The organism is Bifidobacterium sp. LH_416, assembly GCF_056357055.1.
This window is the reverse complement of record NZ_JBKEVJ010000002.1, coordinates 230,686-288,356: the sequence shown is the minus strand read 5'-3', so window position 1 is coordinate 288,356 and position 57,671 is coordinate 230,686. Positions and strand designations below refer to the sequence as shown.

Annotated in this window: 53 protein-coding genes and 1 tRNA gene (2 of these 54 only partly in view); 38 read left to right on the top strand and 16 right to left on the bottom strand. The window is 54.0% G+C overall.

All coding sequences use genetic code 11. The features are described 5' to 3' along the window. The 3 genes in view from AC1AY0_RS05775 to AC1AY0_RS05765 are tightly spaced (at most 3 nt apart) and all read left to right on the top strand, a layout consistent with a single transcriptional unit that may run on beyond the window. Nucleotides 1–1,983, top strand: the 3' portion of a protein-coding gene (locus tag AC1AY0_RS05775) for a type I restriction endonuclease subunit R (protein WP_242689614.1). Its footprint begins 1,116 nt before the window's first position; the window shows 1,983 of its 3,099 coding nt (coding positions 1,117–3,099); its start codon lies beyond the left edge, outside the window; its stop codon occupies nt 1,981–1,983. 3 nt (nt 1,984–1,986) lie between these two features. Beyond that, nucleotides 1,987–3,492, top strand: a complete 1,506-nt coding sequence (locus AC1AY0_RS05770) for a class I SAM-dependent DNA methyltransferase (RefSeq protein WP_101626249.1) — start codon at nt 1,987–1,989, stop codon at nt 3,490–3,492. Further along, nucleotides 3,482–4,705, top strand: a complete 1,224-nt coding sequence (locus AC1AY0_RS05765) for a restriction endonuclease subunit S (protein WP_207553035.1) — start codon at nt 3,482–3,484, stop codon at nt 4,703–4,705. The genes AC1AY0_RS05770 and AC1AY0_RS05765 overlap by 11 nt, the downstream gene beginning before the upstream one ends. Here the strand turns inward: AC1AY0_RS05765 and AC1AY0_RS05760 are convergent. The 5 genes from AC1AY0_RS05760 to AC1AY0_RS05740 form a co-directional block, all read right to left on the bottom strand. Beyond that, nucleotides 4,656–5,126, bottom strand: a complete 471-nt coding sequence (locus tag AC1AY0_RS05760; RefSeq protein WP_207553036.1) for a restriction endonuclease subunit S — start codon at nt 5,124–5,126, stop codon at nt 4,656–4,658. The genes AC1AY0_RS05765 and AC1AY0_RS05760 overlap by 50 nt on opposite strands. A gap of 49 nt (nt 5,127–5,175) precedes the next feature. Continuing rightward, nucleotides 5,176–5,457 (bottom strand): DUF4160 domain-containing protein, encoded by a 282-nt coding sequence (locus AC1AY0_RS05755; protein WP_101626247.1) that lies wholly within the window; start codon nt 5,455–5,457, stop codon nt 5,176–5,178. After that, nucleotides 5,450–5,683: a DUF7723 family protein gene (locus tag AC1AY0_RS05750; RefSeq protein ID WP_101626246.1), complete on the bottom strand. Its 234-nt coding sequence runs from the start codon at nt 5,681–5,683 to the stop codon at nt 5,450–5,452. Before AC1AY0_RS05750 ends, AC1AY0_RS05755 begins: the two co-directional genes overlap by 8 nt. Next, nucleotides 5,676–5,948, bottom strand: a complete 273-nt coding sequence (locus AC1AY0_RS05745) for a DUF7724 family protein (RefSeq protein WP_101626245.1) — start codon at nt 5,946–5,948, stop codon at nt 5,676–5,678. The genes AC1AY0_RS05750 and AC1AY0_RS05745 overlap by 8 nt, the downstream gene beginning before the upstream one ends. 97 nt (nt 5,949–6,045) lie before the next feature. Then, nucleotides 6,046–7,812: a tyrosine-type recombinase/integrase gene (locus tag AC1AY0_RS05740; protein WP_207553038.1), complete on the bottom strand. Its 1,767-nt coding sequence runs from the start codon at nt 7,810–7,812 to the stop codon at nt 6,046–6,048. A gap of 93 nt (nt 7,813–7,905) precedes the next feature. Here AC1AY0_RS05740 and AC1AY0_RS05735 point away from each other — a divergent pair, with 93 nt between their 5' ends. Genes AC1AY0_RS05735 through AC1AY0_RS05725 form a run of 3 tightly spaced genes read left to right on the top strand, consistent with a single transcriptional unit; the run spans nt 7,906 to nt 11,612 of the window. Further along, nucleotides 7,906–8,904, top strand: a complete 999-nt coding sequence (locus AC1AY0_RS05735; RefSeq protein WP_101626243.1) for an ABC transporter ATP-binding protein — start codon at nt 7,906–7,908, stop codon at nt 8,902–8,904. Between the two features lie 31 nt (nt 8,905–8,935). Next, complete coding sequence (locus tag AC1AY0_RS05730) at nt 8,936–10,195, top strand: ABC transporter permease (protein WP_101626242.1); 1,260 nt, start codon at nt 8,936–8,938, stop codon at nt 10,193–10,195. Next, complete coding sequence (locus tag AC1AY0_RS05725) at nt 10,182–11,612, top strand: ABC transporter permease (protein WP_476523301.1); 1,431 nt, start codon at nt 10,182–10,184, stop codon at nt 11,610–11,612. Before AC1AY0_RS05730 ends, AC1AY0_RS05725 begins: the two co-directional genes overlap by 14 nt. A 48-nt stretch (nt 11,613–11,660) precedes the next feature. Here the strand turns inward: AC1AY0_RS05725 and AC1AY0_RS05720 are convergent, their stop codons facing one another. From AC1AY0_RS05720 to AC1AY0_RS05700, 5 genes are all read right to left on the bottom strand, one after another. Next, on the bottom strand, nt 11,661–13,142 hold the full coding sequence (locus AC1AY0_RS05720; RefSeq protein WP_476523302.1) for an ATP-binding protein: 1,482 nt from the start codon (nt 13,140–13,142) through the stop codon (nt 11,661–11,663). Between the two features lie 86 nt (nt 13,143–13,228). Further along, on the bottom strand, nt 13,229–13,450 hold the full coding sequence (locus AC1AY0_RS05715) for a helix-turn-helix domain-containing protein (protein WP_476523303.1): 222 nt from the start codon (nt 13,448–13,450) through the stop codon (nt 13,229–13,231). Next, nucleotides 13,451–13,963: a DUF2975 domain-containing protein gene (locus AC1AY0_RS05710; protein WP_476523305.1), complete on the bottom strand. Its 513-nt coding sequence runs from the start codon at nt 13,961–13,963 to the stop codon at nt 13,451–13,453. Nucleotides 13,964–14,110: 147 nt separating this feature from the next. Next, entirely contained in the window at nt 14,111–15,472 is a 1,362-nt protein-coding gene (locus tag AC1AY0_RS05705; RefSeq protein ID WP_476523306.1) for a nucleobase:cation symporter-2 family protein, read from the bottom strand. Between the two features lie 55 nt (nt 15,473–15,527). Continuing rightward, on the bottom strand, nt 15,528–16,109 hold the full coding sequence (locus AC1AY0_RS05700; protein WP_476523307.1) for a xanthine phosphoribosyltransferase: 582 nt from the start codon (nt 16,107–16,109) through the stop codon (nt 15,528–15,530). A 179-nt stretch (nt 16,110–16,288) separates the two neighbouring features. Here AC1AY0_RS05700 and AC1AY0_RS05695 point away from each other — a divergent pair, with 179 nt between their 5' ends. The 11 genes from AC1AY0_RS05695 to mltG all read left to right on the top strand — a co-directional run bounded on the left by AC1AY0_RS05695 (nt 16,289) and on the right by mltG (nt 28,787). Then, nucleotides 16,289–18,955, top strand: coding sequence for an ATP-dependent helicase (locus AC1AY0_RS05695; protein WP_476523309.1), 2,667 nt, complete (start codon nt 16,289–16,291; stop codon nt 18,953–18,955). Between the two features lie 229 nt (nt 18,956–19,184). Next, nucleotides 19,185–19,583 (top strand): DUF4418 family protein, encoded by a 399-nt coding sequence (locus tag AC1AY0_RS05690; protein ID WP_476525141.1) that lies wholly within the window; start codon nt 19,185–19,187, stop codon nt 19,581–19,583. A 28-nt stretch (nt 19,584–19,611) separates the two neighbouring features. Next, nucleotides 19,612–20,826: an ABC transporter permease gene (locus AC1AY0_RS05685; RefSeq protein ID WP_476525139.1), complete on the top strand. Its 1,215-nt coding sequence runs from the start codon at nt 19,612–19,614 to the stop codon at nt 20,824–20,826. 1 nt (nt 20,827) lies between these two features. Next, the gene (locus AC1AY0_RS05680) at nt 20,828–21,679 is read left to right on the top strand and encodes an ABC transporter ATP-binding protein (protein ID WP_476525138.1); all 852 of its coding nucleotides are present in this window, start codon (nt 20,828–20,830) and stop codon (nt 21,677–21,679) included. Between the two features lie 202 nt (nt 21,680–21,881). Further along, nucleotides 21,882–22,508: a 30S ribosomal protein S4 gene (gene rpsD / locus AC1AY0_RS05675; RefSeq protein ID WP_476525136.1), complete on the top strand. Its 627-nt coding sequence runs from the start codon at nt 21,882–21,884 to the stop codon at nt 22,506–22,508. 150 nt (nt 22,509–22,658) lie between these two features. Further along, entirely contained in the window at nt 22,659–23,333 is a 675-nt protein-coding gene (locus AC1AY0_RS05670) for a histidine phosphatase family protein (protein WP_476525135.1), read from the top strand. 375 nt (nt 23,334–23,708) lie between these two features. After that, nucleotides 23,709–24,092 carry a DUF948 domain-containing protein gene (locus AC1AY0_RS05665; protein WP_476525080.1) on the top strand — a complete coding sequence of 128 codons (384 nt, stop codon included), beginning with the start codon at nt 23,709–23,711 and terminating at the stop codon, nt 24,090–24,092. Beyond that, nucleotides 24,092–24,328, top strand: coding sequence for a hypothetical protein (locus AC1AY0_RS05660; protein ID WP_476525082.1), 237 nt, complete (start codon nt 24,092–24,094; stop codon nt 24,326–24,328). Before AC1AY0_RS05665 ends, AC1AY0_RS05660 begins: the two co-directional genes overlap by 1 nt. 110 nt (nt 24,329–24,438) lie before the next feature. After that, a complete protein-coding gene (gene alaS / locus AC1AY0_RS05655) occupies nt 24,439–27,120 on the top strand; it encodes an alanine--tRNA ligase (protein WP_476525084.1) in 2,682 nt (893 codons plus the stop codon). A 5-nt stretch (nt 27,121–27,125) separates the two neighbouring features. Then, nucleotides 27,126–27,593 (top strand): Holliday junction resolvase RuvX, encoded by a 468-nt coding sequence (gene ruvX / locus AC1AY0_RS05650; protein WP_476525085.1) that lies wholly within the window; start codon nt 27,126–27,128, stop codon nt 27,591–27,593. A gap of 12 nt (nt 27,594–27,605) precedes the next feature. Continuing rightward, nucleotides 27,606–28,787: an endolytic transglycosylase MltG gene (mltG, locus tag AC1AY0_RS05645; RefSeq protein ID WP_476525087.1), complete on the top strand. Its 1,182-nt coding sequence runs from the start codon at nt 27,606–27,608 to the stop codon at nt 28,785–28,787. Between the two features lies 1 nt (nt 28,788). Here the strand turns inward: mltG and AC1AY0_RS05640 are convergent, their stop codons facing one another. After that, nucleotides 28,789–29,259 carry a peptidase A24 gene (locus AC1AY0_RS05640; protein WP_476526028.1) on the bottom strand — a complete coding sequence of 157 codons (471 nt, stop codon included), beginning with the start codon at nt 29,257–29,259 and terminating at the stop codon, nt 28,789–28,791. 51 nt (nt 29,260–29,310) lie between these two features. On the opposite strand from AC1AY0_RS05640, the gene aroC reads away from it, so the two are divergent. The 11 genes from aroC to AC1AY0_RS05585 all read left to right on the top strand — a co-directional run bounded on the left by aroC (nt 29,311) and on the right by AC1AY0_RS05585 (nt 42,471). Continuing rightward, nucleotides 29,311–30,498 carry a chorismate synthase gene (aroC, locus tag AC1AY0_RS05635; protein ID WP_476525105.1) on the top strand — a complete coding sequence of 396 codons (1,188 nt, stop codon included), beginning with the start codon at nt 29,311–29,313 and terminating at the stop codon, nt 30,496–30,498. 15 nt (nt 30,499–30,513) lie between these two features. Beyond that, nucleotides 30,514–32,136 (top strand): bifunctional shikimate kinase/3-dehydroquinate synthase, encoded by a 1,623-nt coding sequence (locus AC1AY0_RS05630; RefSeq protein WP_476526026.1) that lies wholly within the window; start codon nt 30,514–30,516, stop codon nt 32,134–32,136. Nucleotides 32,137–32,145: 9 nt separating this feature from the next. Then, on the top strand, nt 32,146–32,592 hold the full coding sequence (gene aroQ / locus AC1AY0_RS05625) for a type II 3-dehydroquinate dehydratase (protein WP_476525092.1): 447 nt from the start codon (nt 32,146–32,148) through the stop codon (nt 32,590–32,592). Between the two features lie 77 nt (nt 32,593–32,669). Then, entirely contained in the window at nt 32,670–34,331 is a 1,662-nt protein-coding gene (locus AC1AY0_RS05620; RefSeq protein WP_476525093.1) for a CTP synthase, read from the top strand. Between the two features lie 162 nt (nt 34,332–34,493). Next, entirely contained in the window at nt 34,494–36,119 is a 1,626-nt protein-coding gene (locus AC1AY0_RS05615) for a L,D-transpeptidase (protein WP_476525095.1), read from the top strand. A 230-nt stretch (nt 36,120–36,349) separates the two neighbouring features. Further along, the gene (gene sufB / locus AC1AY0_RS05610) at nt 36,350–37,849 is read left to right on the top strand and encodes a Fe-S cluster assembly protein SufB (protein WP_476526024.1); all 1,500 of its coding nucleotides are present in this window, start codon (nt 36,350–36,352) and stop codon (nt 37,847–37,849) included. A 5-nt stretch (nt 37,850–37,854) separates the two neighbouring features. After that, the gene (sufD, locus tag AC1AY0_RS05605) at nt 37,855–39,090 is read left to right on the top strand and encodes a Fe-S cluster assembly protein SufD (protein WP_476525098.1); all 1,236 of its coding nucleotides are present in this window, start codon (nt 37,855–37,857) and stop codon (nt 39,088–39,090) included. Between the two features lie 24 nt (nt 39,091–39,114). Next, nucleotides 39,115–39,894 (top strand): Fe-S cluster assembly ATPase SufC, encoded by a 780-nt coding sequence (sufC, locus tag AC1AY0_RS05600; RefSeq protein ID WP_476525100.1) that lies wholly within the window; start codon nt 39,115–39,117, stop codon nt 39,892–39,894. 136 nt (nt 39,895–40,030) lie between these two features. Continuing rightward, complete coding sequence (locus AC1AY0_RS05595; RefSeq protein ID WP_476526113.1) at nt 40,031–41,305, top strand: cysteine desulfurase; 1,275 nt, start codon at nt 40,031–40,033, stop codon at nt 41,303–41,305. A gap of 13 nt (nt 41,306–41,318) precedes the next feature. Further along, nucleotides 41,319–41,873 (top strand): Fe-S cluster assembly sulfur transfer protein SufU, encoded by a 555-nt coding sequence (gene sufU, locus AC1AY0_RS05590; RefSeq protein WP_476525102.1) that lies wholly within the window; start codon nt 41,319–41,321, stop codon nt 41,871–41,873. A 7-nt stretch (nt 41,874–41,880) separates the two neighbouring features. Then, complete coding sequence (locus tag AC1AY0_RS05585; protein ID WP_476525104.1) at nt 41,881–42,471, top strand: metal-sulfur cluster assembly factor; 591 nt, start codon at nt 41,881–41,883, stop codon at nt 42,469–42,471. Between the two features lie 99 nt (nt 42,472–42,570). Here AC1AY0_RS05585 and glgC read toward each other — a convergent pair whose 3' ends face one another. From glgC to AC1AY0_RS05570, 3 genes are all read right to left on the bottom strand, one after another. Next, nucleotides 42,571–43,815 carry a glucose-1-phosphate adenylyltransferase gene (gene glgC / locus AC1AY0_RS05580; RefSeq protein ID WP_007053373.1) on the bottom strand — a complete coding sequence of 415 codons (1,245 nt, stop codon included), beginning with the start codon at nt 43,813–43,815 and terminating at the stop codon, nt 42,571–42,573. Nucleotides 43,816–44,047: 232 nt separating this feature from the next. After that, nucleotides 44,048–44,929, bottom strand: a complete 882-nt coding sequence (locus tag AC1AY0_RS05575; protein ID WP_476525041.1) for a TrmH family RNA methyltransferase — start codon at nt 44,927–44,929, stop codon at nt 44,048–44,050. 109 nt (nt 44,930–45,038) lie between these two features. Continuing rightward, a tRNA-Leu gene (locus tag AC1AY0_RS05570) sits at nt 45,039–45,126 on the bottom strand. A gap of 96 nt (nt 45,127–45,222) precedes the next feature. Between AC1AY0_RS05570 and AC1AY0_RS05565 the strand changes: the two genes are divergently transcribed. The 6 genes from AC1AY0_RS05565 (at nt 45,223) to era (ending at nt 50,577) form a co-directional block, all read left to right on the top strand. Beyond that, the gene (locus tag AC1AY0_RS05565) at nt 45,223–46,020 is read left to right on the top strand and encodes a 16S rRNA (uracil(1498)-N(3))-methyltransferase (RefSeq protein WP_476525043.1); all 798 of its coding nucleotides are present in this window, start codon (nt 45,223–45,225) and stop codon (nt 46,018–46,020) included. A gap of 62 nt (nt 46,021–46,082) precedes the next feature. Next, complete coding sequence (locus AC1AY0_RS05560; protein WP_476525077.1) at nt 46,083–46,421, top strand: histidine triad nucleotide-binding protein; 339 nt, start codon at nt 46,083–46,085, stop codon at nt 46,419–46,421. Between the two features lie 12 nt (nt 46,422–46,433). Then, nucleotides 46,434–47,576, top strand: coding sequence for a PhoH family protein (locus tag AC1AY0_RS05555; RefSeq protein ID WP_476525045.1), 1,143 nt, complete (start codon nt 46,434–46,436; stop codon nt 47,574–47,576). After that, nucleotides 47,566–48,117, top strand: a complete 552-nt coding sequence (gene ybeY / locus AC1AY0_RS05550) for an rRNA maturation RNase YbeY (RefSeq protein WP_476525047.1) — start codon at nt 47,566–47,568, stop codon at nt 48,115–48,117. Before AC1AY0_RS05555 ends, ybeY begins: the two co-directional genes overlap by 11 nt. A gap of 26 nt (nt 48,118–48,143) precedes the next feature. Continuing rightward, nucleotides 48,144–49,571: a hemolysin family protein gene (locus AC1AY0_RS05545; protein ID WP_476526112.1), complete on the top strand. Its 1,428-nt coding sequence runs from the start codon at nt 48,144–48,146 to the stop codon at nt 49,569–49,571. Between the two features lies 1 nt (nt 49,572). Next, on the top strand, nt 49,573–50,577 hold the full coding sequence (era, locus tag AC1AY0_RS05540; RefSeq protein ID WP_476525050.1) for a GTPase Era: 1,005 nt from the start codon (nt 49,573–49,575) through the stop codon (nt 50,575–50,577). A 42-nt stretch (nt 50,578–50,619) separates the two neighbouring features. Here era and AC1AY0_RS05535 read toward each other — a convergent pair whose 3' ends face one another. Then, a complete protein-coding gene (locus AC1AY0_RS05535) occupies nt 50,620–52,656 on the bottom strand; it encodes an AMP-dependent synthetase/ligase (RefSeq protein WP_476525052.1) in 2,037 nt (678 codons plus the stop codon). A gap of 225 nt (nt 52,657–52,881) precedes the next feature. Between AC1AY0_RS05535 and AC1AY0_RS05530 the strand changes: the two genes are divergently transcribed. The 3 genes from AC1AY0_RS05530 to AC1AY0_RS05520 are packed head-to-tail and all read left to right on the top strand — an operon-like array spanning nt 52,882 to nt 55,797. Beyond that, nucleotides 52,882–54,042 (top strand): Rossmann-fold NAD(P)-binding domain-containing protein, encoded by a 1,161-nt coding sequence (locus AC1AY0_RS05530; protein ID WP_476525054.1) that lies wholly within the window; start codon nt 52,882–52,884, stop codon nt 54,040–54,042. 25 nt (nt 54,043–54,067) lie between these two features. Next, nucleotides 54,068–54,373 carry an NAD(P) transhydrogenase subunit alpha part 2 gene (locus tag AC1AY0_RS05525; protein WP_033890970.1) on the top strand — a complete coding sequence of 102 codons (306 nt, stop codon included), beginning with the start codon at nt 54,068–54,070 and terminating at the stop codon, nt 54,371–54,373. After that, entirely contained in the window at nt 54,373–55,797 is a 1,425-nt protein-coding gene (locus AC1AY0_RS05520; RefSeq protein WP_476525056.1) for an NAD(P)(+) transhydrogenase (Re/Si-specific) subunit beta, read from the top strand. Before AC1AY0_RS05525 ends, AC1AY0_RS05520 begins: the two co-directional genes overlap by 1 nt. A gap of 170 nt (nt 55,798–55,967) precedes the next feature. Here AC1AY0_RS05520 and AC1AY0_RS05515 read toward each other — a convergent pair whose 3' ends face one another. Beyond that, nucleotides 55,968–56,975 carry an alpha/beta hydrolase gene (locus tag AC1AY0_RS05515; protein WP_476525058.1) on the bottom strand — a complete coding sequence of 336 codons (1,008 nt, stop codon included), beginning with the start codon at nt 56,973–56,975 and terminating at the stop codon, nt 55,968–55,970. Between the two features lie 401 nt (nt 56,976–57,376). Between AC1AY0_RS05515 and AC1AY0_RS05510 the strand changes: the two genes are divergently transcribed. Further along, nucleotides 57,377–57,671 carry the start of a 50S ribosomal protein L25/general stress protein Ctc gene (locus tag AC1AY0_RS05510; RefSeq protein ID WP_476525060.1) on the top strand. Its footprint extends 329 nt past the window's final position, so the window shows 295 of its 624 coding nt (coding positions 1–295); its start codon is at nt 57,377–57,379; its stop codon lies beyond the right edge, outside the window.

The window sequence follows — 57,671 nt, the reverse complement described above, 5'->3', positions numbered from 1 at the left end:
GATAATCGGCAGGCGAACGGCATCGTATTCACGACGATGCAGAAATTCAGCGAATCCGATGAACCCTTATCCGAGAGGCATAACATCGTGGTCATGGCTGATGAGGCTCACCGCAGCCAGTACGGGTTGGAGGTGAAACTTCATACAGATGGTACTCGTTCGATTGGTGATGCTTTAAAGGTGCGCCAGGCACTGCCGAATGCTTCCTATATAGGATTTACCGGTACTCCGATTGAGACACAGGACAAGTCCACGCGTGAGATATTCGGTGATTACGTGGACGTGTATGACATGACCCAATCGGTCGAGGACGGTGCCACTCGTCCGGTGTTCTATGAGAGTCGTGTGGTTTCGCTCAAGCTGGATGAGAACATACTCCGCGAATTGGATGAGCAGTACGAGAACATCTCGGATGATGCCGATGAGATGGCTATCGATCGTAGTAAACGTGACTTGGCGACGATGGACAGTGTGCTGGGAGCACCTGAGACCATTGATTCGTTGTGTCGCGACATCGTGAACCACTATGAGGAGAATCGTGCTGATGAGCTGACGGGTAAGGCATTGGTTGTTGCTTATTCGCGGACCATCGCCATGCGCATGTACGAGAAGTTCCTTGAACTGCGCCCGCAGTGGAAAGACAAAGTGCATGTGGTCATGACCTCTTCTAATCAGGACCCTGAGGAATGGCACAAGATTATCGGCAACAAAGCGCACAAACTGGAGCTGGCTAAAGAATTCAAGGATGATGATAGCCCGTTCAAAATCGCCATTGTTGTGGATATGTGGCTGACCGGGTTCGACGTGCCATCGCTGTCTACGATGTACGTCTACAAGCCCATGAAGGGGCATAATCTGATGCAAGCTATTGCTCGTGTGAACCGTGTGTACAAGGGCAAGGAAGGCGGTCTGATCGTCGACTACATCGGCATTGCCGGAGCTCTGAAACGCGCTATGCACGATTACACGAAGCGTGATCGGGAACGCTATGGCGATATGAATGTGGCCGACACCGCATATCCGTTGTTCCTCGACAAACTGAGTGCGTGCCGAGACTTTCTGCATGGTTTGGATTATCAGAATCGAATCCATACCAATTCTGCTGAACAGATGGCTGAAGCCATTGCGGATGGTGCGGATTACTTACTTGATCCCGAGCGGGAGAAAGATCGTAAGGACTTTATCAAGTGTGCCAAGGAGATGGCCCAAGCATTTGGTTTATGCCGCAGCATGGTTGCTGATGAACTGAAGATCGAAGAAGCGTACATCGATGTGTTGCGTACGCAGATGCTGAAAGTGCTGAACGTCAATCCAGGCAACCCGCGTATGTCTTTGAAGGAGATTAACAAGCAAATCGCCGCCATCATGGAGCAAGGCGTACATAACGAAGGCGTTATCGATCTGTTCGAAGACCGGACAGTTGAGGTCTCGCTGTTTGATGAATCGTTCCTTGCCGAAGTCGCACAGATGAAGCAGAAGAATCTTGCGATGGAATTGTTGCGCAAGCTGATTGACGATCAAGTCAAGGCATATCGTAAGAAGAGCGTGGTCATGGCCGGAAAGTTCTCAGAAATGCTGCAGCAATCGGTTAATGCGTACCTCAACGGCATGCTCACCAACGCCGAGGTCATACAACAGCTGTTGGATATGGCCAAGGAAATCATGGCCGCGCGACAGGAAGGTAAGACGCTTGGTCTGGATGATGAAGAGCTTGCCTTTTATGATGCGCTGACCAAGCCACAAGCTATCAAGGATTTCTACGAGAACGATGAGCTGGTTGCTATCACCCGAGAGCTGACTGACACGTTGCGCAAGAACCGCACGATAGACTGGCAGAAGAAAGAAGATGCCCGCGCTCGCATGCGTAAGTCAATCAAACGATTGCTGAAGAAGCATAAGTATCCGCCGGACGAAGTGCCGGAGGCCATCGAGACGGTGATGCAGCAGTGCGAGTTGTGGGTTGACTACGGAGAGGGAAACTGATTCATGGCGAAAAAGACAAGCACCAAAGCCCTCGGCTTCGAGGAGCAGATTTGGGATGCGGCCTGCAAATTGCGTGGCAACATCGACCCTTCGGAATATAAGAATGTCGTTCTTGGCTTGATTTTCCTGAAGTATGTTTCTGACAACTTTGAGGCGAAGCACGCCGAATTGGTGGTTGAAGGCGAAGGATTCGAGGAAGACCGTGACGAGTACACGTCCGAGAACATCTTCTGGGTACCGAAAGAAGCCCGTTGGGAAGTCGTGGCTGCGGCCGCGCACACTCCTGAAGTCGGTAAGGTCATCGATGAATCAATGAGGCTCATCGAGCAGGAGAACAAGAAACTCAAGGGCGTGCTGCCCAAGAACTTCGCACGTCCTGAACTGGACAAGCGCCGGCTCGGGGAAGTGGTCGACCTGTTTACCAACGTGAAGATGGCTGAGAATGGAGACACCCATGATTTGCTCGGCCGCACGTATGAATACTGCCTGTCGCAGTTTGCATCGCAGGAGGGTAAGAATGCTGGTGAATTCTACACGCCGAAGTGCGTGGTGAAGACGCTGGTCAATGTGCTTGAACCATTCAAAGGGCGCGTCTATGACCCGGCGTGCGGCTCGGGTGGCATGTTTGTACAGTCCTTTGAGTTTGTGCGCAACCATCAGGGCAACATTAACAACATCTCCGTCTATGGTCAGGAGTCGAACCCAACAACGTGGAAGATGGCCACGATGAACCTTGCCATTCGTGGTATCGATGCCGATCTTGGCCCGAAAAACGATGACACGTTCTTCAACGATCTACATCGCACTGAACGGTTTGACTACATTCTCGCCAATCCACCATTTAACCTGTCCGATTGGGGCGGCGACAAGCTCAAGGACGATCCACGCTGGGAATACGGTGTGCCGCCTGAAGGCAATGCGAACTTCGCATGGATGCAGCACATGATTCACCACCTGTCGCAGTCTGGCCGTATCGGCTTAGTGCTCGCCAATGGCTCGCTATCGTCGCAGACGAACAATGAAGGAGAGATTCGCAAGAACATCGTCAACGCCGGACTGGTGGAGGGTATTGTTGCGATGCCAACGCAGCTGTTCTTCTCCACGCAGATTCCAGTGTGCCTATGGTTCCTGCGCAAAGGGCGTCCTGCTGATTCCAAGACGCTGTTCGTAGATGCTCGCAACATGGGTACGATGATCAGCCGTTCACAGCGCACGCTGACCGATGAGGACATTCAGAAGATTGCGTCCACGTTCGATACGTTTCGTGACGGAACGCTGGAAGAGGAGAAGGGCTTCTCCGCCGTAGTGTCTATCGAAGACATTGCCAAGCAGGATTACATTCTTACTCCCGGCCGCTATGTCGGCATTGCTGAGCAAGAAGAGGACGATGAGCCATTCGATGAGAAGATGAAGCGTCTGACTGGTGAACTCGCCAAGTGCTTCGAGGAGTCCAACCGCCTGCAAGCCGAAATCAAGAAGAACCTGGAGGCGATTGGGTATGGACTCTAACTGGATTTATTTATCTGATATTGCTTCTATAAGCTCCGGGGGAACTCCATCAAAGAACCATCCTGAGTATTGGAATGGTGATATACCGTGGGTGAGTGCAAAATCTATGGATGCAGATTCCCTTAATAGTTCAATGCTCTATATTACAAATGAAGGTGTATCTGCTGGAAGTTGTATGGCTAAGCCAGGAGATATTCTTCTTCTTGTAAGGGGTAGTGGGCTATTTAAGAGAATTCCTATTATTTGGGTCGATAAAGCTATGGCTTTTAATCAGGATATAAAGCGCTTAAGTGTACCTGATCACGATGATGCGCGATATCTATATTTCTGGCTCCAATCCCAGCGTAGTGTAATTTCACAAAATCTGGAGATGACGGGCATTGGCGCGGGGAAGATAGATATGAATTATCTTTCTGAAATGCCAGTTTGGTGGCCTGATAAGACCGTTCGCAAGCGTATTGTTGTCTGCCTGGATTCCATGCAGAAGTTACGTACTTGTCTCACTCAGACAAACGGCCATTTGTTGGAGTTGCTAATGACGGAATATCGTAACGTCATCAATTCCATTGACACGTATGGCTGCATTGAGGACTTGGGCACAGTGGTTGGTGGTGCAACTCCATCAAAAAAGCGAGAAGAGTTCTTCACGACTTCCGGTATTAGCTGGGTGACGCCTAAAGATCTTTCTAATACAACAAATATATTCATTGAGCATGGCGCAACGGATATTACTGATGCTGGCCATCAATCCTGTAGTACAAAACTGATGCCTGCTGGTTCGGTCTTATTTAGTTCGCGCGCTCCAGTTGGATATGTTGCGATTGCAGCGAAGGAAGTATGCACTAACCAGGGCTTTAAATCGGTTGTACCATCCGATAACATCGGCACGGCATTCGTCTTCTGCTTCCTGAGGGACAATGCAAAGGAGATTGAAAAGGCGGGTTCCGGTACCACTTTTGTTGAAGTGTCTGGTAGGGCTATGCGTCATTTTGCTGCCCCGATTCCTTCAGCTGAGCAAGCACGATCATTCAGTTCATACGCTGGACCCTTGTTGGATGCGATTAAGAACAACGAAAATGAAATCGCTGCTTTGGCGCAACTGCGTGATGCGCTGCTGCTCAAACTCATGTCTGGTGAGATCGATGTATCGAAGATCGAATTGCCTACGACGCCAGAACAAATCGTTCAAACAAATGGCCGTTTGTCCGAGTAAGACAGTCAATCTGTTGATCGTATGTTCCTAGAACATAGGCGATCTTATGCTGCGTCGTGAGATCGGGAATGGTGACTACACAATGGTGAACGTGGTTTCGGTTGATGCCCGGAACCGCGCTCGCTGTTGTGTAATTGTTCCAATTGATAGTTTTCAGTAGGTAGTAAATAAAGTGTGGGTAATTCCCCTTGAAATCGGAGACATACAGAGTGGTGTTTAGCGGCCAATAGTTATCTGTCGCATAGAAAACTTCACCGATGGTGCCGTATCGTCCGGTGATTACTCCTGGCCCGTGTACTGCGGCCTCATTGTGAACCCCAGAACGTCCTGAAGACGAATAAACAGGGACCTTACCTTTGACTCGTTTCTTTGAAGGCAGATCGTATCCACGCTTGAGTGTGATTGCCTCGCCAAGCGCCATGCTTCGCCATGTCATTGATTGCATACCTATCGTTATTTGTGTGTTGTAATCAAGCCTGTCCGTAGAAGTCCTCGGTGCTGTATTCCTTCCACCTGAGGTACATCTCCCGATAGTTCTTCTTGATAAATTTCTGAATTACAGAGACTTCCTTTGCGGTCAGTCTGCCTTGTCGCTCAAGCGTGGTGTCGCCATTGGATTTGACGAAGAATTTCGCGGAGCCTGATTCAGTGAGTTTGGTGTCGCTGGCGTGTACGTGCATGCATTCGATGACACAGAATGATGTGAAATACAGGTAATATCCGGCGACCATGAATTGGAAGTACTTAGGCATGGTCGGCCTCCAGAAACTCCTTGTTGTTTCGGTAATATCCCTGAACGATACCGACCTCTATATCGTCCATGCTAGTCTCAAGTACATTGCCTTCACGGTCTAGCACTAGGGCCGAGCCAGGATCGTTGAGATTCAACACTTTAATATGCCCGTTGTCGGTGTCAGTAAACGCATAACCGTTCACAATCATTCCTGCGCTGCTGGCAATTGAAGCAATATCAGGCATGAGCTACCTCAACTTTCTTGATCGGCTGTAGGAAATGATCGGCATCAATGTACAGATCGTTCAATATTGGTGCCAAATCGATGTATTCCTCTTCTGGCTCGGTGTTGTGCTTGTATTTTGCATCCACCACGAGGTATCCGTTATCCCATTGCTTGACATTGGTATATCGTTCCAACGAGTAAGGAGCGCGGAACCGAATACGAGCCTTGCAGTATTCAAACACAGTAAAGCCGTTCTCTGAACTGAGATATGCCGTATCGGTCATTTGCTTTGGGCTGTTTAGTGATGAGACCAAAGTGCTTCTCCTTCCAGCTTTACCAAGTTGAGTCATGCTGGTTTCGATTATAGAAGAACAATGCTGATTACCCCAGATACTTTCGATGCGATGCTTTCACGTTGCTTTGGCTGACCAATGCGTATTGCATGGTGGTGTCTATCTTGACATGTCCAAGTAGTTTCTGAACCTGTTCCACTGGCATGCCGCGGTTTATAGCATTGGTGGCCATAGTACGTCGGAACTTATGTGGGTGTATGCGGGGAAGTTGCAGCTTTCTGCCGAGAGAACGAAGCCGGCTTTCCACGGAACAGATGGCAATGCGTTCGTGGTCGCCGCTGAGACTGACGAATAGGGCAGGGTTATCGTCGTTACGACCTTGCAGGTATTCTTCAAGATGTAGCTTGGCTCTGGCATCGAAGTATGCTTTTCGTTCCTTGTTGCCTTTACCTTGCACAATACATTCGCGTTCAATGAGGTTGATGCTGTTACGGTCGAGCTTCACTAATTCGCCGACTCGCATGCCAGTGGAGGAAAGCAAGTCGATCATAGCGAGATCGCGCGGCGTTTCGCAGCCGTCTCGTAAACGCTCCATGTCTTCATCCGAGATGGTTTCCTTGACTCTGATTGGAGCTTTCACGCGGCGTATCTTACGTGCGGGGCTTTTGACGATATAATCCTCATCCTCTAACCATGAGAAAAACGTGGAAAGAATACGACGAATATTGTCTACCGTGACTTTCCCCACGGTATGCGTCGTTTGGTATTCGGCGAGATAGGTTCGAAGCTGTTCGGTATCCACTTGAGGCAGCGGAACAAAGGTTTCTTTTAAGTAATGTGTAAGTGTTGAATCATAGTATTTCAACGTGCGCTCGCTGCATCCTTCAAGTTCCTTGGCGGTAAGAAAGGAATTCAGCAATTCGTTGGCTTCATTGTCGTTATCGGGAATTGTTTCTGTGTTGAGGTTGACCGACAGTACGCTTTTGAGCTGTTTGAGCTGTCGCGCATCCAACGTGTTCTGCATGGCCTTCAGGATTGATTCGATGGTGTTGTTTCCTATCATGTGGGACCTTTCGCTCAATGCATGTACGAATACTGCATGCATAATGCGAGCCACAGAAAAAACGAAGCGGCGGGCAGACAAACGGCCATTTGTCGCAGAGTTTTGTTCTAGCGGTGTAGGCAGTTCAACCTTCGACACATCAATCTCACCGGACATAAGCTTGGGCAGCAGCGCATCACGTAGTTGTGACAGTTTTTTAATCTGCTTGGAATTTGCGCTTACGCTATTTAATAACATGGATAATCTTTGCCCAATTGCCTTTAGAGTTTTACCTTCGGGAATATGAATTGGATAGTTCAACGCATCCTTCACAGAGACCCGTTGCCTGCCGCTACTACCATTCATATGTCCAACCATATATTCAATGAAGTTGCTGTTGCGCACCAAAAAATAGAAAATCTCGTTCGAGATTCCATCTTTGCCAGTTAAAATAATGTATTCTGTTGAGCCAAAAGCCACTTCACTTTCGTTGAGAAAATTGACATAGGACGCTTTACCGTTTTCCAAACATGGAGTAATCCGAGCAAGAAGCGTGTCACCATTGGCGAATCGCATTCCACCGTTATAAGCTTTCTCAATCCATCCACTGGGATATGACCCTGTAGTAGACAGACTGCTCATATCAATATATTTAGCTATCTCCCCTTTGCTCAATTGCCGTCGAGGATTACCTTCCGCTATATCACCAAGTAAACCTACGTTTCCTTCAGTGAGATCACAGAGCTTGAGCTTTTCATCGAATATGCTTTGTCCAATTTCCAACAAATGGCCGTTTGCTACATCTGGTGACAAATGTCATGGCTTTTGCTGGGACTCGTGACGAATGTGGCTGGTTTCATGTGCTTGCGATTGGGATGATGGAGCTATCCAAGGAAGGGAGTGATTATGGCAAACGAAACCACTGCAACCACTCAAACCATTCAGACTGCCCAGGCCACTCAGTCAGCCGTTCCCGCGGTTCATGTGAGTCAGCTGGTCAAACGCTATGGCGATATGGTGGCGCTCGACTACTTTGATCTCGACGTGAGGCAAGGTGAAATCTTTGGCCTGCTAGGACCCAACGGCTCAGGCAAAACCACGGCCATCAACTGCATTCTGGCGTTGCTTACCTATGATTCCGGTACGGTCCGTGTATTCGGCGAGCCGATGACTCCCACCAGCTATGCGCTAAAGCGTCGCATCGGCATCGTGCCGCAGAATGTGGCCGTATTCAACGAGCTGACTGTGACCGAGAACATCGACTACTTCTGCTCACTGTATGTGCCGAAGAAAGCCGACCGCGCACCTCTGGTCGAAGAGGCCATCGAATTCGCCGGGTTGCAAGACTTCCGCAAATTCCGCCCCGGCAAACTCTCAGGAGGCTTGCTGCGACGACTCAACATCGCCTGCGGCATAGCGCACAAGCCCGATTTGATCTTCTTCGACGAACCCACCGTAGCAGTCGACCCGCAGAGCCGCAACGCGATACTCGAAGGTATCCAGAAGCTCAACAAGGCCGGCGCCACCGTGATCTACACCAGTCACTACATGGAGGAAGTCGAACAAATCTGCGACCGCATCCTCATCATGGACCACGGTCGGCATCTGGCGCTCGGCACAGCCGATGAGCTGAAGAACATGATTGACACCGGCGAACGCATCACCATCGAAACGCTTGACCTGACTGACGAGACACTCGCCGCCATACGTGCGTTCGCATTCATCATCGAAGCCTCCTACGACGGACGCGAACTGGAGGTGCGTTGCCGTCGCGGTGAGCACAACCTCGTTGATCTCATCGGTGTACTGCGCACTTCAGGCGCGAACATTGGACACCTGGCCAGCCGGCCGCCGAGCCTCAACGACGTGTTCCTGGAACTCACCGGCAAGGCGCTACGCGACTAAGGGCCCTCCAGCCCGAGGAAAGGAGAACGCCATGTGGAGCACATTCATAGTCACACTGAAAGCGAATCTCAGAGATAAAAGCTCGCTGTTCTGGCTCATCGTGTTCCCAATTGCTCTGGCGACCATGTTCAATGGTGTGTTCGGCAACCTGGATCAGGCCATGAGCATTACCCCGGTATCCGTGGCCGTGGTCGAAGACGCGAATTGGACGAACGCAATCGGTGCGGATACGCTTATCACGGCATTGTCCGGCAAAAACAGTGATACGAGCAAGACTCACGATGACAACGGTACGAATGCCGTGAAGATCGATCCCGGCGTAACCCTGTTGAACGTCACCAAGGTCGACTCGACATCGCAGGCGCGCAAACTGGTAACCCAAGGCGACACCGACGGTTACCTCAAGGCCGACAATGATGGACGAATCGCACTCACACTCAGCGACGATACCGTGACCGTGGCCAACAATGGCACGCAGGAGGCGGGACTTGATGTCTCCCTCTCGGCGCTTGACAACGTGCTCGACCAGTACAACCGCACCAGTGCCACGGTGAAAGCCGTGCTTGAGGACAATCCGACTGCCCCAATCACTCGCACGTTCTGGAATGGCCTCAACGCATCCATGAACGCTACCAAGGAGGTCACACTCACCAACTTCAAACCCAGCGTGATGGCGAGATACTATTACGCGCTCATGGGCATGGCGTGTCTGATTGCCATGTCGTACATGATTCATACCGTCACCACCGCTCAGGCAAACCTCTCCGCGCTCGGCATCCGCCGTACCGTCGCGCCGCTCGGGCGAGCCAAGCAGCTCGTAGCCGGATTCCTTGCGGGGTGGCTGTGCTCCTGCGTCTGCTTGCTCATCGCACTCGCCTACATCCGTTACGGTTGCGGCATCGAAGTTGGCGGACGCGAACCGGCAGCCGTGCTCGCCGTGGTTATCGCTTCGTTCATGACCTGCGCGTTCGGCACGATGATTGGCGCAATCCCTAAGCTCACGACTGGTGTCAAACAGGGCATGTCCACCGCCATCGCATGCTCGCTGTCTCTGTTCAGCGGACTGTACGGCGGATTCGCCATGGAGCTGAGCGACCTGATCTCACGCAAGGCGCCATTGCTTGCTGCTATCAACCCTGCACAACAGGTGACTGACCTGTTCTACTCGCTTATGTACTACGACAGCTACCAGCCGTTCATCCGCACCTGCGCCATCCTACTTGCGATGAGTGCGGTGTTCCTCGCGGCCGGTGTGATCATGCTCAGGAGGCAACGCTATGAACACCTGTAAAGCCACCGTGCGCGTACTGGTCGCACACCGCACGTACATCATCATCTATTTGGTGCTCATGGGCATCATGATGTTCACGCTCAGCTGGTCGCAGATCACCACTGCTTCCAAGCCGGTGACCGACACGTATCAGCCTGATACGGTTCATGTTGCAGTTATTGATCGGGATAATGACCAAGGCGGTCTGGCTGACGGGTTGCGCAGCTACCTATCCGAATCCGGCACATTGGTTGAGCTTGATGATACTTCGGAATCATTGCAGCAGGCCGTTGCCTCGAACTGGGTGGATCTGATCGTTATCATTCCGCAGGGTTATGCTCAAGCATTTCTTGATGCTGCACAGTCTGGTAGTGATATGCCAACGGTGGAGACCGTCACCAGCTATACATCAGGTGCGGGAACTATCGGAGGCATGAATGTAAACGGATTCCTTTCGCTGACACGCATTGCTCTGATAGGGGAGCATGTGCATGCCGATACCAGTGAGATGGCATCGTGGGCTGCATCTGCTGGCTTTGGCAATGATACTGATTGGTCACAATTGATGAATGATTCCGGCACAATGAGTTCGGATTTCATCGATTCGTTGCCGGAAGGCACATTAGCTGACCTTTCGATGAAGGATATGCGTTCCGCCGTCAATCGGGTCGCTGATATGGCGCATGATTCGGATGTCAATCGTTCGATTGCTGTGGAAGAGATGTCTTCGGGTGCGCAGGATGCACATGCGGCGAATCCCGTTGCATCTGGATTCGCGGATACGATGAAAACCGCACTGTATCCGCTGTTCCTCACTCTCAGCGTATGTGTAAGCCTCGTATCACGTGTATTCGGTACTGGCGAGCTGCGACGCAGATTGATGGCGTCTCCGGTGATGACGACGATTGGGCTGAAACGTACGGTGGTGTTGTGTGGTTTTGCGCTTCTGATTTGTGTGGCGTACCTCGGCGGTGCGTTGGTGCTCACTGCGGCGGCGGGCAGCAGCCTCACGTCATTACCAATAGGCGGCGTGGTATTGACTTTCATCTCGATTTGCATGTACAGCCTCATGTGCGTGGCCTGTGGTTTCATGCTCGGAGAATTCGGCGCTTCCGATATGGCGGCAAACGGCTTCGCCAACATTTTCGGCCTATTGATTCTGTTCGCTTCAGGAATCTCATTCCCGGCCAGCATGATGCCGGACGCAATGGTCACGCTCGCCACTATGACACCGGGATGGTGGTATTGCACCGCAATCGACAATGCTTTCGGTGTTGGCACTGCGAGCAGCGCACAGTGGAGCCAATGGGCTTCGGCCACCGGAATAGTGCTGCTGTTCATCCTGGCGTTTGCCTGCATAGGTCTCGCCGCGGGGCGTTTCCATCGCTCCAAACCGGCTGCGGTGGCATCGAGCAGCGTTGAGCCTGTCGAAGCATAAGATATCGGCGGTTGGTATCGACTGACTGTCTATCAAACAGGCTGAGGTTTATATGCCTTTCAATCGATACCGTTGGGTCGGGTCGTCTTGGAACTTCACCTTGGCGACCCGACCTTCTCGTAGTAATTCACGCATGCCGGAAGTCGCCGCCAGAGGAGTCAACTGCAATTCGCGAATGATTTCCTTGATACTCATGGCCGAATGACGCTCCAACACCGTCATAATCGCCTTGGAAACGTCATTAGGCGTGCTGTTCTCCGCCGACCGCTGCTTCGTAATGGTCATCGTGAACGTGTTGATATCGTTTTGCGTGGTAGCTGGCTCAATACCTGCCTCGCGCAATGCTGCGGCGATACGTTGAAGGCCATCGCCACCTTCCGGATTGACGAACCCACCATCCGGATACGGAGTGGATTCCAACAACGTGAACAGGAATTGGTTACGAGTGGAAACAAACGGCACTCCGGTCACTGGATTCGGATTGGCGAGCACGTCGTGCGTCACCGTGCCATACAAGCCACCGGGATTGGTGATCTCAATACGGTTCGTAAACACACTGATACGCACTTGCGTGCCTCGCGCGTCGGGGGAGTAGTCACGGTGAGTAAGCGCATTGGCGATAGCTTCGCGCAATACCACTGGAGGATAGTCGAGTTTCTTGGAGCCAACCCATTGCATCAGCGATTCCACCGCATCATTGATCATCACCGGAATCGGTCCCACAATGGTTTTTGCAGCCACAAGGCGTTCATCTCCGCGGAACACTTCATCGCGGTCAGTGCCAGGAAATACCGCGATGGCGATGGACAGTCTTGGATAATACTTCTGCGGGTACCGACCCAAAGCCAACAATCCAGCGAGCGTTGGCCGCAGCACGCCGCCGACTTCACTGTCATCGGAATCATCATGGCGTAACACTTGCAGGTCAAGCAGCGTGCGAGTGCCGTCTTTGCCGGCGAAAACGTGAGGATGTTGTTCGCGCACACGAGTCAATAATCCGGAAACCAGCGCAGAGTCGAGGTCATCAGTAGTGGCATGCGGCACGATATCCAAATCGTAGGTGGGCTGCAAATGCTCTTCGATGAGCCGGTCCACCTCATAGGAGGTCATGCGACGGTCGCCGTCGCCGGTGCGAATGAACGAGCCGCCGTGCGGGCCAAGCGCGGTGGTGAAGCAGGGTTTATCTCGCGGAAGCATTTCATCAACTCTGGCGAACACCAGGTTCGCACCCTCAAACGGGCAGGTGACGATCACCGGACGCACTACAGGCGTCATCTTTTCGCAGGCCTGGCTTAAGGCTTCCTGCATGGCACGTGCATTGAAATCCTCAACCGGCGTGAATCCGTTCTTTTCGGAAAGCCCGAGAATAATCCAGCCACCGGAACCATTCGAGAATGCGGACAGCGTATCCGTGATGGTGGAGGAGATGCGGCGCTTGCATTCCTTGACCTCGCACTGCTGGGTGTCGTTGCCGATCATGCGCATCAGTTCAATGAGTTCGGTCATTTTTGCGGTGTAGTCGTCAACCATGAGCGCCTCCTTTGCCACTATTGTGCCGCACAAATAAGCGGTTGCAACTCGGCAAGGTGACTGATATATCGCAATTCATGAAAAGTTCATGAAGCGTGATTCTCATCCGCTACGTATTCGAGAATGTCTCCAGGTTGGCAATCGAGAGCTTGGCAAATGGCATCAAGGGTAGTGAAACGCACGGCTTTGGCACGACCGTTCTTGAGAATCGAAACATTGGCCGGTGTAATGCCGATTTGTTCGGCTAATTCGCCCACGCCAATCTTGCGCTTGGCCATCATCACATCCAAGTTAATGCGTATGGTCATTCAGATCACCTGCTCCAGTTCGTTGGACTGATCGGTAGCGGCGCGCAGCAGCCCTTTCATCACAATCATCAGCAGAATAAAACCAATCTCAGCCACGATGGTGACGCCGAGGACGGCCATGATGCTGAAATAATCCATGCTTTGCACCGTGGCATCATTCCAAGCGGAACCTGCAAATATTCCGCACACGATTGCAGTCAGTACCGTGCCAGCGGACGCGCAACCAACGATAAGATTCACACAGGGGAGTGCTTTAGCGGTGAACACTGTGCCCGAGCCGGAAAGCGAGAACAAACGCCAGACGCCGATAAATGCGATTTCAACGCAAGCCAGGAATAATTCGCCGAATACCAGATACAGCCAACGTAGAGGGGCCTGACTTGCGTATAGTCCGGCTATGGCTTCACTGAACACCGGCACTGCAAATAGCTGACCCCATACGCATCCCAACCATATGAACACGACGATGGCCTTGAGACCATTAAGAACCCAACGATTCATGTAGTTTTTCATGATAGCTCCCTCCTGAAGAATCAATTCTGTTTTTCGATAATTATATATCGAAAAACAATGTGGTTAGGTATAGAAAAAGCTCCCCTCAAAGAGGGGAGCCAAGGTGGGGGGTACTCTTCCTTCGCTGCTGGTGCGCTCAGGCTGTGCTTATGCTTCTTTCGCTGCTGGTGCGCTCAAGAAGTGCTCCTCGCTGGGAAGCACGGCGTTGAGGATTACGGCAACCACGAAGGCCACGGCAATGCAGTTCGAGGCGAAGATCTGCTGGAACAGTGCCGGGAAGTTAACGAAGATATCGCTCACCTGAGTAAAGCCGATACCAATGGTCAGGGAAAGAGCCGCAATGGTGATGTTGCGCTGCGAGAAACCAGCTTCGGCGATCATCTGGAAGCCGGAAAGAATGATGTTGCCGAACATCATAATGGTGCAGCCGCCGAGCACCGCCTGAGGCAGAGAATTGAACACCTCAGCGATTGCAGGCACAAAGCTCGCCAAAATCAGAATCAAGCCACCAGAGAGAATCACCTTGCGATTGACTACCTTGGTCATAGCCACGAGACCGATGTTCTGCGCGAACGAGGTGAGCGGCAGGCAGCCGAACAGGCCGGAAACCGAGGAGATCAGGCCGTCGCCGGCAATGGCGCCAGCGGTCTCGCGTTCGGTCGGCGTACGGTTCAGGCCCACCTTGGTCAAGGCAGCGGTGTCGCCCAGCACCTCAACCGAGGAGACCACATACAGCAAACCGATGGAGATAATGGAACCCCAGTCGAATTCAGGCTTGAACGGCATCAGCTGCGGCACAGAAACAATGGCGAGATTCTGAAATCCGGAGAAATCGACCTTACCCATGCAAATAGCCACTACGTAGCCGACCACAAGGCCGAACAGCACAGACAGCTGCTTGGCAGTGCCCTTCATCAGCAGCTGGAAAGCCAAGCAAGCCACCAGTGAGATGAGACCGAGCGTCAGATTCTCCCAAGAGCCGAAGTCCTTGGCTCCAGAGCCGCCACCAAACGAAGTGGCACCTACGTTCAGCAGGGAGAAGCCAATGGAAGTGACCACAATGGCGGAGACAATAGGCGGCACAAATCGACGCCAATACTTGGCGGTCAAACCAAGGACCAATTCCAATACGCCGCCAACGAGCACGGCTCCTACAACCGCACCGTAACCCTTATCCGCGCAAATGGCCACGGCAGCGGCCACATAGGTGAAGGAAATGCCGGTGACCATAGGCAGTCGCGAGCCGATGCGCCATGCACCATACAGCTGCAGACAGGTGCCGAGACCAGCCACGAGCAGACCAGCCTGAATGACTGCGGCGGACTGGGCCGGCGTCATTTTTGCAGCAGATGCCACGATGAAAATCGGGGCAAGATTTGCAACGAACATGGCCATCACATGCTGCAGGCCGAACGGAATGCCCTTCCAGAAGGAGACTGGAGCATCCAGTGAACTCAGGGCCTCAAACGAGACATCAGATGTTTTGGAGGATTTCTTCTCTTCGCTCATACTTCTTCTCTATGTAATTGAGTTATCGAGTTATCGGTTGTATCTCTCAGTTGAATCAGTGACGGAATACAATCGTGCCGGTTTCCGGATCCATGGATTCCACAATCGCCAAAGAATCCACGTCATAACCTTCCTCGCGGAGCTTGTCGCCACCGCCCTGGAAGCCCTTCTCCACGGCAATGCCAATGCCTTCAACGGTGGCGCCGGCTTTTTCGCACAGTTCAATTAGGCCGCGTAGTGCCTTGCCATTGGCCAGGAAGTCATCAATCAGCAGCACATGATCGCCGGGATTCAAGTATTTCTTGGAAACGATGACCGGGAATTCCTTCTGCTTGGTGAAGGAATAGACGGTGGTGGAATATTGATCGCCATCAAGATTGATGGACTGTGCCTTCTTAGCGAACACCACCGGCACATCGCCAAAGTGGCGAGCAGCGCAGCATGCGATGCCGATGCCGGAAGCCTCGATGGTCAGGATCTTGGTGATGGTCTTACCTGCGAAATGCTTCGCCCAGGCTTCGCCCATGTGATCGAACAGGCGCACATCGCACTGGTGATTTAGGAATGCGTCCACCTTCAGCACATTGCCAGCCTTGACGGTGCCTTCGGCCTGGATTCGTTCCTCAAGTTCCTGCACTGGAATACCTCCTTGACATCATAGCTATGGGATATGGCAAACCAGCTTACGCTGACCGGCGCATATGGTAGATATGAATGTCGCGTTATACGAGGCAGCGGGGTATGCGATTACCCCATACGGCATGTTCTGCGTGTCGCATTCTGCCTAGGTAGGGGAATCAAACGGAGAAAGGAACCGTGGTGGAGGAGCCAGAAGTCATTACACGCAGCGCCCAGGAGCTCGTAGGTGACCTTAACCCTCAGCAATCTGAAGCCGTGCAGTACCGCGGCCAGGCGCTGCTCATCGGCGCAGGCGCCGGTTCCGGTAAGACTCGAGTATTGACCCGACGTATCGCATGGATTCTGAGCCAGTTTGGTGCATGGCCCAGCCAAGTGCTTGCCATTACATTCACTAACAAGGCTGCTGCCGAAATGCGCGAACGTCTGGGTTCGCTGATCGGCCCAGTGGCACAGCGTATGTGGGTTTCGACCTTCCACTCCGCCTGCGTGCGTATTTTGCGCAGAGATGGTAAATCCATTGGCCTGAAATCAGGCTTCTCTATTTATGATTCCGCTGATTCTGAGCGTCTGGTTAAAATCATCGCCACCGAATTCAATCTGGATATTAAGCGATATACGCCGCGTTCGATTCTGGGCCACATCTCCGACCTCAAGAACAATCTGACCGGTTGGAAAGAGTACCTGGCATTGCATGCTCCGGATTTCACGCCTGGGCAGCGCGGCTATCAGTTCGGTACGGTAGACGATCTTGAAGCCGTCTATGCGGTGATTTACGCCGAATACGAGCACCGACTGGCTCTTGCCAATGCCGTTGATTTTGATGATCTTATCGGCCGAACGGTCGAACTACTGCGCTCAGACCCGGCCGTGGCTGAGTACTATCATCGCCGGTTCCGGTACATTCTGGTGGACGAGTACCAGGACACTAATCATGCCCAATATGTGCTTGTCCGCGAGCTGGCCGGCGTGGACACGGGCGAGCATGCGATTCCTGGAGCTCCCAATGCCGGTAAAACCGGTCCTGCTTGGATCACTGTGGTAGGCGATTCCGACCAGTCCATCTACGCATTCCGTGGTGCGGATATTCGCAACATTCAGGATTTTGAGCAGGATTTCCCAAACGCGAAAACCATTATGCTGGAGCAGAACTATCGCTCCACGCAAACCATTCTGGATGCCGCCAACGCCGTTATCAGCAACAATGAAGGTCGCAAGCCCAAGAAACTGTGGACTGCGCTCGGCAAAGGCGAACCCATCGTGGGATATGCGGCGGATAATGCCCAGCAGGAAGCCCAATGGGTCGCCACGGAAATCACCCGACTGCACGCCGAGGAATCCATTGCCTACTCGGATATGGCCATCATGTATCGAGCCAATGCACAGTCCCGCTCTTTGGAAGAGGCGCTGATCAATGCTGGATTGCCGTATCAGCTGGTCGGCGGCACCAAGTTCTATGAGCGTCGTGAAATCAAGGATGCGCTGGCGTATTTGCAAGCGCTCGTCAATCCCGATGATGATGTGAATCTCCGCCGTATTCTCAACGTACCCAAGCGTGGCCTTGGCGATCGTGCCGAGGGTATTTTGCTTGCTTTCGCGCGTGAACGCGGCACGAGCTTCTTCTACGCATTGATGCATTTGGATGAGATTCAGAATATTCCGACGCGTACTGCAAACCAGTTGAAGAGCTTCCGCGAACTTATGGGCGCATTGTCCCAGTTCACTCGTGCGCACGACAATAAGCCGAGCGAAATCGTGGCGGAAGTGCTGGAAAAGTCCGGTCTGAGAGCGGAATTGGAAAAGTCCGTGGACCCTCAGGATGCATCTCGACTGGAAAACCTTTCCCAGCTGCAATCCACTGCCGCCGAATTCGAACAGAATACGCCGGATGCCACGCTTTCCGCGTTCTTGGAAACCACAGCACTGGTGGCTGATTCCGATCAATTGCCCAGCGAGGCTGAGGACTCCGGCAAAGTGACCTTAATGACCTTGCATACGGCCAAGGGCCTCGAATATCCGGTGGTGTTCCTGACAGGCATGGAGCAGGGCACATTCCCGCATTCACGTTCGATGGAAGACACCACTGAACTTCAGGAAGAGCGACGCCTGGCATACGTGGGCATCACGCGAGCTAAGCGCCGCCTATATGTGACTCGTGCAGCCGTGCGATCCCAATGGGGGCAGGCTGCGGATATGATGCCCAGCCAGTTCCTCGATGAGATTCCTGAAGCGCTGATTGATTGGAAGCGTCGCGAAGCCGGCGTGGAACGCATGCGGTCGAATTGGGAATCCGATGGATTCGCCGATGATTACGGCGGCTGGGATGACGACGACTTCGGAGGTTCCACGTTTGGTGGTTCCTCCACGTTCGGTGGCCGTGGTTCAGGTTCCTCCTATGGGTCTCGTTCTCGTTCGTATGGTTCATCGTCATACGGCTCGCGTTCATATGATTCCGGTTCCTCATACGGTTCGTCGTCGTATGGCTCATATGGCTCGTACGGTTCGCGCTCCGGCTCATCCTCGTATGGTTCCAAATCCTATGGCTCGCGTTCTGGTTCGTCGGACTCGTATGGCCATACGCGCGGCGGCAAAGTCACCACCAGGCGAACCACGCCAAAGTCTTCTACCTCACTCGGCAAGAGTGTGGCCAGCTCCAAATTGAAGAAAGACAATGGTCTGAAGATTGCTGATTTTGCCGTAGGAGACAAGGTCTGTCACGACCAGTTCGGCCTCGGTACGGTTACCGATACGCAAGATAAGGGCGCCAATTCAGTGATTACGGTTGACTTCGGATCGGCCGGCGTCAAGCGACTGATGCTTCGTGTGGCTCCTATTGAGAAGCTTTAATAGCTTCTCAATAGGAGCCGTCGCGGCAAGCCGCTCCCTTCGTCTACGGGCAACCCACCGGGTTGCCCGCTTCACGGCTCAGCTATTGAGAAGCTGTGATAGCTTCTCAATACGCGCTTGAGTAGCAAAGAAAAGCGTAAAAAACAAGACTTGTTTTTCGGATTGCGACATGGGCATAATGCGAAGGTTGTGCTCACGAGCCCCGCATCGGGGAGAGAAAGATAGAGAAATGAAGAACAAGCTGTTTGCATCCGTTCCCAATATTCTGTTTGGCTTGCTGATTGCCATCGCACCTCAAACCTTTGCCCACGCTTGCAGCAGCCATGACATGCCTGGTGCTTGCCACTATTCACAGCAGGCGGCTACTGGCATTGGTGTAGCCATTCTCGTACTTGGTGTGGTGGCGTTGTTTGTTGCGCCGCAAATCCGAATCGGGCTCAACATCGCTTCTGCCGTCAACGCACTACTGCTGCTTGCTGTACCAACCTTCCTTATTGGCGTATGCAAGGGTTCTATGATGCATTGCCGTATGGTGATGCTGCCTACGCTTATCGTGCTCGGTGTGCTCACTCTGGTATTTTCTGCTATCGCCATCTGGCTTGATGCTCGATACACTCAGCGCAGCTAATACGGCTCGAGGAATAGGAATAGAGCCAATGCATGCCAATATCACATTGCACGGCTTGCCATACGAGAATCTGAAGCGTAAGCCATTCCGCACTGCTGCTTTGCTTGCTGTTGTTACCATTCTGGCATTGACGATGTTTGGCGGCACCATGCTGACCATGAACCTGAATACCGGCATGACCAGCATGGAGCAGCGTCTTGGCGCCGACCTTATGGTCGTACCGCAAAACACCGCTCAGAAAGCAGAAGCGCTGCTCACCAATGGCAGTCCCAGCACGTTCTATTTCACTACAGACATCGCCGACAAAGTAAAAACCGCCGACGGTATAGAGCGCGCCAGCGAACAGACGTACATATCATCGCTGGCTGCCGCTTGTTGCGATGAAAAACTGCAGATTATCGGTTACGATCCCGCCACCGATTTCGTCATCGAACCTTGGGTGGCGTCCCAATTTGATGGCACCCTCAACAACGGGCAGATGATTGCCGGAGCGAATGTGAACGTATCCGTAGATGGCACCATTGAACTCTACGGACGCGATTGGCCTGTAGTCGCACAGCTCGCCAACACTGGCACCAGTCTTGACAATTCCGTGTTCATCAATCAAGCCACTGTGCCACAGATGGTTACCGCCTCATCTCGAATCACGAAGAATGCGTTCGCCGAATACGCTGACAAAGCTGTGTCCACCGTGCTGATCAAGGTGAAGCAAGGCTATGATGCCGAAACCGTTGCCGAAAACATCAAGCGTCTTGACTCCCGGTTCTCCGATTTGGGCTATGTTTATCCGGGTGGCATTACCGCCACAACGAAAAGCTCATTGAACGCACTTGTTACCTATCTGAGCATGTTTGTTGCTGTGATTTGGGTAATGGGCATTATCGTTCTATTGGCGGTGTTTGCCTCGTCAGTGAATGAACGTAAACGTGAATTCGCATCGCTGCGCATTATGGGTGCCACGCGAGGCATGCTGCATGCGATTATCTTCAAAGAATCGATCATCATAGGGCTGGTTGGCGGCGTCATCGGCGTAGGGTTCGCCAGCTTGGCGGTTTTCCCATTCAGCTCGCTTATCGGTCAACAATTGCAATTGCCGTATCTCCAGTCAGGTCCGCTAGTGGTTCTCGGATGCATGGCGATAACCCTAGTGTGCTCAACCGCAATCGGTGTGTTTGGTTCCCTGCTCACCATGTGGCGTCTCAGCCGGCCTGAGGCATACCTCACCTTGCGAGAGGGGGAGTGACATGAACGAATCCACCGCTCACGTATTGGATGTGACCGATCTGACTCGTCAGTTCATTCGACGAGGCAAGCCGTTCAATGCCGTCAATCATGTCAACCTCAGCGTTGACGCAGGGGAGTTTGTTGCCATTGTCGGTCGATCAGGCAATGGCAAAAGCACATTGATTAATATGGTCGCCGGATTGATTCGTCCAACTTCGGGAACAATCCAAGTAGATGGACAGTGTGTTGCCGATTTGCCGGATACGGAATTATCGATGTTGCGCAATCGCATTATCGGCTTCATGACGCAAAGTCATACGCTTCTTGCCAACCTCACCGTGCTGGACAATGTAATCTTGCCGGCTACAATGTTTGCGCAATCCCTGCCGTTCACTGCCGATGGCACAAACCAGATCGATACTGAAGATCAGTTGGATGATGCCATCGATACATTAGAGGTAGCTGACGATCCGGATATGCCGGATACTGTGGTTCCTTTTAATCAAACCAAGTCACAAGCTAAAGAATCGAATCCAAGAGCGCAGCAGATGACTGTACTTGCCTCGCGAGCAAGAAATCTGCTCGCACAGCTTGGCATTGCAGAATTGGCCGACAGCTACCCACGTGAACTGTCCGGTGGTGAAATGCGGCGTGTCTCTATTGCGCGTGCATTGATGAATCAACCGAAATTGCTGATTGCCGACGAGCCAACCGGTGATCTCGACCAGGAGAGTACTGATATCGTCATGCGATTGCTGAAATCACAGGCAGAGCAGGGCATGGCGATTCTTATGGTCACCCATGATTCCGATGCGCTTGCGTACGCAGATAAGGTATACCGCATGGACGCTGGAACGCTGTCCATGGGCTAGGTGTAATATTGCTCGCTGGTGTCTGCTGAAAGGCGGATGCCGTCTGGAGTCATAGCCCATCAGCGGGTCGGTGACAATTATTCGCAAGAATAAAGTCACTCGTGAATTATCACGACGAAGCGCTGGAGAGGCCCGGCTCAGCGTTTGGCATCGTATAGAAGTCAAACGTTCCGTTCAAATAACGACAGAAGGATTAATCCAAATGACGAACGTTCAGCGTTCTCGCCGTCAGGTGCGCCTGTCCCGCGCCCTCGGCATCGCACTGACCCCTAAGGCTCAGCGCATCTTCGAAAAGCGTCCGTACGCTCCTGGCGAGCACGGCCGTGACCGTCGCCGCACCGAATCCGATTACGCGGTGCGTATGCGTGAAAAGCAGCGTCTGCGCGCTCAGTACGGCGTCTCCGAGAAGCAGCTCCGTGCCGCTTACGAGAAGGCCACCCGTACCGCCGGCCAGACCGGTAACGCCATGCTGACCGATCTCGAGACCCGTCTCGACAACCTGGTGCTGCGTGCTGGCTTCGCCCGCACCACCGCTCAGGCTCGTCAGTTCGTGGTTCACCGTCACATCCTCGTTGACGGCAACGTGGTCGATCGCCCGTCCTACCGCGTCAAGCCTGGCCAGACCATCCAGGTCAAGGCTAAGAGCCAGACCATGGTTCCGTTCCAGATCGCCGCTGAAGGCGTGCACCGTGATGTGCTGCCGGCGGTTCCTGGCTACCTCGACGTGAACCTTGCCTCCCTGAAGGCCACTGTGACCCGTAAGCCGGAAGTCGAAGAGATCCCGGTGCAGGTCAACATCCAGTACGTGGTCGAATTCTACGCCCGCTGATCCGGGCCCATCTGGTCAAAACAATCCAGGACATACCGTTCGAACCCCGCGTTTCCATGTGGAGCGCGGGGTTCGCGCGTTCTACCCCTCATCAAATACCCCTCATCAAAGAACAATCTTAACGAACGCATATGCGGTAGCATAAGAGCCATGATTCTTCATTTGCATCTAGTTCGTCACGGGCAGACCTACTTCAATCGATACAATCGTCTGCAAGGTTGGTCTAACTCTCCGCTCACCGAATCCGGCATCGCTGACGCTGCCAAGGCAGGGGAGAAACTGAAGTCATTGACGTTTGCGGCAGCCTACTGCTCAGATACCACCCGTGCACAGCAAACGGCTGAAAAGATACTGGACATCAATGAAGCCGCAGGTAATCCCCGCCCTGCATTGGTTTCGGACATGCACTTCCGCGAACAGTTCTATGGCTACTATGAGGGTCTTGACATGGCCATGGCTTGGTATGCAGCGGGAGCACCTCATGGCGCCAAAACCTACAATGACATCGTGAGCCGCTTTGGGCTCGCAGCATCTCGTGATTTCTTAAAAGAAGCAGATCCATTCCATGATGCAGAATCGGATGCGGAATATTGGGCGCGCGTGGAAGGGGCCTTCCAGCTTGTGGCCTCCAACCCACAGCTCAATGACGGTGATGACGTGCTGCAAATCTCTCATGGCAACACGCTGCTCTCGCTCGCTCATCGTTTCGGCGGTCCCGATCTTGACCTCAGTGAACGCCCGGCCAATGGTTCTGTGACCGTAATCGATTTCGATACCAATAAACCATTCGACGAGGCCATCACCATCGTGTCGTACGGCAAATAGTCGGACAGCTGCCGGCCATAGTCGTCACAGTTTCAGTAATTCATAGCCACCGTAGTTTTTCAGTAACCCAAGCCGCTATGGTCTCAATAACCTAAGCTTGACAACTTTTGACTGTAGGGTTTCCAACAGTAACTGTAGGTTTTCCAACAACGACTGTAGGTTTTCTGACACCGACTGTAGGGTTTTGGACAAAATACGTCGGAAATCCTACAGTCGGTGTTGGAAAACCTACAGTCAGTGTTCAGAACCCTACAGTCGGTGTCGAAAACCCTACAGTCTTCATCGGGATTCAGATAGTTGAGGCCGATAATTGACGTAAATTAGGGCGCAAGTGCTACTCTTGTGCGAGTATATGTGACCTCAAGGAGGAAACAAATGGGAGTCGGAGAGATCGCTGGCCTGATCGCGGCCATCGCGTTCGCTGTATTGGCCGGTTTCATGATCTATCCGCTGATCAGACTCGGCAAGATGTTCGATCAGATTGCGCTGACCGTCAAGGAGTCGGGAGAGCATGCCATCCCTGCATTGGATGAAGGTGTGACTACCGTCAAGCAGGTGAACAAGTCGCTCGAAGATGTCAATCGCATTTCCGCTGCGGCATCGACCACGGCCAATAACGTCGGTGCGTTGACTGATCTGTACGGATCTTTCCTGGGCAAGCCGATTATTAAGGCAGCTTCCGCCGTGTATGCATTGAAGTCCACTGCACAGTCTTTCATGGCTAAGAATGCTGGTGATTCTGCTCAGAAGGGGGAGTGATGTTCAAACGCATCTTCTGGGTTGGCGTTGGAGTGGCCATAGGCATTGTGGCTGTCACTAAAGCGCAGGCATATGTCAAGGCCAATACGCCTGATGCAGCCCGTCAATTCTTGCTCGGTCCTGATCAGACCAATGTTCCGATGAGAACACTTGAAGGCTTGGTCAATGAGTTCAATGCGACTCGTCGAGCCCGCGAGGCTGAGCTGAACAATAAATACAACGTGCGTGCTGACTAATTGACTGATTATTTTCAGCACATCTATCACTATCATTCATTTCATCCATAAAGTCTTTCCATAAAGAACAGGCGTATTACGCCTAAAACCAACAAGGAGTACATCCCGCCATGCGCACTGCGGAAATCGCAAAGCGATACCTTGATTACTTCGCCAAGCACGACCATCTTGTTGTGCCTTCGGCGTCGCTGATCTCTCCGAACCCCACCACGCTGTTCACTATTGCAGGCATGGTGCCATTTATTCCTTACCTGATGGGTGAGCAGACCCCGCCGAAGCACCGCATGGCTTCCAACCAGAAGTGCGTGCGTACGCTCGACATCGACGAAGTGGGCAAGACCACTCGTCACGGCACCTTCTTCCAGATGCTGGGTAACTTCTCCTTCGGTGATTACTTCAAGGAAGAGGCCATTCATTACGCTTGGGAGCTGCTGACTACTCCGCAGAGCGAAGGCGGCTATGGCTTCGATCCCGAGAAGCTGTGGATGACCACCTTCACCGATGATGACGAAGCCCGCGCCCTGTGGATTAACGAGGGCGTTGACCCTGAGCACATTCAGAAGATGGGCATGGAAGACAACTTCTGGACTACCGGTGGCCCTGGCCCTGGCGGCCCGTGCTCCGAAATCTACGTCGATCGCGGTCCTGAATTCGGTAAGGAAGGCGGCCCGATCGCTGACGAGAACCGTTACATCGAAATCTGGGATCTCGTGTTCGAGAACTATGAGGTCGATAACGTCAAGTCCAAGACGGACCTGCACATCGTTGGCGAACTTGAAAACAAGAACATTGATACCGGTGCCGGTTTGGAGCGTCTTGCCTACCTGATGCAGGGCAAGAACAACATCTACGAAACCGATGAAGTCTTCCCGGTTATCGCAGCTGCTGAGCAGCTCTCTGGCCTGAAGTACGGCGAGAACGAAGACGCCGATGTGCGCTTCCGCGTGGTTGCCGATCACGTGCGCTCTGCTCTGATGATCATGTCTGACGGTGTGCGTCCGTCCAACGTCGGCCGTGGCTATGTGCTGCGCCGCCTGCTGCGCCGTACTGTGCGCTCCATGCGTATGCTCGGTGTGACCGATCCGGTACTGCCGACCCTGTTCCCGACTTCCAAGAACGCTATGGAAGCCAGCTACCCGGAGCTCAATGACACCTTCCATGAGGTGTCTGAATCCGCATACGGCGAGGAAGACGCCTTCCGCCGTACACTGGAAACCGGTACCACCATTCTTGATGTGGCTGTGAACAAGGCTAAGAGCGACTCTTCCGAGCCGACCGTGACCGGTGAGGACGCGTTCAAGCTGCACGACACCTACGGATTCCCGATCGAGCTGACCCTCGAGATGGCTGCCGAGCAGGGTGTGAAGGTCGATGAGACCAAGTTCCGCGAGCTGATGGCCGAGCAGAAGTCCCGTGCCCGCGCGGACGCCCTGAAGAAGCGTCACAACGTGGACCTCTCCGTCTACGACGACTTCAAGAAGACCTTGGTCAATCCGATTGACTTCCTGGGCTACACCGACATGTCTGCCCGCGCCAAGGTGATTGGCATCATGCAGGAAGGCAAGGGCTCCGTGCCCGCTGTCACTGGTCCGGCCAACATCGAGGTCATCCTGGATCGCACTCCGTTCTATGCGGAGGCCGGTGGCCAGCTTGCTGATCAGGGTGAGATTCTCTCTGATGATGGTGCTGTGCTCGAAGTCGATGATGTGCAGAAGCCGATTAAGGACCTCATCGTTCACCAGTGCCGTCTGACCGAAGGTACGCTGGTGGTCGGTGCCGAGGTGAACGCCAACATCGATCTGAACCGTCGTGGCGCTATCGCTCGCTCCCACACCGCAACTCACATGGTGCACAAGGCCCTGCGTGAAGAGCTCGGCCCGCAGGCAACGCAGCGTGGTTCCGAGGACGCTCCGAACCGTCTGCGCTTCGACTTCCAGTGGTCCAAGGCCCCGGCAAAGTCGGTGATTTCCGCTGTCGAGGAGCGTGTGAACGACAAGCTGCGCGACAACCTCGCCGTGACCACTAAGGAAATGAAGTTCGATGACGCCATCGCCCTTGGTGCCATGCACCTGTTCGGCGAAAAGTACGGCGACATCGTGCGCGTGGTATCCATCGGCGAAGACGGCTGGAGCCGTGAGCTGTGCGGTGGTACCCACGTCGATCACGTTGGCAAGATCGGTATGGTCAACATTCTGTCCGAGGCTTCCATCGGTCAGGGTGTGCGTCGTGTGGATGCTGTGGTTGGCCAGGGCGCTTACGACTTCAACGCTCGTGAGCATGCACTGGTTTCCCAGCTGTCCGACAAGCTCAATGCCCGTCCGGATGAGCTCGCTGAGCGTATCAACACGCTGCTCGCCAAGCTCAAGGAATCCGATCGTCGTCTGGCCGCCATGTACGAAGGCCAGCTCGCTGCTGCAGTGCCGGCTCTCGTCGCTGACGCCAAGGCTTCCGATGCTCCGGTCAAGGCTGCGGTGAAGAACGTGGGCCACTTCGGTACCTTCGACGCTCTGCGCAAGACGGTGCTCGATATCCGTGGCCAGCTTGGCGAGGATGCTCCGGCCATCGTGGCTCTTGCTGGTGTGAATGAGGATGATAAGCCGATGGTGGCCGTGGCTACCAATGAGGCTGCTCGCAAGGCCGGCATCAAGGCTGGCGACCTCGTTCGCGGCGCTTCCAAGATCCTTGGCGGCGGTGGCGGCGGCAAGCCGGACTTCGCCCAGGGTGGCGGTGCTGACGCATCCAAGATCGATGAGGCACTTGAAGCCTTGAAGCACGAGGCTCAGAAGGCCTGACGCCTGTGGTTTGGCTAGGCGTTGATTTAGGTAATGCTCGGGTCGGACTGGCTTTGTCCGATCCCGAGCTTACCTTTGCTCACCCGGCAGGCGATATTTACGTTGCCGGAGATTATTTCTTTGCTATTGATGAGGTTCTTGACGTCATCGAAGACGAGCAAGTGACTCATGTAGTAGTAGGTCTTCCTCTGCAAATGGATGGCACTGAAGGCAAAAGTGCCAAAAAGGCAAAGCGCTGGGCGGCTAATCTGCAAAAGCGATTGCAAACTCTGCAAGAGGAAGAGCAAGACAGCACATTAGTGGAACATAAGATTCCGCAGGTATCATTGATAGATGAGCGATTGACCACGGTCAGTGCGCATCGACAGTTATTCGAGGCGAATAAGTCATCGAATAAGCACAGGCCTTTGGTCGATCAGCAGTCGGCAGTGGTGATTTTGCAGACGGCACTCGACCGTGCCGGGAAACAATGAGGTACGGGATTCATGTCAGACAACATTCATGATTTCTTTGATGAAAACACGCATTGGGTCGAACAGGGAACCGGTTCCTTGGAAGGCAGCGAACCACCGCAGCCGCCGAAATCTCGACGAGAAATGCGCAAGCGTCGTAAACAGCGTAAGCAAAAGCGCTATGGCGTTCTTATCGTCATCATTGTTGTTATCGCACTAATCGCCTGCGGCGGATACTTTGGTGTACGCAAACTGCATGAGATTCGTGATAATCAGAGCCAATCCACCGCGATTGTTGAGGATTATCCAGGCCCTGGCTATGGCGAAGTATCATTCACTGTCGAGGAAGGCCAGGGCGCAGTAGAAATCGCGAAGAATCTGCTGAAGGCCGAAGTCATTAAATCCACTGATGCATTCACCAGTATCGTGGGTGCCAATGATGCAAAATTGTATCCTGGTACGTTCACGTTGAAGAAGCATATGGCTGCTTCTGATGTGTTGACTATTCTCACGGATAGTTCGAAGGCTGCAGGCTTCCTTGAAGTGCGTCCTGGTGAACGAGTTAGCGCGGTTATTACCGACGCTGCAACGCTTTCCGGCATTTCTGAGGATGAATTCAACACCATCATCAACAATAAGGGCGATGGTATTTTGCCGGCTGAGGCCAATGGCAGCTTCGAAGGCTGGCTTGAACCTGGAACGTATAACGTTAAGGGTATGAGCAGCGCGTCCGACATTCTTAAAGATATGGTGGATAAGCGCATTGCCAAGCTTGATAGTCTGAATGTTCCGTCCGGCTCCGATCGTGAACGCATTATGATTATCGCTTCAATCGCGGAAGCCGAAGTGAACAAGGCCGACTATTACGGCAAGGTGACACGCGTTATTGAAAACCGTTTGGCACAGGGAATGACTTTGGGTATGGATTCCACGGTGGCTTACGGCAACAATGTGCAGCCTGCTGACGTAACCACTGCGATGCTTCAGGATGAATCGAACCCATACAACACGTATAAGATTGCTGGTCTTCCTCCTACGCCGATTAGCAATCCGGGTGATGATGCCATTCAGGCGGCAATGAATCCGGAAGCTGGCGATTGGCTGTACTTCTGCACGGTCAACCTTGACACTGGCGAAACCAAGTTTGCGACTACTGCTGAAGAGCATGACAAGAACGTAGCTGAGCTGCGCCAATGGCAGGCTAACAACCAGTAATTTATGCGATTACGCCAGCAGCGATTGCAATAATCGCGGCTACCAATATCACCGGCACATACGGGACCTTGCCCGTATGTGCCGTTTGCTTATGCGAGAAGAATCTGGTCCAAACCGCAATCCACACCAATCCGCAAATCCCCATGGCCAGCCACCATGTCACCACGGCGAACAGTCCAAACATACTGACGGCCAAGCCAGAGGGAATCAGAGCGGTAACATCGCCAAAGCCTAATGATCGTGGCACAATCAACGCCAATGCGAGTTGGATGAGGCAACACAATGCAGTGAACAATAAGGATTGCAGGAGCACAAACAAATCGTTCATCAGCACGCCATACACGAATACAGCAATGAGCTGAACCAAGGCGCCAATAGCGACCCAAGGCAGCGGAACTCTTCTGGCTCGTACATCTTCGATGGACAGAGCAAGCTCACATAGCAGACCGGGAAGAGTGAACAGGTATGGCATGGCTTACCATTATCCCCTAGTTATTGACCATTTGGCATGAGAGGAATGGCTATGTTGCGCTGGCAGACGGCGGGGGAGTCTCACGGAGAGGCCTTGGTGGCCATGATTGAAGGACTGCCAGCAGGCATCCGTATTAGTACGAACGATATTGTCTCGGCTCTTGCTCGGCGCCGTCTCGGATATGGCCGTGGTGCTCGTATGAAGTTTGAGCAGGATCAGGTTCGCTTGCTCACTGGTGTGCGCCATGGATTGACGCTTGGCTCTCCGGTTGCTATTGAAATCGCTAACACCGAATGGCCGAAGTGGACTGAAGTGATGAGCGCCGATGCTCTCGATCATGATTTGCCGCGCGAAGGCCGCAATGCTCCGTTGAGCCGTCCGCGCCCAGGCCATGCCGATCTCACCGGTATGCGTAAGTATGGCTTTGACGATGCTCGTCCGGTACTTGAACGCTCCAGTGCGCGCGAAACCGCATCTCGTGTGGCGCTTGGCGAAGTGGCTCGCCAGTTCCTTGAGCAGGCATTCGGTATTCGTACCGTGTCTCATGTTGTGGCGCTTGGCGGCGTGAGCGTGAACCCGAATCTGCCGCTGCCCACTCCGGACGATGTGGATGCACTGGACGCATCTCCTGTACGTACGCTGGATAAGGATGCCGAACAGCGCATCATTGAGCGTATCGATGAGGCCAAGCGCGCTGCCGATACGCTCGGCGGTGTGGTCGAGGTACTTGCCTACGGTGTACCTGCCGGCATTGGTACGTATGTTGAATCCGATCGTCGTCTTGATGCGGCGCTTGCCAGCGCAATTATGGGCATTCAGGCGTTCAAGGGTGTGGAAATCGGTGATGGCTTCCTCGAAGCAGCTCGCCCGGGCTCTGAAGCGCATGATGAAATCGTGGTCAACGCGGATGGTCGCATCGACCGACTTTCAAACCGCGCTGGCGGTGTCGAAGGCGGCATGTCGAACGGTCAGGTGATTCGCGTTCGTGGCGCCATGAAGCCGATTCCGTCTATTCCGAAGGCGTTGCGAACCGTTGATGTGCTGACCGGTGAGGCTGCAAAGGCCATCAACCAGCGTTCCGACAGCACTGCGGTTCCGGCTGCTGCTGTAGTTGCAGAAGCTATGGTTCGACTCACTCTTGCCCAGTATGCTTTGGATAAGTTCGGTGGCGACAGTGTGGAGGAGACGCATCGCAACCTTGAAGCGTATCTCGCTTCTTGGCCTGAGCATATGCGCTGATTGGCGGGTGCAGACATGACATCTCACCCTTATGCGGTAATCATCGGAATGATGGGTGCAGGCAAGACGCGAGTCGGCAAGGAAGTCGCGCATATGCTTCACATTCCGTTCGCTGATGCGGATGCGGAGATCGAGCGCGAAGTTGGAATGAAAATTCCCGCATACTTCGAAAAGTATGGTGAGCCAGCTTTTCGTGATGTTGAAGCTGATGTAATCGCTGATTTCCTTGAAGATTTCGACGGCATATTCTCCCTTGGCGGGGGAGCGCCGATGACACCATCGACGCAGCGTGAACTTGCTGCGTACATCAAGCGTGGCGGCAAAGTAGTCTACCTTGACGCCGACCCTCAGGAAGCTATGGAACGCGCGAATCGAGGCGGCGGCAGACCAATGCTTAACGGTGATGCCAATACTCGATGGAAGAAGCTGTACAAGCAACGCGATCCAGTATTCCGTGAAGTCTCAAGCGTCCATGTCCATACTCGCGGACTGACTCCGCAGGGGGCAGCGAAGAAAGTGATAGATATGGTTTCTCAGCGGATTGTTCATGTTGATGGTGCCACTATTGACCCATACGATGTGGCCATTGGTGAGGGTGCAATGAACCGTTTGGTGGATGTACTCGGCACTCGACCAAAGAAGATCGCACTGATTCATACGCAGCCGGTGCAGCGACATTCGGATCGTGCTCGTGCGCTGTTGCGCCAGGGTGGTTACGAAGTATCCGACATTGTGATTCCTGATGCTGAACCAGGTAAAACCATTACCGTTGCCAATGGTATTTGGGAACGACTCGGTTCGGAAGGCTTCACTCGTTCTGATGCTGTAGTGGGACTCGGCGGTGGCGCCGCAACCGATTTGGCTGGCTTCGTGGCCGCCACTTGGATGCGTGGCATCCGTTACGTCAATTGCCCGACTTCTCTGCTGGCCATGGTGGATGCTTCCACTGGCGGTAAAACCGGCATCAATACGCCGCAGGGTAAGAATTTGGTGGGATCGTTCTACACGCCTGCCGGTGTTTTGGCGGATATGACCACGCTGGCCTCCCTGCCTAATGACATTTTCATTGAGGGTCTTGGGGAAGTAGCCAAGTCTGGTTTTATCGGCGACCCAGAAATCCTGCATATTCTCGAAGATCATGCTGATGAACTGCGCAGCTTCGACGGCCAGACCTTCCTGGGTTCTCCGCTTGAAGATGTGGTGGCTGAGCTTATTGAACGCACGGTTATGGTTAAGGCCCACCATGTCTCATCCGATTTGAAGGAAAAGGGACTGCGAGAATTCCTCAATTATGGTCACACGCTGGGCCATGCCATCGAGAAACTCGAACATTTCCGTTGGCGCCATGGCAATGCAGTGGCGGTAGGCATGGTGTATGCGGCTGAGCTTGCCAACATCATGGGCCTGATCGACCGTGATTTGGTGGATTATCATCGTTCGCTGCTGTCTTCGCTGGGACTGCCGATTTCATGGAATGGTGGCTCTTTCGACGATGTGCTTGCTCTGATGCATCGCGACAAGAAGGCTCGTGGCAACGAACTGCGTTTTGTGGTGCTTGACCGCATTGGCCACGTTGTTCACCTTGATAATCCGTCGGTGGAGGATGTCGAAGAAGCATTCCGCCGTATCCAGCAGTAAGGAGCAGATATGACCAAAGTGATCGTTGTGAACGGCCCGAACCTTGGGCGTCTCGGTGTACGTCAGCCAGATGTGTACGGTCGTCAGGATTTGGAGGAGCTGCGCCGACTGTGCACCGCTTGGGGCAAGGAATTGGGTCTTGACGTTGAAGTTCGTCAAACCGACGATGAGGCGGAAATGGTGCATTGGATGCATCAGGCCGCTGACGAGAAGACCCCGGTTGTTATGAACCCTGCTGCATTTACGCATTACAGTTACGCTCTGGCTGATGCTGCTCATATGGTCGGTGACGCTGGGCTGCCACTGATGGAAGTGCACATTTCCAATCCGTCAGCACGTGATGAATTCCGCAAGCGTTCTGTTATTTCCCCAGTCGCTACGGGAACCATTACTGGCATGGGCTTCTATGGCTATAAATTGGCTATTGAAGCTGTTGCTCATCTCATTGCCGACTGATATTCCAATGGAGGTTATCTAGGGAGGAACACACACGGTTGACGTCGCGTCATGCACGGATGATAGAGTGAAATTCCATGGTTAGAAGAACACATGGTAATTCTCAAGAACACGTCACCAAGCATATTTTCGTCACCGGTGGTGTTGTTTCCTCCCTCGGCAAAGGCCTGACCGCTTCGTCCCTTGGACGTTTGCTGCGCAGCCGTGGCATTCATGTGCTCCAGCAGAAGCTGGATCCGTACATCAACGTGGATCCGGGTACCATGAACCCGTTCCAGCATGGTGAAGTGTACGTGACCGAGGATGGTGCTGAGACCGATCTGGATATCGGCCACTACGAGCGCTTCCTTGATGTTTTCCTCTCCCAGAAGGCCAATGTCACCACTGGCCAGATTTATCAGGAAGTGTTGCGCAAGGAGCGCGCCGGCGAATACCTCGGCCAGTGCGTGCAGGTGATTCCGCACATCACCAATGAAATCAAGTCTCGTATGCGCGCCCAGGCATCCGACGATGTCGATGTGATTATCACCGAAATCGGCGGTACTGTCGGCGATATTGAATCCCAGCCATTCCTCGAGGCAGCTCGCGAAGTGCGTCGCGATCTCGGCCCGGAGAACTGCATGTTCGTGCATGTCTCCCTGGTACCGTACATCTCCGCCGCTCACGAGCTCAAGACCAAGCCCACCCAGCACTCCGTAATGATGCTGCGTCAGCTTGGCATCTCCCCGGATGCTCTGGTACTGCGTTCCGACCGCCCGCTGAACCAGTCCATCAAAGACAAGATTTCCCTGATGTGCGATGTGGACGCTGAAGGTGTAGTCAACTGCGTGGATGCACCGAGCATCTACGATGTGCCGAAGATCCTGTTCGAAGAAGGCCTCGACGCCTACGTGGTCCGTGAGCTTGGTCTCCCGTTCCACGATGTCGATTGGGACGAATGGGCTGACCTGCTGGAGCGCGTGCACCACCCGAAGCATGAGGTCAATATCGCTATCGTCGGCAAGTACATCGATCTGCCGGATGCATATCTGTCCGTCACTGAGGCCATCAAGGCGGGCGGTTTCGCCAACTGGGCCAAGGTGAACGTCAAGTGGGTTGCAGCCGATCGTTGCGAAACCACTGAAGGTGCTGCAGCTGCTCTTGACAACATCGACGGCATTGTGATCCCGGGTGGTTTCGGCATCCGCGGTATCGAAGGCAAGATTGGCGCTCTGAAGTTCGCTCGTGAAAATGGTCTGCCGGCTCTTGGCCTGTGCCTCGGCCTGCAGTCTATGGTCATCGAATACGCTCGCCACGTGCTCGGCATCGAAGATGCCAACTCCACCGAGTTTGAGCCGGACTGCGCCAACCCGGTGATCGCCACGATGGAAGAGCAGAAGGATATCGTGGCTGGCAAGGGCGATATGGGCCACACCATGCGTCTCGGTTCCTACCCGGCAGAGCTGGAAGAAGGCTCCCTGGTAGCCGAGCTGTACGGCACCACGCACGTGACCGAACGCCACCGCCACCGCTATGAGGTCAACGTGGCATACAAGGACCGTCTGCGCGAAGGTGGTCTGCGCATCTCTGGCCAGAGCCCAGATGGCGAACTCACCGAGTTCGTTGAATTGCCGCAGGACGTGCATCCGTTCTACGTGGCGACTCAGGCTCACCCGGAGTTCAAGTCTCGTCCGACCAAGCCACATCCGCTGTTCGCTGGTCTGGTGAAGGCTGCTCTTGACCATCAGGAAGCACGCTGACTGCTGCATCTGATACCACAACAGTAGAGTGATGTAAATCACGTACGCTGAATGCATACTAAGGCCATGAATTCATTAGGAATTCATGGCCTTAGTGCATAATGAATCGCATGTGCGTAAGCACTGCAGAAACAGCAACGAGAGAATACGTAAGAGTTCAATATGACTGATAACTACGGACAGTCGATGGGTGTGCCGCAGCCTCATGTGACGCAGGCTGTGAGCGATGGCGAGGCAACGGCGGTGTTTACGCCGTTTGACGTTGTCCAGCCGATTCAAGAGGTTGACGAACAAGCATTGAGGGTGAAGCACGGCAAGCATCATGTGATTTGGCCGTGGATTGTACTTGGTGTCGTCGTTGTTCTGGGTGCGATTTTCGGTGGTGGCTTCTGGTTCTTCCAGTCTCATGCTCTGCCGGGTGTAACCCTATGGGGCAATCCGGTGATGGGCCAAAGCCAGAGCCATATTGCTGCACAAATTGATGAGGCAGTGGATAACGCCACCGTAACGGTGAAATATGACGGCAAGACTGCCAAGGTTTCGCTGAAGGATCTTGGCCTGAGCGTTGATTCTCAAACCATTGCTTCTGATGTGGTCAACGCCAAGCGCGGTGATGCATGGTGGCAGCAGTATGCATTCTGGGTGAAAAAGAATGTCACCGCTGCTCCTGCCAGCGCTGGTGCAGCAGACAATGCCACGCTGAACTCCAAGCTTGGAGTCAGTGAGGTTAAGCCAGTGGATGCAGCACTCCAGTTGAATGCTGATGGTAACGCTTTTGATGTTATCGCCGGACAGCAGGGTGAAGGTCTTGACGCAAAGCCGGTTGCTCAGGCAGCTCTCAAGAGTGTGAAAACTCTTGGCGATGAGCAGGCTCCAGCTGTGACCGTTGCTCTTAAGAACACTGAGCCTGCTGTGACGGATGCCGTGGCTAATGATGCCAAGGCCACGCTTGATGGTTTGATTGCCAATCCAGTGTCCATCAAGGTGGGGGATCATCAGATCGCTTCCGTTGACGCAGCTGCTCTTGCCGCTTCCATGCGTATCGATGCCAACAAGAATGGCAAGCTCGGCTCCAATGAAACCCGTAACGGGTACGTGGTGTTCGATGCGGACAAGCTGCAGCAGTACTATGACGATTCCGTGAAGCCGAACCTTCACACCGACCGTGAAGATCGTGAAGTCATTGTCAACAATGATGGCGACGAACTGAAGGTTCTGAAGGAAGGCCATGATGGCGTCACCATTGCTGATGGTGCTGATGCCAACGTCGGTCATGATGCCGTGGAAGCTTTGGCTAAGGGCAGCGGCTCTGTTTCTGTAGAAGGCACGGTTGACCCGATGCAGACGAAGTCCACTAAGCGTCACGTAGTGGTGGACTTGTCTGATCGCCTTGTTCACGTGTACGAGAACGGTCAGGAAATCAAAACATTCCATGCTTCGATTGGCCAGGATAACAACCGCACCACTGGCGTATGCGAAGGTGACTTGTGCACTCCTACCGGCGACTTCAAGATTTGGCTGAAGTACGAGAGCCAGGATATGAGCGGTAGCGTCAAGCTTTCAGACGGTTCCACTTCCACGTGGAGCGTGAAGGGCGTAGGCGATGTGAACTACTTCTCCAAGGATGGTTGCGCCATTCACCGTATCGCTAAGTCCAGCTTCACCAGCGATGCGACTATTGCCAACATGAACAACATCTCCCACGGTTGCGTAGGCATCGGCTGGGATGTGTCCGATTGGTTCTACGATTGGTGCCTGATGGGTACCACGGTGCACGTCCAGCTCTGATTACAAGAATCATCACGCTGCGAAGAAGGGTCTGTCGTTGACAGACCCTTCTTCGCATATGTGGCGCAATGGGCAGACCATAGCAGGCTGCAGAAGGCCATCAGAGTTCGCAGAAGAAATATGTGACATACATCACGTATGCGTACAGCCAATATTCAGTGTGGCTAGTAGTGTTTCGGCACAGGTTCTGTTAGGTTTACGTAGGACTATGCGAGTAAAAGGAAGGCAGGATGGTGAGCGAAAACACAGCGCCAAACGCCGCCGCTGACGTGGAGATGAGCCAATATGTGGCTGATCGTACCCGCGTTAACGAGGATAAAATCAAGCAGGATGACGAAATCATCAGCCAGTTCGGCGACTACAGCTACGGCTGGCATGATTCTGATGCCGCTGGTGAAGCCGCCAAGCGCGGTATTGACGAGAATGTAGTGCGTGCTATTAGCGCTGACAAAGGCGAGCCGCAATGGATGCTTGATATGCGTCTGCGCGGTTTCAAGGCATTCTTGGAAAAGCCGATGCCGCAGTGGGGCGTGGACTTGTCCGGTTTTAACGCCGATGATTTCAAGTACTACGTTAAGCCGATTGAGAAGCAGGCGAAAAGTTGGGACGAGCTGCCCGACGATATCCGCAATACGTACGATCGTCTGGGCATTCCTGAGGCTGAAAAGAAGCGCTTGGTCTCCGGTGTGGCTGCCCAGTACGAATCAGAAGTGATTTACAACTCCATTCAGGAAGACCTGAAGAAAAAGGGTGTTATCTTCGTGGACACCGATACTGCGGTGCGCGAATATCCTGAGCTGGTCAAGAAGTACTTCGGCACGGTTGTTCCTCCGGAAGATAACAAGTTCGGCGCACTGAACACCGCTGCATGGTCTGGCGGCTCCTTTGTGTATGTGCCGAAGGGCGTGCATGTTGATATTCCGCTGCAGGCATACTTCCGTATCAATACGCCGGCAATGGGACAGTTCGAACGTACGCTAATCATCGCCGACGAAGGCTCCTACGTGCACTACGTTGAAGGCTGCACCGCACCAATCTGGTCCGAGGACTCCCTGCATGCCGCCATCGTGGAGATCATCGTTGAAAAGCATGCTCGCGTGCGCTACACCACCGTGCAGAACTGGTCGAACAACGTGTACAACCTGGTGACCCAGCGTGCTTACGTGCGTGAAGGTGGCACGATGGAATGGGTGGATGGCAACATCGGCTCCAAGGCCACGATGAAGTATCCGGCATGCATTTTGGCTGAACCGTACGCCAAGGCTTCCACCATGTCTCTTGGCTTCGCAGGCAAGGGCCAGTACCAAGATACTGGTGCCAAGATGATTCATCTGGCTCCGCATACATCCTCCACCATTGTGGCTAAGTCCATTTCTCGTGGCGGCGGCCGCTCCGCATACCGTGGATTGGTCAAGATTGTTAAGGGCGCAGAAGGCTCTTCCAACTCCACCGTGTGCGATGCACTGCTGGTTGATGACTTCTCTCGTTCAGATACATATCCACATGTTGATGTTCGCGAAGATGATGTTTCCATGGCACACGAGGCCACGGTTTCCAAGATCTCCGAAGATCAGCTGTTCTATTTGATGAGCCGAGGACTAACCGAAGAAGAGGCTCAAGGCATGATCGTGCGTGGTTTCGTGGAGCCGATCAGCCGTGAGCTGCCAATGGAATACGCGCTCGAACTTAACAGACTTGTGGAACTTCAGATGGAAGGATCGGTGGGCTGATACCAATGGCCGATACAACAACACCCGTCAAGGAAATCAAGATTCCAGTAGCGGATCCCAATGATCCGTATGCCGTTCCGGCAGCTATGCCGTCTTCCGTGGATCATGCTGTCCGCTCGTTCGACACGAACGATTACCCGCAGCCTGATCGCAAGCAGGATGAATGGCGATACACGCCTATCGAACGTATCAGCGAATTCTTCAATGTGTTCCAGCCGTCCGGCAAGACACAGATTGAAGTCTCCATGATTGATGGTTCTCCGCTGGCTGAAGGCGTGACGCTGAGCCAAGTCAAGCTTGGTGAAGGACTGTCCGGCACTGTTTCCAAGCCGAACGATCGTGTATCCGCTGTGGAATGGAATTCCGGTGCCACTGCCACCATTCTGGAACTGCACGGCGAAATCGCTCAGCCGGTGCTGATCAAGGTGCATGGTGCTGGGGAAGAGCTGGATGCCTTCCACCTGGTTATTGCAGCTGCCGACCGTGCACATGCCGATGTGGTCGTTGAGCATGATGGCGACGCTCGTTTGGCTGAAGGCGTGGAGATTACTACCGGCAAGGATTCGCATATCTCCACCACGTTCATTCAGGAATGGGCAAAAACCGCTAAGCATGTCGGCAATCACCGCATCCATGTCGGCGAAGGTGCATCGCTGCGTCACTCCGTAGTGACACTTAGCGGTGACATTGTCCGTATCCGTATGGATCAGGACTTCGGCGGCGAACAAGGCGACCTCAACATGCTCGGCATCTACTTCGTCGACCCGGGCGAGCATATCGAACACCGTACGATGGTGGTTCATAACCATCCTGAGTGCAAGTCTCGCGTGGTCTACAAGGGTGCACTTGATGGCAAGGGCGCACACTCCACATGGGTTGGCAATGCGTTGATTCAGCCTACCGCTCCTGGAACTGATTCCTACGAGCTCAACCGTAACCTCGTGTTGACTCCGGGGGCCATCGCCGATTCCGAGCCGAATCTTGAAATCGAGAACGGCAACATCATTGGCGCTGGCCATGCATCGTCCGTAGGCCGATTCGATGATGAGGAACTGTTCTACCTTGAATCCCGTGGCATTCCAGAGGCCGAAGCTCGCAAGCTTGTTGTACGCGGCTTCTTCGGCGAGCTCGTGGAAGAAATTGGTATTCCTGCCATTTCCGAACATCTGATGGATGTGATTGACCGTCGTCTGGCTCGTGGAGAAAACGATGCCATGGCACAGGTTCTCGAAGACAAGTAATAACGAACGTTTTAGGAGCAAATAATGTCAACACTCGAAATCAAGGACCTGCACGTCCACGTAGAAACCAAGGAAGGCACGAAGGAAATCCTCAAGGGTGCCAGCCTGACCGTGCATTCCGGCGAAACGCACGCCATCATGGGCCCCAACGGTTCCGGTAAGTCCACGCTGGCCTACACGCTGGCAGGCCACCCCAAGTATGTCGTCGATTCCGGCGAAGCCCTGCTCGACGGCCAAGACATCCTGAAGATGACTCCGGATGAGCGCGCCAAGGCTGGTCTGTTCCTCGCCATGCAGTACCCGGTTGAAGTTCCTGGTGTCTCCATGACCAACTTCCTGCGTACCGCCAAGACCGAAATCGACGGTGAGGCTCCGGGTATCCGCCAGTGGACCAAGGATCTCTCTGCCGCCATGAAGCGTCTCAAGATGGATCCGAAGTTCGCCACTCGCTCTGTGAATGAAGGATTCTCCGGTGGTGAGAAGAAGCGCGCTGAAGTGCTGCAGCTCGAGCTGCTGAAGCCGAAGTTCGCCATCCTTGACGAAACCGATTCTGGCCTTGACGTCGACGCATTGCGCATCGTCTCCGAAGGCGTGAACCGTGCCAAGGAAGCCAACCAGTTCGGCATCCTCATGGTCACCCACTACACGCGAATCCTGAAGTACATCAAGCCGGATATCGTGCACGTGTTCGCTGACGGCCACTTCGTCAAGACCGGTGGCCCGGAGCTGGCCGACGAGCTCGAAGAGAACGGCTACGACGCCTACCTGCCTGAAGGCGCCGACTCCGAATCCGCCCTGGCCTGACCCATTACTTGGGGTCGTGCAGGGTTGGGATGTGCTGTTCCCGACACACTCAAGGCCGTATGGCCAAGCTTACGGTCCGGACCAGTACACCCCTAACCCTGCACTCCTAGCCGTAGAACATCCTAAGGGGATAATGATGGTTGATTTTAAGGCGATTCGGGACGAGTTCCCGATTCTGAATCAGGAGATTCACGGGCATCCGCTGGTGTACCTCGATTCCGCTGCAACTTCGCAGAAGCCGGAATGCGTAATCGATGCTGAAGCGAACTTTTATCGCACGATTAACGCTGGCGTGCATCGTGGTGCTCATGAACTTGCCGCACGTTCGACCGTGGCTTTTGAAGAGGCTCGCGCGAAGGTGGCGAAGCTGGTTGGTGCCAATGCCGAGGAAGGCCAGGAAGAGGTTGTTGTCACCGGTGGTGCTACGGCTGGTCTGAATCTGCTGGCTACCGCGTTCGGCAATGCTTCATTGGGACGCGGGGGAGAGGCTGCCAAGCGTTTCGCTTTGCAGCCGGGCGATGAAATCGTGGTCTCCCGAGCTGAACATCATTCAGTGCTGCTGCCGTTCCAAGAACTGGCTTACCGTACCGGCGCCACGTTCAAGTGGATTGATCTAACTGAAGATGGTCGTGTACGTACGGATAACCTCGATGAAGTTATCACTGAACGTACCAAGGTTGTGGCAGTAACCCATGTGGGCAACACCACGGGTGCCATTACCAATGTCGCTCCAATCATTAAGCGTGCACATGAAGTGGGTGCAGTGTTCATTCTGGACGCATGCCAGTCGGTACCTCATCTCAAGGTCGATTTCCACGCTTTGGATGTGGATTTCGCTGCTTGGAGCGCCCATAAGATGTATGGCCCAACTGGTGTGGGTTTCCTCTACGGTAAGCGTGATCTGCTGGAAGCATTGCCTCCGGCAAACTTCGGTGGCTCTATGGTGGAGCTCGCCTATATGGATCATGAGGCGCAGTACATGGCTCCACCGGCTCGTTTTGAAGCCGGCACTCAACCAGTGGCACAGGTGGTTGCTGCAGGTGTTGCCGCCGAATGGATGATGAACATTGGGCTGGAAAACATCGAAGCGCACGAACGCACGATTACCGAAGAGCTGCTGAAGCTTGGCGATATCGAAGATATTCGCATCCTCGGTCCGCGCGAGAACAAGGATCGCATTGGTACTGTGGCCTTTGATGTGGCTGGCGTGCATCCGCACGATGTTGGCCAGTACATTGACGCTCAGGGTATTGCCATCCGCGTTGGCCACCATTGCGCACAGCCAGTGCATCGTCACTTTGGCCTGTATGCTTCCAACCGTGCCTCCAGTGGCGTCTACAATTCTGTAGACGATGCCAAGGCATTGGTAGAAGCCGCAAAGGGTATTCGTAAGTTCTTTGAAGTGGAGTAGTTGAACAGCAATTATGAGTGATTTCGGTATGACTGGAGATGAACTCGAGCAGATGTACCAAGAGGTCATCCTCGAGGCATCCAAGCACCCGCATGGTAGGGAATCCTTCGCACCGGACGCCGCTTCGGAAAGCTCCGGCGAAGCTGCGGCAAACACTACGGTTCGTGCCACGCACGAATACTGTACACCGGGTGAATCCCACCAATTCAACCCCACGTGTGGCGATGAGGCAACGGTTCATGTTGAGGTTTCCGATGATGAGCCGCACACCATCAAGCGTCTCGTGTGGGATGGCCATGGTTGCTCGATTTCTCAGGCCAGCCTTTCGGTCATGGTCGATTTGGTCGACGGCAAAACCGTTGACGAAGCGATGCGACTGGAACAGGTATTCCATAAGCTTATGGAATCTCGCGGTGCTGGACTGAATGATGAAGCATTGGAAGACGAACTCGGCGATGCCGTGGTGTTCCAAGGCGTATCGAAATACCCTATGCGTATTAAATGCGCTCTGCTAGGCTGGGAAGGGCTGAAGGACTCCATCGCCAAAGCCCTTGCCGCAAAGAACTGAGGTAATTATGACGGACAATAATCTGGTTCCTGAACCACAGCCTTCCATCTTCGATGCCGTCAATGATGTGCTGAAAGATGAAGAAGCCTCTCGCCGTGTGATGATGAATCCGGCATTGGCCAAGGGTTTCCCGAATGGGCATCCAGTGGAGCCCGCTGAGCACAGCGATGATACGTGCGCTTGTGGCAACCATCATGGTAAGTGCGGTTGCTCTGATGATGAGCAGTCGGACGGCAACGATATTCCGCTCAAGGCCGTGGATGATATTGGTCGTGCGACTGCTGAGGATGTGCGCGAAGCACTGCACCAGGTCATTGACCCGGAGCTTGGCATCGACGTGATTGATCTTGGTTTGGTGTATGGCATCGAAATCGATGAACTTGGCCGAGCGATTATCACGATGACACTCACAACGCCAGCATGCCCGCTCACCGATCTTATCGAAGATGAATGCGCTTCCACGCTCGCCGGTCTGGTTGAGGAATTCCGTATTGACTGGACTTGGGATCCGCGTTGGACTATGGATCGCATCACTCCGGAAGGCCGCGATCAGTTGGCTGCTCTCGGTTTCAACTTCGACAACATGCCAAAGTACTGATCAGTACTGATTGTCTTGCTTTCGCTGCGATACAGAAGAAGATAGTAAAAAGCCCCGCGAGTTGAATCGCGGGGCTTTTTACTATCTCAAGACTGTCGATCAGTCATCAACGATGGTGTTCTTCGGCACCACGGTGATGCCGTCCGGCGTGACGGTGAAGCCACGTGCCAGATCGTGTTCGGTGTCGATGCCGACTGTGGAGTTCTCGGTAAGCACCACGTTCTTATCGAGAATGGCCTTGTACACGCGTGCACGGCGGTTGATAACCACGCCGTCGAAGAGCACGGAGTCAACGATTTGCGCCCAAGAATGGATGCGAACGTTGGGGGAGAGCACGGAGTGATGCACTTCGCCACCGGAAACGATAACACCCGGAGAGACGATGGAGTCCGTAGCGTGGCCGAGGCGATCGCGGCCGGCATGCACGAACTTTGCCGGCGGCAGGTTGCCGGACATCGTGTAAATCGGCCAATCCTGGTTGTACAGGTTGAATTCCGGCACGTAGGCAATCAGATCCATGTGTGCATCGTAGAACTGCTTGATAGTACCCACGTCGCGCCAGTAGGCGTGATCGGTGGCGGTAGAGCCCGGAATCTCATTGGAGTTGAAGTCGTAGACGCCGGCTTCGTTGCGGGAAGCGAAGTACGGAGCGATGTCGCCGCCCATATCGTGCTTGGTGTCGGCGGCCTTCTCATCGAGAGCCAAAGCCTCGAACAATGCCTTGGTGTTGGCAACATAGTTACCCATGGAGGCAAGGATCTGGTTTGGATTATCCGGCAGACCAGTGGTGGTGGCCGGCTTCTCCTGGAAGTTCTTAATCATATTCGGATGATCAGGATCCACCTCGATCACACCGAACTGGTTGGACTCTTCGATGGGCTGACGAATACCGGCCACGGTGAATTCTGCACCGGATTCGATGTGCTGCTGCACCATCTGCTCGAAGTCCATACGGTAGACGTGGTCAGCGCCAACAATCACCACGATGTCAGGCTGAACATCCTCGATGATGTTGATGGTCTGATAGATAGCATCTGCGGAACCCAGGTACCAATGCTTGCCAAGACGCTGCTGTGCCGGCACAGGGGACACGTAAGAGCCCAGAAGCGGGGAGAAGCGCCAGACCTGAGAAATGTGACGGTCGAGGGAGTGGGACTTGTACTGAGTGAGCACAACCACCTGGCGGTAACCGGAGTTCACCAGATTACTGAGGGGGAAATCAATCAAGCGATACACGCCACCGAATGGCACGGCTGGCTTTGCTCGATCTCTGGTTAGTGGCATCAAACGGGTCCCCTCGCCGCCTGCAAGCACAATTGACAGAATCTTGGGATTCTTGGCCATCGCTACTGTCCTCTCTGTTCTGAAGCGTCTTTCGACACCGCACTACTTGGCCAAGCGCTTCGTTGCGTTTGGTTTACATAGTTAATAATTGCAGAAAAAAACGAACACGCAAGGGTATCGCTTCCGCGTGCCGTGAACTTGTGATGAATAGTTGTTCGTTTCTGTGTGCAAATCGTTGGTATAAGCGGTTTTAGGCGCTGAGAGGACCTGTGCTGAAGGTCAATAATTTGACTTAGTGTCGTGTCGCGTAGAATGCTACGGCACTGGAAGCCGCCACATTCAGACTGTCAACACCGTGACTCATAGGGATTTTGACGGTCAAATCAGCCCGCGCAATGGTGCGGTGAGACAAGCCGTCTCCTTCGGTGCCGAAGATTAAGGCGAGCTTGTCAATATGCGTGGGGTCGCTGGCTGGCGCATGCAGACGACGGGTGAGTTCATCAAGCGAAATGGAACGGTCTTCGAGTGCCATGGCCACTGTGGTGAATCCCAAGGATTTCAGCTCGTCGATGCCGCGGAATGGCCAGTAATGCTTATCTTCGGTTCCGTCCTCGTTATATCCGGTAATACGAGTCCACGGCACTTGGAACACCGTTCCCATGGATACACGGGCAGCTCGGCGGTAGAGCGGATCGCCGCATGAAGGTGTGACCAGAACGGCATCCACGTCCAGAGCGGCTGCGGACCGCATAAGAGCACCGACATTGGTGTGGTCGACGATATTCTCCATAACGGCCACGCGGCTGGCATTGCGGCATACTTCCTCAACAGAGGGCAGCGTCCAACGGCGCATAGCGCACAGAGCGCCACGGTGAAGACGGTATCCGGTCAGTCGTTTGAGCTGTTCAGGGGAGGCAACGTATACGGGGATATCGTTACCCCAGTGAGCATTGATGAGGTCGAACGTCTCACTCATACCTTCGAGCCATGGTTCTTCAACCAAGAGGGAAAGCGGTTCGCGCCCAGCGGCCAGCGCACGGTCGATTACCTTAGGGGATTCAGCGATGAACATACCCTTCTGCGGCTCAAGCTTGTTCCGCAACTGCATTTCCGTCAGACTCACATATGCTTCGACGCGCGGATCATCGACAGATTGAAGCGTAATGAACTGCATGGTGAGCCTTTCGTGCGGTGATGTTCGTGCTTATTGACGTAATCGATGTTGAGCGTGTGAACAACAGGGAATAACGAAAAACCCCTTGCAATGCAAGGGGTTTGTTCTGTGCCCGAGACGGGACTTGAACCCGTACGCCTGTATAAAATAGGCACTAGCACCTCAAGCTAGCGCGTCTACCATTCCGCCACCCGGGCAGGTGTCGTTTGGACAACGAGTAAGTACTTTAGCATGAAATTACGCGGATGCAATTTGAGCGTGTCCTTCGGCGTGTCGCGTGTAGCCTAGGAGTCATGACTGATGCTTTATTCCTTTTCGATCCAATGGTTGATGACGTACCGGTAAACAGCGATGAGCTGCACGCCGGCTGGAAATTGACCCTGCCCGCACACATCAAGCGCCACGCTGTGCAGGCCATGCGTCTTATGGCGGGAGACGGTCTGCAGCTTTCCGACGGCAACGGCTTGCGCATTCATGCGATTATGGCTGACCCGGATGCTGGCCTTGCCGAAGTTGATGAGGTGTGGCGTGAACCGCAGCCAGTTACGCGGCTGGCACTTATTCAAGCGTTGGCCAAAACAGGTCATGATGAACAGGCCATCGATATGGCTACGCAAATCGGCGTTGACCAAGTGACGCCCTGGCAGGCGGATCGATCCATCGCCAAATGGAAGGCCGGGCGTACAGATAAGAAATGGTCTTCGGTGTTGACTGCCGCCACAGAACAATCACGGCGTGCCTACAAGCCGCAACTGGACGATTGCGTATCCAGTAAGCAAGTAGTGGCAATTTGCCGCAGAGCATGCGTACATGGGGATTTGGTGGTTGTTCTGCATCAGGATGCCACGGATACCTGGAGCGGAGTGGAAACCAGAGTAGAGCAGCTTATCGAGCGTTCGCTCGCAGACGGTAAGCCACGCACGGTCAGTGTCGTAGTCGGACCCGAAGGCGGCATCAGCGAACAGGAAGTCAGCGAGTTCACTCAGGCAGGAGCCGTCAGCTGTGTGCTCGGCAGCAATATTTTGCGAGCGGCCACTGCAGGACCAGTTGCATTATCGCTCTTGTCCCGAGCACTGGGTCGTTACGAATAACGAGACAGACCCCGCGCTAAGCTGATGGTTAGTACAACAATCCCAGAACGGTGAGGAGCATGATGAGCGAATCCAGCGAATGCCTGTTTTGCAAGATCATTGCAGGCGAAATCCCGAGCACCAAAGTGTACGAGGACGATACCACTTACGCATTCAAGGACATCAATCCCAAGGCCAAGGTTCATGTGCTGATCGTTCCCAAGAAGCACTATGCGAACGCCGCCGAACTTGCTGCCGCTGATCCACAGGAGCTTGCACACATCGTCTCCATCGCCCAGCAGATCGCCGACGAATCCTTCCATGGCGCATATCGCTTGGTATTCAACACCGGACTGGACGCTGGCCAAACCGTGTTCCACGTGCACGCGCATGTGCTGACCGGCGAAAAGCTCGACGAATAGGATTCACTGTTCGTGGCAACCACTACACGTACCATCACCATTCCATCTCAGCTGGATCCTGTGGCCGTATTCGGGCCAGTCGATGAGGTTATTCGCGAGGTGGAACGCGCGTTTCCCGATTTGACCATCATCGTGCGCGGCAATCGCGTGGCGATTGTGTCCAGATCCAAGCAAACCGAGCCACAGGCCGCACAGGCTGAGGATTTGATTAACACCATCATCCAAGCGGCCTACACAGCTCCCATGGATGCGGACACTGTGCGTCGCATGCTCGATCAGAACGTACTGAAAAATCACGTGCGTCTGGAGCATCCCGGCCATGGACCGGCACATGACAAGCTGGTGCAATCCACTGCCGCCGAACGCACTCATGCACGGACCGCCGGTTCTCGTGATTCTGTATACCGCAAGCCCACAGTGCCTGGCGTCATCACGTTTGCGGCCGGCGTACCAGTGCGAGCGAAAACAGCCGGACAAGTAGCGTATGTGAACGCCATCGAATCACATACCATCACCTTCGGTATTGGTCCGGCAGGTACCGGTAAAACGTATCTTGCTGTGGCCAAGGCGGTGCGCGCATTCCAAGACAAGCAGATTCGACGCATTATCCTGACTCGCCCAGCGGTGGAAGCGGGGGAGAACCTTGGTTTCCTGCCTGGCACGTTGAACGATAAGGTCGATCCATATTTGCGCCCGCTGTACGATGCTTTGGGCGATATGCTTGGTGCTGATCAGCTCAAGCGATACATGGACGATAACACCATCGAAGTGGCACCGCTTGCGTATATGCGCGGCCGCACATTGAACGATGCGTTTGTGATTCTGGATGAGGCTCAGAACACCACGGAACAGCAGATGAAGATGTTCCTAACTCGTTTGGGTTTCAATACCAGAATGGTAATTACCGGCGATATCACGCAGGTTGATCTTGCTGTGCCTCGATCAGGCCTGGCAACCATCGAACGGATTCTTGACGGCATCGACGATATCGCGTTCGTGCACTTGAATACCGACGATGTGGTCCGTCACCAACTGGTTGGCAAGATTGTGGCCGCCTATGATCGGCATGCCGCCATTGCCGGAGATCATCGAAGCATGAACCGCGAACGTCGCCGTAACACTGAACTGCCAAGCGAGGAAAACGATGAGCGTTGATGTAACCAACGAAACCCAATGGAACATTGATCCGAAAGTGTTCTCCGATTTGGGTATTTGGGTATTGGACCAGATGAGGGTAAGTACCCAGTCTGATTTGACCATTATGTTCGTTGATCCCGAACCCATCGCTGAACTGCATATGCGCTGGATGAGCCTGGAAGGCCCAACCGATGTGATGAGCTTCCCCATGGATGAGCTGCGCCCGGGAGACGGCAGAACCGTAATGGAAGGCGTGCTGGGAGATATTGTTATCTGCCCGTGGGTTGCGGCACAGCAGGCTGCAGCTGCCGGTCACAGCACGATGCAGGAAATGCTGCTGCTCACCATTCACGGCATCCTGCATCTGCTCGGATATGATCATGTAACTCCGGAGCAGGAACGGCAGATGTTCGGCTTGCAACGCCAGCTATTGCTCACCTTCTTCGCATTGCGCCAGGACGCCAATGTGCAGGCCACGTTACCTGCAGGAACGCCTGATGCATTAGCCCTCTACGACGCGTCGCATGGCAGTGGGCGCGACCTTAACGCCAAACAATAGAACAATCAAGGATGGCATCCAACATTATGGAGTATCTCAGTACCACCGTTATTGCACTAACCGTTGTCTTGGTTCTTGTGGCAGCACTGTTCGTCTGGCTGTCATTGACCATGGCTGCAGCTGAAGGCGCGGTGGCCCGCGTAACTCGCGCAAGCCTGAATAATCTGATTCTTGAGGTGCAAACCGATTCTGAGGCAAGTCAGTTCCTCAAGATGAAGAAAATCGACAAGATTCACCGTGTACAACGGCTTATTGCCAACCGGTATGCCACGGCCGGCAGTTGCGCGTTCTTCCGCATCACCTGCAACGTGCTCGACGGTGTGCTGGTGTACTCCATTACCAGCTTGTGGGGAGCCCCGCTGTGGGCAAGCCTGTTGGTTGGATTCCTGTTTGCGATTATCGTGGCTGTTGTCTCAGTGCTGGTGCGTCCGCGCACTGCTGGTATGACGAAGCCGGTCGATATCATGCTTGCACATTCGACGATTGTGTCGATTGGCTGCAAGCTGACGCCGTTCGCTCGTATTGGTTCAGAGAAGAACGGTAAAGCAGGTCGCAAATCCAAGGACTCTGATTTATCTGATGACGAGGAACTGGAGAAGCTTCAGCTCGAACAGGGCAAGGCTGCGATCGATCGCTTGGTGGAATCCAACGATTTCGATCCTGAAGTCTCTGAGATGCTGCGCAATGTGCTCACGCTGTCTGACACGTTGACACGTGAGATCATGGTGCCCCGCACTGACATGATTTGCATGGAGCGTGATACCACGCTCGCCTCCGCGTTGAAACTGTTCTCACGTTCTGGCTTCTCTCGCGTTCCGGTGATTGGTGAAGATGTCGATGATCTGATTGGCGTGGCGTATTTGAAGGATGCCGTGCGCGCCACTGCATTCAATCCTGCCGCGCTTGATCGTGAAGTCGAGTCCATTGTTCGTCAGCCGCTGCTGATTCCGGAATCCAAGCCGGTGGACGATTTGTTCCATGAAATGCAACGCTCACGCCAGCATGTGGCAGTAGTAGTGGACGAATACGGCGGCATCGCCGGCATGGTCACCATTGAAGACACGCTTGAACAAATCGTGGGCGAGCTTGAAGATGAGCATGACCGTACTCAGCGCAATGAGCCGGAGAAAATCGGTGACAACAAGTGGAAGATGCCGGCTCGCACCCCGATTGCCGATCTTGAAGAAATCTTTGAAATCGATATTGATGAGGACGATGTCGATACCGTCTATGGCCTGCTCACCAAGCTGATTGGACGAGTGCCGATTGTGGGCGCTTCAGCGGTGACGCGAGGCTTGCGCTTGACTGCTGTTGATTCGGCAGGCCGACGCAAGAAAGTGTCCACAATTGTGGTTGAACCCGCGCACGTCGAGGGCGACGAGGAAGATAACAAGACCAGTGAAGAAGGCGGCGAGGAATCCGCCGAAAGCGATACGACCGCCAGCAAGGAGTGAGATGAGCGATCAGAACAACACAGCAAACCAGAGCGAATCGACCGATACGCCAGTGAAGCAGGACGTACCGTACCGTTCTGGTTTCGTGGCAGTAGTCGGACGCCCGAATGTGGGCAAGTCCACGCTGATTAACGCGTTGATCGGTAAGCAGATTGCCATCGCCTCCTCCCGTCCGGAAACCACGCGTAAGGCTATTCGCGGTATTTTGACCACCGAACACGCGCAGCTGGTGTTGGTGGATACGCCTGGTATTCACCGTCCTCGCACGTTGCTCGGTCAGCGTCTGAACGATGTGGTGGAGGAGTCCCTGTCCGACGTGGATGAAGTGGCATTCCTGCTGCCTGCTGATCAGGAGATTGGACCCGGAGACAAGCGCATCCTCTCCCGTTTGCGTTCCGATTTCGCCACGAAGCGTGATGACGGTACCTTCCAGTGGAAGGTGCCGCTGATTGCGATTGTGACTAAGATTGATGAGTTGAACCGCACTCAGCTCATTGACAAGCTTATTGAAATCAACGAATTCGCTGATTTTGCGGATATCGTGCCGGTGAGCGCCTTGGAACATGACAATCTGGCAGAGGTCAAGAATGTGCTGATTGAGCACATGCCCGAAGGTCCGCAAATGTATCCGGATGATCAGATCAGCGAAGAGCGTCCGGAAGAGACCATCGCCGAGCTGATTCGTGGCACGTTCCTGGAAGCTTTGGATGATGAATTGCCGCATTCCCTGGCTGTGGTGGTGGATTCCATCGATTACCCGGAAGACAATGAAACCGGTGCTGGCTATGACGGTAAAGCACAGGTGAACGTGTCGATTTACGTGGAGCGTGACTCCCAGAAGCCGATCATCATCGGCAAGGGTGCTTCCAACCTGACGTACGTGAAGAAGAAGCTCCGCACGCCGGTCAATCGCATCGTAGGCCAAAAAGCCAAACTCGACCTTCACGTCAAAGTAGCCAAAGGCTGGCAGTCCGATCCTAAGCAACTGGAACGCCTCGGATTCTAAAAAACGGCTCCCTCGTCAGAGGGAGCCGTTTTTGTATATGGGCTACTTTTTGCGGCCTACGTACATTTGGGTGTTGAGGAGGGTGGTGTAGCGCTTGATGACCTTTGGACGAATCACCTTCATGGAGGCAGTCATCAAGCCATTCTCCTGAGTGAATTCTTCAGGCAGAATGATGAACTTACGCACGGATTCTGCGCGAGAAACACCTTCATTAGCCTGATCGACCCACTTCTGCACTTCAGCACGAACCGCGGCGTTCTGAGCGGCGTCTTCCATGGACATATTCTCATCCAGTCCCTTGGCAGCAAGCCACGGACGCAGAGAATCCTCATCCAAAGTAATCAGTGCGGAAATGAACGGACGCTTATCGCCGAGCACCAGCGCCTGAGAAACAATCTCGCAACGCTGAATAACTTCCTCAATCGGACCAGGGGAGACGTTCTTACCACCTGCGGTAATAATCAAATCCTTCTTACGGCCGGTGATATACAGGAAGCCATCGTTATCAATTCGGCCCAAATCACCAGTGGCATACCAGCCGTCTGCAGTGAAGGACATTTCCGTAGCTTCATCATTCTTGTGGTAACGCGGGAACACAGCACGGCCCTTGACCTGAATCTCACCATCTTCAGCAATGCGCAGCGAGAAACCAGGGAAGGCAATGCCCACAGAGCCAGCGTGGAACGGGGTGCCCAGCGGGTTGAAAGCACACGGAGCAGTGGTCTCAGTCAAACCATAGCCCTCGTAGACCGGCACGCCAGCGCCACGGAAGAAGGCCAACAGATCAGGATCCAGCGGAGCGCCGCCAGCCACAATCCACTTAGCGCGGCCGCCCAGTACCTCGCGCAGCGAAGAATACACAACGGGATCAAAAGCGGCACGCTTGGTTCGGGTCAGAACGCCAGCCTTACCGTTGGCGGAAATCTCCTTCATATAGTTCTGAGCAGCCACCACGGCAGAAGCGAACACCACGCCCTGAGGACCATGGCCAGCCTTCTGAGAAGCTGCGTTATACACCTTTTCCAACACACGAGGCACCACAATCATGATGGACGGCTTGGCCACTTGAAGGTCGGAAATCAGTGTCTTAATGCCCTGAGCAATGTAAATATGAATGTCGGAAGCCACCACAATGTAGTTGATGGCGCGTGCGAACGAGTGAGCCTGCGGAAGGAACAACAGAATCGTGTTCTTCTTGTTGTGCAGAAGCTCCGGCATATAATTCGGCAGGTTCAGTGCGGTCTGGCAGTAATGCTCGTGAGTCATCTCCACACCCTTCGGCGCAGCAGTAGAGCCGGAAGTGTAGACGATGGAGCACAGGTCAGTCTTCTTCACGGAATCGATGCGCTCATCCAATTCGGCATCGGAAACACCAGCACCATAAGCCTTGATTTCATCCAGGCCACCGTTGTCAATGCAGACGATGTGCTCGAGTGACGGGCATTCCTCAACAGCGCCATCAGCCTTATCGCGCATATCCGTGGTTTGCACGATAAGCAGTCGAGCATCGGAATTGTTCACGATATTACGAATCTGCTCGGCAGAATCAGTGTCATAAATGGTTGCCAGCACGCCACCGCAGGCCATAACAGCGGCGTCGGTCAGATCCCATTCATAAGAAGTGCGGCACATGAAGGCCACGCCGTCGCCCTTCTTCAAACCGTAGTGCAGCAGGCCCTTGGCGATGGCACGCACTTCAGCAAGGAATTCATTGGCGGTTACGGTAGTCCACTCATTGCCGGACTTATAGGTATACAGTGGCTCATCGCCCATACGCTCGGCGCGATCGGCATACAGGTCGTAAATGGAAGTGCCCTCATCCAGTTCAGGATTGCCTTGAGTGGTGGTGGTGAGCAGGCCGGAAACCGGGTCGATTTCAGTGGTGGTCAGATGGCCGTCATCCCAATCGTCGGTATGAGGCAATTCGATGTTCGACTCAACCGGAACATCGGCGTTGGACAGGTAATCAGGCTCGTCTGGAGTGTCGTCGTGAACCGGGTGGACGAAATCAGAGCCAAGCCTCAGCGCCTTGCGGGTGAGGTCAATGGTGTGCTGCGTGAAGGAATTGATAACCGACAATTCTTGCTCCTGCTATACATTTCAATGCCGTTCAGACATGGCAAATCCACGCCCAAACGCTTCTCAAAGTTCAAATTGTAATCGTGCAAGCCGAACTCGTCACCTTACGCAACCGTAGGAAAACCCTACGCAACCGTAAGAAATCAACGCATATACTCGCCAGTTGCGGTTACACTTGCACATTGGATAACCATTTCCATTCAAAGTAGAACAGAAAGGGCTCTCATGGCGCAAAACCAAGAAGCCACCGTGGTATTCGGCGTTGTGAACGAAACGTCCGAGACTGAATCCCGCGTTGCGCTGACGCCGGATATCGTCACCCGGTTGAAGAGGAGCGGAGTTTCCGCGATTATTGAATCCGGTGCCGGCATCGCAGCCGAGTACACCGATGAGGATTATGAGAAGGCTGGTGCGAAAGTAACCGACCGTGCAAGCGTGCTTGCCGAAGCTGATGCGCTTGGCTTTGTGGACCGACCATCTGCTGAAATCGTGTCCTCGCTTAAGCCTGGGCAGTGGGTTATCGGCATGCTTGGATCCTTTACTGATGCCGATTACGTAGCGGCTCTGGAGAAGGCCGGTCTGGTGGGCATCGGCATTGAGAAGCTGCCTCGTAAGCTTTCCAGCGCACAGTCCATGGATGAGATGACTTCGCAGAATTCGGTGATGGGTTATAAGGCTGCTATTGCTGCCGCCGATGCCTATGGTTCCTTCCTGCCGATGATGACCACTGCAGCCGGCACGATTCGCCCGGCCAAGGCTTTGGTGCTCGGTGCTGGTATTGCTGGTCTGCAGGCTATTGGTACGTTGCGACGCCTTGGCGCTGTGGTTACTGCGTATGATGTGCGCCCGGCTTCCAAGGGCGAGGTTGAATCCTTAGGTGCCAAGTTCCTGGATCTTGGTCTTGATTTCTCCAAGGGCCAGGGCGAAGGCGGCTATGCTCGCGCATTGACTGCCGAAGAGCAGGCTCAGCAGCAGGCTGCGGTCGATGAGAAGGCTGCCGGCTTTGACATCATTATCACCACGGCTAAGGTTCCTGGTCGTAAGCCTCCGGTACTGCTCACCGCAGCAGGCGTGAATGGTCTGCATCGTGGTGCAGTGGTCGTCGATTGCGCCGCATCCGAACTGGGCGGCAATGTTGAAGGTTCCGCAGTAGGGGAGCAGGTCACCGAGGGCGGCGTCAAGCTGATTGGCGCACCATATCTGGCGTCCGGCGTTGCCACTACCGCATCCAACCTGCTATCCCGCAATGTGGCCGATATCCTCGTGCACTTCATTCGTGACGGCAAGCTCAGCCAGGATCTTTCCGAGGAACTGGACGATGCGCTGGTTGTCGCCGGCCGCGCTGAGACTCCGGCCGCTGAAGAACCGGCCGAGAAGTCCGAGTAATCGAGAGTCAAGGAAGAAGATAATCATGCCTACACTCGTTGTATCCATAACCCTGTTCGTACTCGCGCTGCTTATCGGTATCGAGGTCATCGGCAAGGTGCCCGCCACCCTGCATACGCCGCTGATGTCTGGCGCGAACTCCATTCACGGCATTGTGATTGTCGGTGTGGTGATCGTAGCCGCCGAAGCCAATTCGCCGCTGGCTTACGTGTTCATCTTCCTGGCCGCCGTGCTCGGCACGATGAACGTGGTGGGTGGCTATGTGGTCACCGACCGCATGCTGGAGATGTTCAAGTCCAACAAGAATGAGAAGAAGGGAGAGTCGAAGTAATGACCTCCGCAACCGTGGAAACCATCGATATCGTCGCATGGTTCGTATACCTGTTCTCGGCCGTCATGTTCGTGGTTGGCCTGCACTTCATGAACTCCCCGAAAACCGCACGTAAGGGCAACCAGATTTCCGCATTCGGCATGGTTGTGGCCGTGCTCATGGCGTTCGTAGTGCTCTTCGCCAAGGGATTCGTGAACGTTGTGGCTGTTGTGGTGCTGGTTGTCGGCATCCTGATTGGTGCGGTGGCCGGTGTGGTCTCCGCCAAGAAGGTCAAGATGACCGATATGCCGCAGTTGGTCTCCGTGTTCAATACCGTGGGTGGCGGCGCCGCTGCTCTGGTGGCATTGAACGATATCCTCACCAAAGAGGGCACCCCGGATATCGTGGTGCTCATCACCGCGGGCCTCGGTATTCTGATCGGTTCCGTGACCTTCACCGGCTCGCTGATTGCCGCTGGCAAACTGCAGGGCATCAAGTGGGTGAAGAAGCTGGCCTTGCCAGGCAAGGGCGTGTGGAACATTCTGTTTGCAGTCCTGTCCATTGCATCGCTGGTGATGCTGTGCGTTCAGCCTGAACAGCGCCTGCTGTGGTCGATCCTGACCACCGTGTTTGCTCTGTGCTACGGCCTGGTGTTCGTGATTCCGATCGGCGGCGCTGATATGCCGGTGGTGATCTCCGTGCTCAACGCATGCACTGGTACTGCAGTGGCCATGTCCGGTCTCGCCATTGACAACGTTGCCCTGATTGTGGCTGGTGCACTGGTCGGTTCTGCTGGCGTGACCCTGTCCATTCTTATGGCTCAGGCTATGAACCGCCCGCTGATTTCCGTGCTCGCCGGTGGCTTCGGCGGTGGCTCCGGTGCCGCTGCTGCAGGCGATGGTCCGGAAGGCACCATGAAGGAAACCACCCCGGATGATTTGGCCGTCCAGCTCGTCTACGCCGAGAAGGTCATCTTCGTGCCTGGCTTCGGACTGGCTCAGGCACAGGCTCAGCGCGAACTTGCTGACCTTGGCGAACTGCTCAAGGGTCATGGCGTTGAAGTCTCCTACGCTATTCACCCGGTTGCTGGCCGTATGCCTGGCCACATGAACGTGCTGCTGGCCGAGGCCAATGTGCCTTACGAAGAGCTTGTGGACCTCGACGAGATCAACCCGCAGTTCCCGCAGGCCAACGTGGCCCTCGTCGTTGGCGCGAACGACGTGACCAACCCGGCCGCACGTCGCCCCGGCACCCCGGTCTCCGGCATGCCGATTCTCGACGTGGACAAGGCCCAGAACGTGGTCGTCATGAAGCGCGGCCGCGGCATGGGCTACGCTGGCATCCAAAACGAGCTCTACTTCGAAGACAACACGCAGATGCTGTTCGGCGACGCGAAGAAGAGTCTACAAGCCGTCATCGCCGCCGTCAAGGAATTGTTGGCCTGATGGAGCGTCCTGCGCACCGTAGCAGACTCGAAGTACCTTCGTACGTCTTCGCCTGCTACGGCACGCATGCCGCACGCATCATGCCAACAATTACATTGTTGGCATGACGAAGAACATACAAAAGCGGCTCTCTCTGAAAGGGGAGAGCCGCTTTCGTATGTTGTGCTGGGCTATAGGTGGAACACGCGGGTTACGAAGCCTTCCACGCGGCTCCAATACTGTACGGGGTCGGTCGAGGCGCTCATCGTATGGTCGGCACCCGGTATCATCAGCTGTTCGCGATCAATACTCGCGCAGGCTTGATAGTTCTCCTTCAATGCACGCGGAGAGACGAACGTATCCGCACCACCATGCGCGAAGAACATTGGTATCGTCGTATGATGCAGTGCGCGCGTGCACGACGCGTCCTCGAACGAATAACCAGCGAATCGCAAACATACACGGCTCGCAATCTTGACTAGCACACTCGCAATCAGGCGAGGCAATCGGAACATTGCCGCAGCTGTATCCGTGAACTGTTCCGTCACTGATGCATACCCGCAATCACATACCGCGGCTCTCACATTGCGCGGCAGTTGTGGATCACCAGCAGTCATCATTACCGTGGCGGCACCCATCGAATTACCGTGCAGGAGAATACGCGCCTCAGCATCGGATTCAATAATCAATTCAATCCAGCGCAACAGATCGAAATGCTCAAGCCAACCCATACCGATATATCGGCCTTCGCTCAGCTCATGAGCGCGCAGCGCCGGGCAGAGTACTGTGAAACCGAGACGAGCATAATGATGCGCCCACTTGGCCATTTCACGGGGCTCACCGGTGTACCCATGGCAGCATATCGCGTACAGATGAGGCGTAGGGGAGGCGCAATCAGGGTCGAGCAGCCATCCGTGCAGTTTTAAGCCATCATCGCTGGATATGGTAACTGGCTGCTTCGCTTCATCGAACCAGCTTTCCGATTGCGCAATGTCCTCGGCATCTCGAATCGGCTGCGATTGCTGTGTATTGGATTGCTCCATGGTTTTCGCGCGATTCGGCATAGACCAGGGGAGCTGGGTGTCCAATGCAAATCTGAAGAGGATATGTCCCGCGCCGAGCAGTCCCAAGGCTAGAGTTCCCGCAGTTGCGATGCCGATACCTGTTCCAATAAGTGTTTTTCGTGTGGTCCGCTCCATTGCAACCTCGATTCACCACATATCGGCAATGCCGTTTTTCATTGATTTCTATTGTAGATGTCTTTATCTAAGCCTTGTCCGCGCTTCGCGTATACTTGATTGCTGTTGCTTTGGCAGACCGAACCGTGTCAAGCCAAAGCGTGTTGCTTTGGCACCGGCTGAGCCGTTAAGCAAACAGTCCAGTGGACTGTTTGTAGGCGAAGGGAGCGTGGTTTACCACGCGACGCAAACCGAGCCAAAGCGTGTTGCTTTGGCGAGGGAAGATAAGGTCTCGAAAGAGATTAAATTTTCCGTTATCGACTCGGCGTGAGATGTCACCTCCTTGGGTGTAGGTCTGCGGCGCGTCGTGGCGTCAAACAGACAAAACGATAAGTAACACCGAAAAACAAGGAGTATCCATTATGGCTACCACCATCAAGCTTGAAGGCGAAGCTCGTACTGAGTTCGGCAAGGGCGTTGCCCGTCGTCTGCGCGTTGCCAAGAAGATTCCGGCAACCATCTACGCTGGCGGCGAAGATCCGGCTTTCGTGACCCTGCCGATGCGTGAGACCACCCTGGCTCTGCGTCACACCAACGCTCTGTTCTCCATCGCCTTCGGCGGTGAGACCAAGATGGCCGTCGTCAAGGACGTCCAGAAGAACCCGGTCAAGCGCATCATCGAGCACATCGACTTCCTCGAGGTCAAGGCCGGCGAGA

What these genes read in the sequence shown, in the direction of transcription:
- AC1AY0_RS05530 (WP_476525054.1), top strand. Translation starts at nt 52,882, where the DNA reads ATGGCGCAAAACCAAGAAGCCACCGTGGTATTCGGCGTTGTGAACGAA.
- rpsD (WP_476525136.1), top strand. Translation starts at nt 21,882, where the DNA reads ATGACGAACGTTCAGCGTTCTCGCCGTCAGGTGCGCCTGTCCCGCGCC.
- AC1AY0_RS05760 (WP_207553036.1), bottom strand. Translation starts at nt 5,126, where the DNA reads ATGGCGCTTGGCGAGGCAATCACACTCAAGCGTGGATACGATCTGCCT.
- sufB (WP_476526024.1), top strand. Translation starts at nt 36,350, where the DNA reads ATGGTGAGCGAAAACACAGCGCCAAACGCCGCCGCTGACGTGGAGATG.
- AC1AY0_RS05685 (WP_476525139.1), top strand. Translation starts at nt 19,612, where the DNA reads ATGCATGCCAATATCACATTGCACGGCTTGCCATACGAGAATCTGAAG.
- AC1AY0_RS05715 (WP_476523303.1), bottom strand. Translation starts at nt 13,450, where the DNA reads ATGACCATACGCATTAACTTGGATGTGATGATGGCCAAGCGCAAGATT.
- AC1AY0_RS05585 (WP_476525104.1), top strand. Translation starts at nt 41,881, where the DNA reads ATGACGGACAATAATCTGGTTCCTGAACCACAGCCTTCCATCTTCGAT.
- AC1AY0_RS05575 (WP_476525041.1), bottom strand. Translation starts at nt 44,929, where the DNA reads ATGCAGTTCATTACGCTTCAATCTGTCGATGATCCGCGCGTCGAAGCA.
- AC1AY0_RS05620 (WP_476525093.1), top strand. Translation starts at nt 32,670, where the DNA reads ATGGTTAGAAGAACACATGGTAATTCTCAAGAACACGTCACCAAGCAT.
- AC1AY0_RS05565 (WP_476525043.1), top strand. Translation starts at nt 45,223, where the DNA reads ATGACTGATGCTTTATTCCTTTTCGATCCAATGGTTGATGACGTACCG.
- AC1AY0_RS05680 (WP_476525138.1), top strand. Translation starts at nt 20,828, where the DNA reads ATGAACGAATCCACCGCTCACGTATTGGATGTGACCGATCTGACTCGT.
- AC1AY0_RS05545 (WP_476526112.1), top strand. Translation starts at nt 48,144, where the DNA reads ATGGAGTATCTCAGTACCACCGTTATTGCACTAACCGTTGTCTTGGTT.
- AC1AY0_RS05720 (WP_476523302.1), bottom strand. Translation starts at nt 13,142, where the DNA reads ATGGTTGACGACTACACCGCAAAAATGACCGAACTCATTGAACTGATG.
- AC1AY0_RS05525 (WP_033890970.1), top strand. Translation starts at nt 54,068, where the DNA reads ATGCCTACACTCGTTGTATCCATAACCCTGTTCGTACTCGCGCTGCTT.
- alaS (WP_476525084.1), top strand. Translation starts at nt 24,439, where the DNA reads ATGCGCACTGCGGAAATCGCAAAGCGATACCTTGATTACTTCGCCAAG.
- aroQ (WP_476525092.1), top strand. Translation starts at nt 32,146, where the DNA reads ATGACCAAAGTGATCGTTGTGAACGGCCCGAACCTTGGGCGTCTCGGT.
- AC1AY0_RS05520 (WP_476525056.1), top strand. Translation starts at nt 54,373, where the DNA reads ATGACCTCCGCAACCGTGGAAACCATCGATATCGTCGCATGGTTCGTA.
- aroC (WP_476525105.1), top strand. Translation starts at nt 29,311, where the DNA reads ATGTTGCGCTGGCAGACGGCGGGGGAGTCTCACGGAGAGGCCTTGGTG.
- AC1AY0_RS05630 (WP_476526026.1), top strand. Translation starts at nt 30,514, where the DNA reads ATGACATCTCACCCTTATGCGGTAATCATCGGAATGATGGGTGCAGGC.
- AC1AY0_RS05705 (WP_476523306.1), bottom strand. Translation starts at nt 15,472, where the DNA reads ATGAGCGAAGAGAAGAAATCCTCCAAAACATCTGATGTCTCGTTTGAG.
- mltG (WP_476525087.1), top strand. Translation starts at nt 27,606, where the DNA reads ATGTCAGACAACATTCATGATTTCTTTGATGAAAACACGCATTGGGTC.
- AC1AY0_RS05730 (WP_101626242.1), top strand. Translation starts at nt 8,936, where the DNA reads ATGTGGAGCACATTCATAGTCACACTGAAAGCGAATCTCAGAGATAAA.
- sufU (WP_476525102.1), top strand. Translation starts at nt 41,319, where the DNA reads ATGAGTGATTTCGGTATGACTGGAGATGAACTCGAGCAGATGTACCAA.
- AC1AY0_RS05640 (WP_476526028.1), bottom strand. Translation starts at nt 29,259, where the DNA reads ATGCCATACCTGTTCACTCTTCCCGGTCTGCTATGTGAGCTTGCTCTG.
- AC1AY0_RS05595 (WP_476526113.1), top strand. Translation starts at nt 40,031, where the DNA reads ATGGTTGATTTTAAGGCGATTCGGGACGAGTTCCCGATTCTGAATCAG.
- AC1AY0_RS05745 (WP_101626245.1), bottom strand. Translation starts at nt 5,948, where the DNA reads ATGACCGATACGGCATATCTCAGTTCAGAGAACGGCTTTACTGTGTTT.
- AC1AY0_RS05725 (WP_476523301.1), top strand. Translation starts at nt 10,182, where the DNA reads ATGAACACCTGTAAAGCCACCGTGCGCGTACTGGTCGCACACCGCACG.
- AC1AY0_RS05560 (WP_476525077.1), top strand. Translation starts at nt 46,083, where the DNA reads ATGAGCGAATCCAGCGAATGCCTGTTTTGCAAGATCATTGCAGGCGAA.
- sufC (WP_476525100.1), top strand. Translation starts at nt 39,115, where the DNA reads ATGTCAACACTCGAAATCAAGGACCTGCACGTCCACGTAGAAACCAAG.
- AC1AY0_RS05670 (WP_476525135.1), top strand. Translation starts at nt 22,659, where the DNA reads ATGATTCTTCATTTGCATCTAGTTCGTCACGGGCAGACCTACTTCAAT.
- glgC (WP_007053373.1), bottom strand. Translation starts at nt 43,815, where the DNA reads ATGGCCAAGAATCCCAAGATTCTGTCAATTGTGCTTGCAGGCGGCGAG.
- AC1AY0_RS05660 (WP_476525082.1), top strand. Translation starts at nt 24,092, where the DNA reads ATGTTCAAACGCATCTTCTGGGTTGGCGTTGGAGTGGCCATAGGCATT.
- AC1AY0_RS05755 (WP_101626247.1), bottom strand. Translation starts at nt 5,457, where the DNA reads ATGCCTAAGTACTTCCAATTCATGGTCGCCGGATATTACCTGTATTTC.
- AC1AY0_RS05710 (WP_476523305.1), bottom strand. Translation starts at nt 13,963, where the DNA reads ATGAAAAACTACATGAATCGTTGGGTTCTTAATGGTCTCAAGGCCATC.
- AC1AY0_RS05515 (WP_476525058.1), bottom strand. Translation starts at nt 56,975, where the DNA reads ATGGAGCGGACCACACGAAAAACACTTATTGGAACAGGTATCGGCATC.
- era (WP_476525050.1), top strand. Translation starts at nt 49,573, where the DNA reads ATGAGCGATCAGAACAACACAGCAAACCAGAGCGAATCGACCGATACG.
- AC1AY0_RS05735 (WP_101626243.1), top strand. Translation starts at nt 7,906, where the DNA reads ATGGCAAACGAAACCACTGCAACCACTCAAACCATTCAGACTGCCCAG.
- AC1AY0_RS05770 (WP_101626249.1), top strand. Translation starts at nt 1,987, where the DNA reads ATGGCGAAAAAGACAAGCACCAAAGCCCTCGGCTTCGAGGAGCAGATT.
- sufD (WP_476525098.1), top strand. Translation starts at nt 37,855, where the DNA reads ATGGCCGATACAACAACACCCGTCAAGGAAATCAAGATTCCAGTAGCG.
- AC1AY0_RS05615 (WP_476525095.1), top strand. Translation starts at nt 34,494, where the DNA reads ATGACTGATAACTACGGACAGTCGATGGGTGTGCCGCAGCCTCATGTG.
- AC1AY0_RS05750 (WP_101626246.1), bottom strand. Translation starts at nt 5,683, where the DNA reads ATGCCTGATATTGCTTCAATTGCCAGCAGCGCAGGAATGATTGTGAAC.
- AC1AY0_RS05690 (WP_476525141.1), top strand. Translation starts at nt 19,185, where the DNA reads ATGAAGAACAAGCTGTTTGCATCCGTTCCCAATATTCTGTTTGGCTTG.
- AC1AY0_RS05665 (WP_476525080.1), top strand. Translation starts at nt 23,709, where the DNA reads ATGGGAGTCGGAGAGATCGCTGGCCTGATCGCGGCCATCGCGTTCGCT.
- AC1AY0_RS05765 (WP_207553035.1), top strand. Translation starts at nt 3,482, where the DNA reads ATGGACTCTAACTGGATTTATTTATCTGATATTGCTTCTATAAGCTCC.
- ybeY (WP_476525047.1), top strand. Translation starts at nt 47,566, where the DNA reads ATGAGCGTTGATGTAACCAACGAAACCCAATGGAACATTGATCCGAAA.